45 protein-coding genes and 1 pseudogene (1 of these 46 running past the window's edge) are annotated in these 57,473 nt (G+C 71.8%); 16 read left to right on the forward strand and 30 right to left on the reverse strand.

Translation table 11 applies throughout. The annotated features are described in order from the left end of the window. The 3 genes from ABFX54_RS27935 to ABFX54_RS27945 form a co-directional block, all read right to left on the reverse strand. Nucleotides 1-2,256: hypothetical protein (locus tag ABFX54_RS27935; protein WP_346109523.1), on the reverse strand; the 2,256-nt coding region annotated here is incomplete at its 3' end. After that, nucleotides 2,253-3,842 (reverse strand): peroxidase family protein, encoded by a 1,590-nt coding sequence (locus ABFX54_RS27940; protein WP_346109524.1) that lies wholly within the window; start codon nt 3,840-3,842, stop codon nt 2,253-2,255. The genes ABFX54_RS27940 and ABFX54_RS27935, both read right to left, overlap by 4 nt. Beyond that, nucleotides 3,839-5,155: a cytochrome P450 gene (locus tag ABFX54_RS27945; protein ID WP_346109525.1), complete on the reverse strand. Its 1,317-nt coding sequence runs from the start codon at nt 5,153-5,155 to the stop codon at nt 3,839-3,841. Before ABFX54_RS27945 ends, ABFX54_RS27940 begins: the two co-directional genes overlap by 4 nt. A 224-nt stretch (nt 5,156-5,379) precedes the next feature. Here ABFX54_RS27945 and ABFX54_RS27950 point away from each other — a divergent pair, with 224 nt between their 5' ends. Continuing rightward, nucleotides 5,380-6,375: an acyl-CoA desaturase gene (locus tag ABFX54_RS27950; RefSeq protein WP_428834582.1), complete on the forward strand. Its 996-nt coding sequence runs from the start codon at nt 5,380-5,382 to the stop codon at nt 6,373-6,375. A gap of 61 nt (nt 6,376-6,436) precedes the next feature. After that, complete coding sequence (locus tag ABFX54_RS27955) at nt 6,437-8,674, forward strand: Orn/Lys/Arg family decarboxylase (protein WP_346109527.1); 2,238 nt, start codon at nt 6,437-6,439, stop codon at nt 8,672-8,674. Nucleotides 8,675-8,681: 7 nt separating this feature from the next. Here the strand turns inward: ABFX54_RS27955 and ABFX54_RS27960 are convergent, their stop codons facing one another. Both ABFX54_RS27960 and ABFX54_RS27965 read right to left on the reverse strand, forming a co-directional pair. Beyond that, nucleotides 8,682-9,110 carry a hypothetical protein gene (locus ABFX54_RS27960; protein ID WP_346109528.1) on the reverse strand — a complete coding sequence of 143 codons (429 nt, stop codon included), beginning with the start codon at nt 9,108-9,110 and terminating at the stop codon, nt 8,682-8,684. A gap of 268 nt (nt 9,111-9,378) precedes the next feature. After that, nucleotides 9,379-10,512: a purine-cytosine permease family protein gene (locus ABFX54_RS27965; RefSeq protein WP_346109529.1), complete on the reverse strand. Its 1,134-nt coding sequence runs from the start codon at nt 10,510-10,512 to the stop codon at nt 9,379-9,381. A 152-nt stretch (nt 10,513-10,664) separates the two neighbouring features. Between ABFX54_RS27965 and ABFX54_RS27970 the strand changes: the two genes are divergently transcribed. After that, the gene (locus tag ABFX54_RS27970) at nt 10,665-12,218 is read left to right on the forward strand and encodes a PucR family transcriptional regulator (RefSeq protein WP_346109530.1); all 1,554 of its coding nucleotides are present in this window, start codon (nt 10,665-10,667) and stop codon (nt 12,216-12,218) included. A gap of 77 nt (nt 12,219-12,295) precedes the next feature. On the opposite strand, the gene ABFX54_RS27975 is transcribed toward ABFX54_RS27970, so the two are convergent. The 4 genes from ABFX54_RS27975 to ABFX54_RS27990 form a co-directional block, all read right to left on the reverse strand. Further along, nucleotides 12,296-13,162 (reverse strand): polysaccharide deacetylase family protein, encoded by an 867-nt coding sequence (locus tag ABFX54_RS27975; RefSeq protein ID WP_346109531.1) that lies wholly within the window; start codon nt 13,160-13,162, stop codon nt 12,296-12,298. A 21-nt stretch (nt 13,163-13,183) separates the two neighbouring features. Then, nucleotides 13,184-14,311 (reverse strand): oxidoreductase, encoded by a 1,128-nt coding sequence (locus ABFX54_RS27980; RefSeq protein WP_346109532.1) that lies wholly within the window; start codon nt 14,309-14,311, stop codon nt 13,184-13,186. Between the two features lie 32 nt (nt 14,312-14,343). After that, nucleotides 14,344-14,964, reverse strand: coding sequence for a DUF1989 domain-containing protein (locus ABFX54_RS27985; protein ID WP_346109533.1), 621 nt, complete (start codon nt 14,962-14,964; stop codon nt 14,344-14,346). 90 nt (nt 14,965-15,054) lie between these two features. Then, entirely contained in the window at nt 15,055-15,933 is an 879-nt protein-coding gene (locus ABFX54_RS27990; RefSeq protein WP_346109534.1) for a hypothetical protein, read from the reverse strand. Nucleotides 15,934-16,101: 168 nt separating this feature from the next. On the opposite strand from ABFX54_RS27990, the gene ABFX54_RS27995 reads away from it, so the two are divergent. Further along, nucleotides 16,102-16,797, forward strand: coding sequence for a winged helix-turn-helix transcriptional regulator (locus ABFX54_RS27995; RefSeq protein ID WP_346109535.1), 696 nt, complete (start codon nt 16,102-16,104; stop codon nt 16,795-16,797). Here the strand turns inward: ABFX54_RS27995 and ABFX54_RS28000 are convergent. Genes ABFX54_RS28000 through ABFX54_RS28025 form a run of 6 tightly spaced genes read right to left on the reverse strand, consistent with a single transcriptional unit; the run spans nt 16,736 to nt 26,216 of the window. Continuing rightward, nucleotides 16,736-17,515, reverse strand: coding sequence for a DUF4184 family protein (locus ABFX54_RS28000; RefSeq protein ID WP_346109536.1), 780 nt, complete (start codon nt 17,513-17,515; stop codon nt 16,736-16,738). The genes ABFX54_RS27995 and ABFX54_RS28000 overlap by 62 nt on opposite strands. Nucleotides 17,516-17,524: 9 nt before the next feature. Beyond that, the gene (locus ABFX54_RS28005; protein ID WP_346109537.1) at nt 17,525-21,580 is read right to left on the reverse strand and encodes a glycoside hydrolase family 2 TIM barrel-domain containing protein; all 4,056 of its coding nucleotides are present in this window, start codon (nt 21,578-21,580) and stop codon (nt 17,525-17,527) included. Next, nucleotides 21,577-23,394: a glycoside hydrolase family 2 protein gene (locus tag ABFX54_RS28010; protein WP_346109538.1), complete on the reverse strand. Its 1,818-nt coding sequence runs from the start codon at nt 23,392-23,394 to the stop codon at nt 21,577-21,579. The genes ABFX54_RS28005 and ABFX54_RS28010 overlap by 4 nt, the downstream gene beginning before the upstream one ends. Before the next feature lie 46 nt (nt 23,395-23,440). Beyond that, nucleotides 23,441-24,286 (reverse strand): carbohydrate ABC transporter permease, encoded by an 846-nt coding sequence (locus ABFX54_RS28015; protein ID WP_219912129.1) that lies wholly within the window; start codon nt 24,284-24,286, stop codon nt 23,441-23,443. Next, nucleotides 24,283-25,212, reverse strand: coding sequence for a carbohydrate ABC transporter permease (locus ABFX54_RS28020; protein WP_346109539.1), 930 nt, complete (start codon nt 25,210-25,212; stop codon nt 24,283-24,285). Before ABFX54_RS28020 ends, ABFX54_RS28015 begins: the two co-directional genes overlap by 4 nt. Then, nucleotides 25,209-26,216, reverse strand: a complete 1,008-nt coding sequence (locus ABFX54_RS28025; protein ID WP_346109540.1) for a LacI family DNA-binding transcriptional regulator — start codon at nt 26,214-26,216, stop codon at nt 25,209-25,211. The genes ABFX54_RS28020 and ABFX54_RS28025 overlap by 4 nt, the downstream gene beginning before the upstream one ends. Before the next feature lie 140 nt (nt 26,217-26,356). Between ABFX54_RS28025 and ABFX54_RS28030 the strand changes: the two genes are divergently transcribed. Then, nucleotides 26,357-27,814, forward strand: a complete 1,458-nt coding sequence (locus tag ABFX54_RS28030) for an extracellular solute-binding protein (protein WP_346109541.1) — start codon at nt 26,357-26,359, stop codon at nt 27,812-27,814. Between the two features lie 33 nt (nt 27,815-27,847). Beyond that, on the forward strand, nt 27,848-29,314 hold the full coding sequence (locus ABFX54_RS28035; protein WP_346109583.1) for a sulfatase-like hydrolase/transferase: 1,467 nt from the start codon (nt 27,848-27,850) through the stop codon (nt 29,312-29,314). A gap of 108 nt (nt 29,315-29,422) precedes the next feature. Here ABFX54_RS28035 and ABFX54_RS28040 read toward each other — a convergent pair whose 3' ends face one another. The 3 genes from ABFX54_RS28040 to ABFX54_RS28050 form a co-directional block, all read right to left on the reverse strand. Then, nucleotides 29,423-29,713, reverse strand: a complete 291-nt coding sequence (locus ABFX54_RS28040) for a hypothetical protein (RefSeq protein WP_346109542.1) — start codon at nt 29,711-29,713, stop codon at nt 29,423-29,425. Nucleotides 29,714-29,897: 184 nt separating this feature from the next. Beyond that, nucleotides 29,898-30,368 (reverse strand): cupin domain-containing protein, encoded by a 471-nt coding sequence (locus tag ABFX54_RS28045; RefSeq protein WP_346109543.1) that lies wholly within the window; start codon nt 30,366-30,368, stop codon nt 29,898-29,900. A gap of 263 nt (nt 30,369-30,631) precedes the next feature. Then, complete coding sequence (locus tag ABFX54_RS28050) at nt 30,632-31,549, reverse strand: NADP-dependent oxidoreductase (protein ID WP_346109544.1); 918 nt, start codon at nt 31,547-31,549, stop codon at nt 30,632-30,634. A 159-nt stretch (nt 31,550-31,708) separates the two neighbouring features. Between ABFX54_RS28050 and ABFX54_RS28055 the strand changes: the two genes are divergently transcribed. Next, on the forward strand, nt 31,709-32,335 hold the full coding sequence (locus ABFX54_RS28055) for an RICIN domain-containing protein (RefSeq protein WP_346109545.1): 627 nt from the start codon (nt 31,709-31,711) through the stop codon (nt 32,333-32,335). An 18-nt stretch (nt 32,336-32,353) separates the two neighbouring features. On the opposite strand, the gene ABFX54_RS28060 is transcribed toward ABFX54_RS28055, so the two are convergent. Continuing rightward, complete coding sequence (locus ABFX54_RS28060) at nt 32,354-34,399, reverse strand: beta-galactosidase (protein WP_346109546.1); 2,046 nt, start codon at nt 34,397-34,399, stop codon at nt 32,354-32,356. A gap of 489 nt (nt 34,400-34,888) precedes the next feature. Between ABFX54_RS28060 and ABFX54_RS28065 the strand changes: the two genes are divergently transcribed. The 3 genes from ABFX54_RS28065 (at nt 34,889) to ABFX54_RS28075 (ending at nt 37,917) form a co-directional block, all read left to right on the forward strand. Continuing rightward, nucleotides 34,889-37,183: a tetratricopeptide repeat protein gene (locus tag ABFX54_RS28065; RefSeq protein ID WP_346109547.1), complete on the forward strand. Its 2,295-nt coding sequence runs from the start codon at nt 34,889-34,891 to the stop codon at nt 37,181-37,183. Between the two features lie 124 nt (nt 37,184-37,307). Then, a complete protein-coding gene (locus ABFX54_RS28070; protein WP_346109548.1) occupies nt 37,308-37,454 on the forward strand; it encodes a hypothetical protein in 147 nt (48 codons plus the stop codon). Further along, entirely contained in the window at nt 37,414-37,917 is a 504-nt protein-coding gene (locus tag ABFX54_RS28075) for a hypothetical protein (protein ID WP_346109549.1), read from the forward strand. Before ABFX54_RS28070 ends, ABFX54_RS28075 begins: the two co-directional genes overlap by 41 nt. On the opposite strand, the gene ABFX54_RS28080 is transcribed toward ABFX54_RS28075, so the two are convergent. Continuing rightward, complete coding sequence (locus ABFX54_RS28080) at nt 37,887-38,471, reverse strand: putative glycolipid-binding domain-containing protein (RefSeq protein WP_346109550.1); 585 nt, start codon at nt 38,469-38,471, stop codon at nt 37,887-37,889. The two genes, ABFX54_RS28075 and ABFX54_RS28080, sit on opposite strands and share 31 nt — an antisense overlap. Before the next feature lie 165 nt (nt 38,472-38,636). Between ABFX54_RS28080 and ABFX54_RS28085 the strand changes: the two genes are divergently transcribed. Further along, entirely contained in the window at nt 38,637-39,062 is a 426-nt protein-coding gene (locus ABFX54_RS28085; RefSeq protein WP_346109551.1) for a hypothetical protein, read from the forward strand. Here ABFX54_RS28085 and ABFX54_RS28090 read toward each other — a convergent pair. Continuing rightward, nucleotides 39,011-40,282 (reverse strand): hypothetical protein, encoded by a 1,272-nt coding sequence (locus tag ABFX54_RS28090; RefSeq protein ID WP_346109552.1) that lies wholly within the window; start codon nt 40,280-40,282, stop codon nt 39,011-39,013. The genes ABFX54_RS28085 and ABFX54_RS28090 overlap by 52 nt on opposite strands. A 197-nt stretch (nt 40,283-40,479) precedes the next feature. Here ABFX54_RS28090 and ABFX54_RS28095 point away from each other — a divergent pair, with 197 nt between their 5' ends. Next, nucleotides 40,480-40,680 (forward strand): hypothetical protein, encoded by a 201-nt coding sequence (locus ABFX54_RS28095; protein ID WP_346109553.1) that lies wholly within the window; start codon nt 40,480-40,482, stop codon nt 40,678-40,680. Here ABFX54_RS28095 and ABFX54_RS28100 read toward each other — a convergent pair. Continuing rightward, nucleotides 40,647-41,240: an MBL fold metallo-hydrolase gene (locus ABFX54_RS28100; protein WP_346109554.1), complete on the reverse strand. Its 594-nt coding sequence runs from the start codon at nt 41,238-41,240 to the stop codon at nt 40,647-40,649. The genes ABFX54_RS28095 and ABFX54_RS28100 overlap by 34 nt on opposite strands. A 149-nt stretch (nt 41,241-41,389) precedes the next feature. On the opposite strand from ABFX54_RS28100, the gene ABFX54_RS28105 reads away from it, so the two are divergent. After that, nucleotides 41,390-44,512, forward strand: coding sequence for an AfsR/SARP family transcriptional regulator (locus tag ABFX54_RS28105; RefSeq protein ID WP_346109555.1), 3,123 nt, complete (start codon nt 41,390-41,392; stop codon nt 44,510-44,512). On the opposite strand, the gene ABFX54_RS28110 is transcribed toward ABFX54_RS28105, so the two are convergent. The 8 genes and pseudogenes from ABFX54_RS28110 to ABFX54_RS28140 all read right to left on the reverse strand — a co-directional run bounded on the left by ABFX54_RS28110 (nt 44,490) and on the right by ABFX54_RS28140 (nt 51,447). Further along, a complete protein-coding gene (locus ABFX54_RS28110; RefSeq protein WP_346109556.1) occupies nt 44,490-44,891 on the reverse strand; it encodes a hypothetical protein in 402 nt (133 codons plus the stop codon). The two genes, ABFX54_RS28105 and ABFX54_RS28110, sit on opposite strands and share 23 nt — an antisense overlap. A 117-nt stretch (nt 44,892-45,008) precedes the next feature. Then, the gene (locus ABFX54_RS28115) at nt 45,009-45,890 is read right to left on the reverse strand and encodes a lantibiotic dehydratase C-terminal domain-containing protein (RefSeq protein WP_346109557.1); all 882 of its coding nucleotides are present in this window, start codon (nt 45,888-45,890) and stop codon (nt 45,009-45,011) included. A gap of 137 nt (nt 45,891-46,027) precedes the next feature. After that, nucleotides 46,028-46,963, reverse strand: a pseudogene (locus tag ABFX54_RS57065) (alpha/beta fold hydrolase); the annotation flags it as partial. Then, nucleotides 46,899-47,393 carry a DinB family protein gene (locus ABFX54_RS28120; RefSeq protein ID WP_346109558.1) on the reverse strand — a complete coding sequence of 165 codons (495 nt, stop codon included), beginning with the start codon at nt 47,391-47,393 and terminating at the stop codon, nt 46,899-46,901. The pseudogene ABFX54_RS57065 and the gene ABFX54_RS28120, both read right to left, overlap by 65 nt. After that, complete coding sequence (locus tag ABFX54_RS28125) at nt 47,390-48,619, reverse strand: RNA polymerase sigma factor (RefSeq protein ID WP_346109559.1); 1,230 nt, start codon at nt 48,617-48,619, stop codon at nt 47,390-47,392. Before ABFX54_RS28125 ends, ABFX54_RS28120 begins: the two co-directional genes overlap by 4 nt. Next, nucleotides 48,616-48,951: a YciI family protein gene (locus ABFX54_RS28130; RefSeq protein ID WP_346109560.1), complete on the reverse strand. Its 336-nt coding sequence runs from the start codon at nt 48,949-48,951 to the stop codon at nt 48,616-48,618. Before ABFX54_RS28130 ends, ABFX54_RS28125 begins: the two co-directional genes overlap by 4 nt. A 172-nt stretch (nt 48,952-49,123) precedes the next feature. Then, nucleotides 49,124-51,040 (reverse strand): TOMM precursor leader peptide-binding protein, encoded by a 1,917-nt coding sequence (locus ABFX54_RS28135; protein WP_346109561.1) that lies wholly within the window; start codon nt 51,038-51,040, stop codon nt 49,124-49,126. A 209-nt stretch (nt 51,041-51,249) separates the two neighbouring features. Further along, nucleotides 51,250-51,447, reverse strand: coding sequence for a thiazolylpeptide-type bacteriocin (locus ABFX54_RS28140; protein WP_245956185.1), 198 nt, complete (start codon nt 51,445-51,447; stop codon nt 51,250-51,252). Nucleotides 51,448-51,781: 334 nt separating this feature from the next. Here ABFX54_RS28140 and ABFX54_RS28145 point away from each other — a divergent pair, with 334 nt between their 5' ends. From ABFX54_RS28145 to ABFX54_RS28155, 3 genes are all read left to right on the forward strand, one after another. Continuing rightward, complete coding sequence (locus ABFX54_RS28145) at nt 51,782-54,004, forward strand: TOMM precursor leader peptide-binding protein (RefSeq protein ID WP_346109562.1); 2,223 nt, start codon at nt 51,782-51,784, stop codon at nt 54,002-54,004. Continuing rightward, nucleotides 53,995-55,950, forward strand: coding sequence for a TOMM precursor leader peptide-binding protein (locus ABFX54_RS28150; RefSeq protein ID WP_346109563.1), 1,956 nt, complete (start codon nt 53,995-53,997; stop codon nt 55,948-55,950). Before ABFX54_RS28145 ends, ABFX54_RS28150 begins: the two co-directional genes overlap by 10 nt. 86 nt (nt 55,951-56,036) lie before the next feature. Beyond that, nucleotides 56,037-57,473, forward strand: partial view of a SagB family peptide dehydrogenase gene (locus tag ABFX54_RS28155; protein ID WP_346109564.1) — the 5' portion only. The gene runs 183 nt beyond the window's last position; only the first 1,437 of its 1,620 coding nucleotides appear in the window; it begins with the start codon at nt 56,037-56,039; the stop codon falls past the right edge of the window.

Below are 57,473 nucleotides of genomic sequence, written 5' to 3' on the forward strand. Positions count from 1 at the left end.
CGTCTGGCGGGTGCCGCCCGACAGGCCCAGCCGCGGCCGGGCCCCCCCGCCCCCCAGCTCGCGCAGCCGCCGTGCCAGCGGATGCGCCGAGCGGGCCTCGACGGTCAGCCGCGACGACGGCGCGGGGTGCAGCCGGGCGAGCCCCCGCGCCCGCACGGACGAACGCAACAGAGCACCGGCCTCGCCGACGTAACCGACCAGGCCGGGATCGGGCAAAGGCAGTCCGGCGCCCAGCCTCCCCGCCAGAGTGAAGATCCCGTCGGCGGCGACCAGCACCGACCGAGCACCCGGCCCGCCGCCGCGCCGGAGGCCGAGCCGCACGTCCAGGGCCGTCAGGTACGTCTCACCGCCCCACAGCCGCGGGCCGAGCTCACGCACCATCGGGGTGTCGACCGCCGAGCCGAGCAGGAAATCGCCGGACCGACGCGACTCCGCCCTACGGAGCAGGCCTCCCCAGCCCGGCCGGACGGGCCGGCGCAGGGGGCGGTGGTGGCGGTGGCCTGGGCCGCGGACCACGATGCCGATCTGCACCTCGCGGTGGCCGCCCACGCTGCTGTGCCGGTTCCAGGCGGCGTGCACGCCGACCAGAGCCCGTCCCGCCACCAGCAAGGGAACGAGCCCGGTGCCCTCCAGCAGCCGCGCCGCCACCGCCGGGCGGGCGGCGAAGTACGCGGTGAGCGCGGAGCCGTCCCGGCACCGGATCGGCAGGTCAGCGGGGGCGCCGGAGGTCTCGACCGGGTGCGTGGGCACGGTCAGGAAGGGGAACTCCCCCGGGTCCGGTGGCCGGTCGAACAGCAGGTACGCCTGGGAGCGCACGACCGGCCCGTGGAAGGGCTTCAGCCGCTCGTCGATGTGCTCGCGTTCTTCGGGCAGGTCGTCGGCGAGGTTGGCCAGGTAGTGCTCGATGCCGTGGCAGAGCGGGAACAGGTGGGTGGAGTCGGTGTAGTCGACGACGTACCAGCCGGGGTGCAGGTCGAAGCACGTGCCTGCGCCCTGGCCGTCGAGGGTGGGGATGAGGTCGTGCTGGTTGGTGACGCTGGCCACCCAGGTCCGCGGGTCGGCGGGCCGTTTGAAGTCGACCGGCGAGCCGACGGCGATGGCGTGGGTGACGCGGTGGCGGGCGCAGAAGCCGGGGTCCTGCGCCAGGTTCATGATCGCCGCTCCGCCCGCGCTGTGCCCGACGAGCGCGAGTTCGGTGTCCGGGGGCAGCCCGTAGTCGGCGACGGCTTGGGCCAGGGCGCGGCTGTAGGGGCTGCTGTCCAGGACGGCGCTGCTGAACGCGCCGAGCAGGTCCTGGGGCGAACGTCCGTCGGGGCGTCCCACACGCATGCCCGGCGCCTGGAGGATGTGGCGGATCACTCCGTCGGGGCCTTCGACGCTCTGGATGAGGGCTCGCCCGGTGGTGCCGATCGCGGCGATGTTGCCCAGAACGCCCAGCAGCGACCCGCGCGTGCTCAGCCGGGCCGACTCGGCCGGGGTCAGCTCGGTCCTGCGGGCGGCTCCTTCGCCGAGGTCGAGGAGGGCGACGGCCCTGTTGCTCAGGCCCATGACCGGGTCGGCGGTGGCGAAGCCTCGCCCGGTGGCGATCAGCCAGGCGGTGGCGTCGTTGAGCGGGTTCTCGTCCAGCAGCGCCCGCAGCGCGAGCACCTCGCCGAAGACAGGGGCCAGGAGGCTGAGCGCACGCACCGCACCGCGCTCTTTGAGCAGGGCACGCAGCGCACGTACGGCCTCCAGGTCCCGATCCGATGCGGCGGCCTCGATGAGCCGGGCGGCCAAGGGGTCCTCGGTCAGCTCCGGGTGGTCGACGGCCACGGCAGCCACGCGCAACCGCAACGAGGTTGCCAGCACCCGAACGACCAGACTCTCGGCCCCTACCATCCCCCCGGCTTTGGCGACCAGGGTGATGAGCATGGCGCCGATGGTCGGGCCGGTGCCGGTGAGGGCGTATCCGAGGCCCTGCCTGTTCGTGGCGGCCCGCAGCAGCGCACGGTAGGCGGAGCGGCCCGCAGCGGGGGCGTGGGGCAGGGCGCGGAGCAGCGCGACGTCGGTGAGGGCGGCGGTGGTGCGCGTCGCCGCGCCCTGGATGGCGATCGCGATGTCCACGAGCTCGCGAGCGGCGGCGCGCGACGACCCCGCCGGGTCATCGCCGCCTTTCGAGGCCGCACCGACGCCATCGTCACCGCCGTCCACGGCCGCGTCCGCCGGGCCGTCGCCGTCGTTCGTGGCGGAACGCGCCGCGTCGTCGCCGCTGTTCATGGGCGTGGCTGCTGGGACATGCTGACGAAGCGTGGGGCCGGGTCCTCCGGGGTGTTGCGGCGGACCACGTCGGCGAGGCTGCGGGTGGCGGCGATGACGCGGATGCCGTACGGGGAGAAGGTGGCGGCGTTGAAGACGCGCGGGGCCAGGAGCGGGTTGGTGAGGGCCTGGGAGAAGGCGTCGATGGCGATGATCTTGGTGAGGAGCGGGGGCAGGATGGCGTCGGGGGATCCGGGTTCCTCGGCGAAGAGGCCGACGTACAGGTCGATGTCGTCCACGTCGCGATAAAGCTCCCGCAGGGCACCACTGGCCCGCCGATCAGCGGTGATGTGCTCGAAGCGGCGCACCGCCGGGAAGCGGCAGTGCCGGCGGTAGCTGTTGTACGGGGCCAGCCCGAGCGCCCGGGACTCGGCGATGCTGGCCGTCTCGATCGGGAGCAGGACGGGGTCGGTGTTGAACAGGCCGATGCGGCCGGCCCGCTGGCCGGAGGCGTCCTCGAAGAGGCGGGCCAGGCCGGTCGGCGGGATCAGCGGCCCGGCGAGCAGGGTCTCGGCCATCGGCAGTTCGCGCCCGCCCACCGACAGCCGCGACGGGATCAGGCTGTGCCAGCGGTAGACGAGGTTGAACTCCACCGACGCCCAGTTCTCGCGGTGCCACGGCGCGCGGGCCAGCGCCGCCGACAGCCGGGGGTCGAGGCGGAAGCGGAAGTGGTAGGGGGTGATGTGGTTGATGTACTCCTCGACGACCAGTTTGATCAGCAGCACGATGAGGACGTTGCGGGCCGTCTGGAAGAGCCGTTCGTCGTCCCAGCGCGGATGGCGCCGGGCCAGCAGCCGGGCGACCCGGTTGTGCTCGCGCAGGAACAGCACCGTGAGCATGGTGAAGCCGATCTGGATGTTGCCCCGGTCGCTGCCGGTGGCGAACAGGGTGTCGCGTCGGGCGTCGGTGAGTTCGTCGAACTGGATGACGCTCAGCGGGGCGAACTCCGGTTTGATCTTGCCGTGTTCGCACAGGTAGGGCGGGAACTCGCCGCCGTCGATGAGCTGGCTCTTGAGCAGCCCGCCTTCGAGCGTGCGCAGCGCCGTGGTGGCCGCCGCGTTGAGCCCGTACACCTGGTTCAGGTCGATGTGGTGGTTGGAGCTGTTCTTGCGCGGGTCGCGCGGGACGTTGGTGTCGCTGCGCAGGAACCCGTCGGTGAACCATTGGGCGAAGTACGCGAACAGCACCGTGGAACGCCGGCACGGGATCATGGACTCGCCGCGGGCGAACAGGCCGGCCGCGACCTCGGGGGCGGGCAGGCGATCCTCGTCGGCGCGCACCGGCGGCAGGTGCCTGCCGCTGTAGGTGCGGTCGGTGAGCGAGGCCCACGAGGTGTAGTCGGCCATCGTGCTCAGCGGCTCTGGACGCGGCGGCATCTCGCGGACCGCGTGGTCGATCAGCGTGGCGTTGAGCCGGCGGCGCACCGGCGGGCACTTCTGCACCAGGTCCCAGAACGGCCGGCCGTTGGTCAGGGCGAGGAATCTGAGCCGGTTCGCCAGGCCGTCCGTGGCGATGCCGCGCGCGCTCGCCGGACCTTCCGGCGTCATCGGCCCTCCCTCGTTTCGACGCCGGTCCCGAGGACGAACGCGTCGGGGAAGATGCCCAGGGAACGCTCGACCCGGCCCCGGGGTGGCGGCAGCAGGCGTACGCCGGGGCGCAGCAGCAGGCGGCGTACGGTCTCGGCGATCACGGGGCCGGCCACGTGCACGCCGAGGCAGGCGTGGTGGCCCGAGCCGAAGAACAGCCGGTGGTGGCGGGGGCGGTCGAGGCGGAACTCCTCGGGCCGCGGCACCACGTCCGCGTCGAACATCGCCGAGGCCGGCGCCGCGAGCACGAACGTGCCCGCGGGGATCATCGTGCCGCGCGGGGTGCCGGCGGCCAGGACGTGGTCGCGCTCGCAGATCCGGGGAATCAGCTTGAAGAACGGGCTGAACCGCAGCGCCTCCCACACGTACGGGTCGAACCGGTCGGGGTCGGGGGCGGCGGCCACGGCCCGCGCGAGCACGTCGGGGCGCAGCAGGAGCTGTTCGACCGCTTCCACCATGGCCCCCGGCGCGCTCTCCACGAAGCCCAGCGGCATGCCCGCCATGTTGGTCACGAGGCGTTCGCCGGTCATGCCGGCGCCGGCGGGCAGGGACGAGCGGACCAGGCGGGTGAAGACGTCGTCGGGCAGATCGTGTCCCGACTCCAGGCCGGCCCGGTGCATGGCGAGGCGGTCGCGCAGGTAGGCGATCAGTTCGGCGCCCGCCTGCTCGGACGCGGCCCGCATCGCCGGGTCGCCGAGGAAGTTGGCGAAGCCGTCGGCGACGATGGCGCGCGTCCATCGTGACAGGGTGGCCGGGTCCGGGCCGGGGACGCCGAAGTAACGCGCGCACACGCCGAGGGCGACGGGACGGAACAACGCGCCGACCGCCTCCACGCCCCCGTCCGGATCCCCACCAGACAGGGCCGCGTCGAGGAGGTCGTCGGCGAGGCGGCCGGTCAGCTCGCGTACGCGGGCCGCGTCGCCCGGGTCGAGGATGGCCTGCATCAGGCCCTTCTCCCGCCAGTTCATCGGCGTGGCGTCCCGGCCCAGCATGAACGGCGCGCCGAGGGCGGCGTCGAGGCGTGGGCCGAAGGCGCGGACCGAGAAGACCTCCTCGTGGGCGAGCACCTCGGTGACGTCGGCGAAGCGGGTCACGACCGTGAAGGCGGGGGTGACGAAGACGGGCCGCCGCTGCCGCAGCTCGGCGAACAGGTTGCGCCAGTCGGTCCGCATCCACTCCCTGACCAGCCCGAACGCCGTCATCGGGTCATGGGCCAGAGCCTGCTCGTACGCCTCCAGGTAGCCGCCCGTGGTCGTCTGTTCGACAGCACCCATTGCGCAGACCTCCACCGACACCGGAACGAACAGGCATGATCACACTGTGCATTCACAATCTAGGGAGGGAGCCCTGCTTTCCTTCATGGCTACGGCGCGCATTGTTTTGCCTCCCGAGAGTAACCGATCCGTCACTGCCGGGACATTGCCGCGCTCCGGGGGGCTGCCCCTTCAATAGGGGCCTCATCTCTTGTCGCACCCGTGGGGGGAACGTGACGTCACCCATGCCGGGCCGGGCGGAGGCGGGCGGGGCGGAGACGGTGCCGGTCACCACCGGCCGCCGTGCGGCCTATCTGGTCGTCCTGATCGTGCTGCCCGTGCTGCTGCCGGCGCTCGCGATCCCGGCCGCCTGGGGCTGGGGCGTGGGCCCGCGTGACCTGGTCATCGCGGTCGTGATGTACCTGGTGAGCATCTTCGGGATCGCCATCGGCTACCACCGGCTGTTCACCCACCGCTCGTTCAAGGCCAACCGGCCGCTGCGGCTGGCGCTCATGCTGGCCGGCGGGATGGCGGTGGAGGGCTCGGTGACGCTGTGGGCCGCCGAGCACCGCCGCCACCACAAGTACGCCGACCGCGAGGGCGACCCGCACTCGCCGTGGCGTTACGGCGACAGCGGCCTGGCGCTGCTGCGCGGCATGCTGCACGCGCACATCGGCTGGTTCTACACGGCCCGGCGCCGCTCCAGCCGCGCGCACTGGGTGCCCGACCTGCTGGCCGACCCCGACGTACGGCGTTTCGACGCCGCCTATCCGCTGGTCGTGCTGCTGTCGTTCGCGCTGCCCGCCGCCGTGGGCGGGCTGTGGTCGATGTCGTGGGCGGGCGCGTGGAGCGCGTTCGTGTGGGGAGGTCTGGTCCGGTACGCCGTGGTGCACCACGTCACCTGGTCGGTGAACTCGATCGCCCACACCTTCGGCGAGCGTCCGTTCCGTACCAGGGACCGCTCGTCCAACGTGCGGTGGGTGGCGATGCTGACGCTCGGCGAGGGCTGGCACAACTGGCACCACGTGGAACCCGCCTGCGCCCGCCACGGCGTGCTCAAGGGCCAGCTCGACCCGAGCGCGCGGCTGATCCGCTGGTTCGAGCGAGCGGGGTGGGCCCACGACGTGCGCTGGCCCCGCTCCGGCCGCCTGGCCGGCCGCCTGGCCGCCCGGACCACCGATCCGGCGAGAGGCCGGGTCGCCGACCAGATCGCCGACCGAGGCGCGGGCCCTCCGTCCTAAGACGGCGGCGGCGCGCCGTCCCCCCGCCTCAGGTCCCATCGTCCCCGGCCATGGAGCTCGCATGGAACGAACGGTTCTCGCCGCGATCGCGGAGCGTCCCGACGCCGACACGGCTCTCGCCGAGCAGGTCCGCCGCGTCGGCGCGGCGATGGGCCGGCTCGGCGTGCAGCTGCGCTGGACCCACCGGGTCCAGGACGCGCTGGCGGTGATCGGCTCGGACGCCTCGCTCGCCGGGATGCTGGCCGACTGGGACGCGCCGGGCGCCGAACGGAGCCTGGAGGCGGTCCTGCGGCGCTTCCGCGGCCTGCCGGTCTTCCTCATGACCGCCGAGCAGGAGCTGCCCCTGTGGGTGTACGAGGTCATCCAGGGCTTCGTCTTCCCGCTGGAGGACACGCCCGACTTCATCGCCGGGCGCATCGTGCACGCCACCGAGGAGTACGCCGACCGCATCCTGCCGCCGTTCTTCCGCGCGCTGCGCGACCTCCAGGACCACCACCAGTACTCCTGGCACACCCCCGCGCACGCGGGCGGGGTCGCGTTCCTGAAGTCACCGGTCGGGCGGGCGTTCTTCGACTTCTACGGCGAGCGCCTGCTGCGTACTGATCTGTCCATCTCTGTCCCCGAGCTCGGCTCGCCGCTGGAGCACACCGGCCCGGTCGGGGAGGCGGAGCGCAACGCCGCCCGCGTGTTCGGGGCCGACCGCACCTTCTTCGTGATGAACGGCAACGCCACCGCCAACCGCGTCGTCGGCCATCACGCGGTCGCCCGGGACGAGACCGCCCTGGTCGACCGCAACTGCCACAAGTCGCTGCAGCACGCGATGACGATCAGCGGCGCCCGCCCGCTCTACCTGGTGCCCGAGCGCAACGGCCTGGGCCTGGCCGGTCCCATCCCGCCCGCGGCGCTCGACCCGGCCACGCTGCGCACCCGGCTGGCCCGCCATCCCCTCGCCGGGACCGGCCCGGTCTACGGCGTGATCACCAACTCGACCTACGACGGGCTCTGCTACGACGCCGTACGGGTCGCGGAGCTGCTCGGCGAGAGCGTCCCCCGGGTGCACTTCGACGAGGCGTGGTTCGCCTACGCCCGCTTCCACCCCCTGTACGCCCGCCGCTACGGCATGGCCGTGGACGAGGAGACGCTGCCGGGGCCGGGCCGCCCCACGGTGTTCGCCACCCAGTCCACGCACAAGCTGCTGGCGGCCCTGTCGCAGTCGGCGATGCTGCACGTCAGGCCGGCCGAGCGGGCGCCGGTGGACTACGAGCGGCTCAACGCGACGTACCTGATGCACTGCTCCACCTCGCCGCTCTACCCGATGATCGCCTCCCTGGACGTGGCGGCGGGCATGATGGACGGGCCGTCGGGGCCGTACCTGGTGGGCGAGGCCGTCACCGAGGCGGTGCGCTTCCGCCAGGCCATGGTGCGGCTGGCCGGCCGCATCAAGGAGGACGGGCGGCGGCCCGACTGGTACTTCGGCGTCTGGCAGCCCTCGCACGTCACCGACCCCCGCACCGGCCGGGCGGTTCCGTTCGCCGAGGCCGACCCCGGCTGGCTGGCCACGGATCCGGCCTGCTGGGTGCTGGAGCCCGGCGCCGCCTGGCACGGCTTCGCAGGGCTGAGCGACGGCTACTGCCTGCTCGACCCGGTGAAGGTGACCATCGTCTGCCCGGGGGCCGACGCGGTGGCGGGCACGCTCGGCTGGGGCATCCCCGCCCGGATCGTCGCCGCCTACCTGCGGCGGCGCGGCATCGTGGTGGAGAAGACCGGCGACCACACCCTGCTGGTGCTCTTCTCCATGGGCATCACGAAGGGCAAGTGGGGCACGCTGATCGACGCGCTCACCGACTTCAAGCGCGCCTACGACGACGACCTGCCGCTGGCCGAGGTGCTGCCGGACTTCGGCCCGCCGGGGACCACGCTGCGCCGCTTCTGCACCGACGTGCACGAGCGGCTGCGCGCGCTCGGGCTCGGCGAGCTGGTCAACGCGATCTTCACCGACCTGCCCGAGCCGGTACGCACCCCGGCCGAGAGCTACCAGGCGCTGATCCGCTCGCGTACGGAGCGCGTGCCGCTCGACCGCCTGCCCGGCAGCGTGTGCGCGGCCATCGTCGTCGTCACGCCGCCGGGCATCCCCATGCTGATGCCCGGCGAGGCGGCCGGGCCCGCGGACGGGCCGCTGATCACGTACCTGCGGGCGCTGGAGGAGTTCGACCGCTGCTTCCCCGACCTCGCCACCGACATCCACGGCGCGCACCGCGACGGCGAGGGCCGCTATCACATCGAGGTCGAGGCCGGCTAAAACGGGTTCACCAGGTGAGGTGCGGGTGAATGCGGTTCAGGGCTTCCTCCGGCTCGGGGCAGGCGGTGAGGGCGGCGGCGAGCAGGAGGCGAGCCTTGGGGGCGGTCAGCGAGCCGGCGAACACGGCGCCCGCCTCGGCGAGGGTCGCTCCCCCGCCCGAGCCGTGGACGGGCACGGCCGGCCCTTGGCGGCAGCGCGAGGTGACGAGGACGGGAACGCCCGCCGCGAGACAGGCGCGCAACTCGCGCAGCAGCCCCGGCGTCGGGTTGCCCGTACCCAGAGCCTCCAGCACCGGGCCGCGGGCACCGGCCGCGCGCGACGCGGCGACGTGCACGCCGTCCGCTCCGGCGTACGCGGGCACGACGTCCACCCGGGCGTCCCGGGCGCCGAGATCGGCCAGGTCGAACCCGGCGCGGCGGACGGGCCGGGCGGCCACGTGCGCGCGAGCCGTGCACGTGGCCGATCGGGCCGTGACCTGGGCTGCCGAACGCCTCCGGCGACCGGGTGCGGACCTTGGTGGCGTGCCGGGCCGCGTGCCTCCTCCACCTCGACCGTCATATCCGGATTTGTCGGATCCACGAGGCTGCTGCCAGGGACGGCGACGCTGACCGTTCCGTGCTGGTCGGGCCGGGAGGCGATGGTGCCGCCGGTGGTGATGACGCGCACGCGCGGTCCGCCCGCCTCGGTCCGGGGTCGTGGCGTGCTCATATGGCCGGCACCTCCTCGGGGGCGCGGGCCGCGAGGCGGCGGGCCGCGCGCCGGACGAGCAGGTGGTAGAGCCCGCCGGCCACCAGGCCGCCCGAGAGCCAGGAGAAGTCGGTGTCGTTCAGCAGCCGCGCGATGGGCCCGCGCGTCGCGGGCACGATGCCGAGCTGCCAGCCCCAGGCCGCCACCAGACCGGCGCCGAGGCTGATCATCGCGCTGCGGTTCACCGGCCCGTACGGCGAGGCGTCGTCACGGTAGAGGGACGGCAGGTCGATCCGGCCCTTGCGGAGCACGAGGAAGTCGACCAGCACGATGCTCGCCCACGGGGCGATCCACACGAGGATGGACACCATCCAGTGGTCGAACGCCTGGGCGAAGTCGTCGGCGCGCAGGAACACCGCCAGCACCCCCGGGGCCACCAGCCCGGCGCCCAAGGTGAGCTTCCACCGGGCGACCTTGATGCCGACGGACAGGGCGGCCAGCGAGCAGGAGTAGAGGTTGAGAATGTTCGTGGCGACCGGCCCGTGCGTGATCAGCGGCAGGACGGGCACCGCCATGACGCCGAACAGGCCGGTCACCAGGCTCGACGGATCGGCGGTGCCGCCTCCGCCGGCGAGGCAGGCGCCGAGCGCGGCCAGCCACACGGTCGGCACGTACATGCCGAGCGCGGCAGCCCAGAACACCCGCCTGCCGGGCGTGCCGGGGCGGACGAAGCGGCTGTGGCCGGCGGAGTACGGCAGCCAGCTGATCCCCCAGCCGATGCCGATCGCGGTGAGCAGCTGGGTGACGGCGGTGACCTTGTCGGCGGGGGTCACCGCGGTGGCGGCCGTCCAGTCGGGGTCGGTCTGCGCCACCGCGAGCACGGTCATGACCGCCATGAGCACCATCTGATTGGCACCGGTACGGTGCCCCATCAGGTTGAACAGGCCGAACACCGCGCACCCGACGAGGTTGCCGGCGGCCACCACGACGATGGTCTCCACCAGGCTGAGGCCCAGGGTGATGCCGAGGGCGCCGAGCACCCAGTTGATCGGCGCGATGTTGGCGCCCGTCCAGATCCAGAACTGCTGCCAGGGGGTGGAGTCGCGGGCCGCCGCCGGGATCGGCTCGATGCCGTGGTCGTCGAACGGCACGGCTTCCGGCTCTATGCCGATTTGGGCGGGGGGACTGGATCACATAGGTGCCTCCTCGTCGGGTGATAGGTACCACGTAAACATTCGCCTGACCGGCGTAGAGAGTGGAGAAACCTCTAGCGATCGGGCCGTGAGGTGTCTAGATTCACAGCATGTTCACGCTCAACGCACTGGTGAGCGACGCGGCGCTCGAACTCACCGTGCTCGTGCCGGGACCGGCGGGCGCGCTGGAGGCGCCGGTGGCCTGGGTGCACAACACCGAGCTGCCCGACCCTTCGGCGTACGTCCAGGAGAACGAGCTCGTGCTGACCAACGGGCTGTGGCTCGGTCAGGTGACGGCGGCCGAGTTCGTGGCGAACGTGCGGCGCGCCAGGGCGGCCGGGATCGTGTTCGGCCTGCGGGCCGAGATGCCGCGCGCGCCGCAGGAGCTCGTCGCGGCGTGCGCGGAGGCGGGGCTGCCGCTGCTGGAGATCTCCCAGGCGGTGCCGTTCACCGCGATCTCGCACGCGGCCTCCGCGATCTACACCGACCAGCGCCAGCGCGGCCTCATCGGCATGGTGCGCCGCGGCGACGCGCTGGCCACGGCGATCTCGCGCGGAGCGGGCGCGTCCGGCGTGCTGCGCGTGCTGACGAAGGACCACGACCTGCCCTTGGCGGTGGTCGACCGGATGGGCCGGCTGCTCGCGACGACCGGCGCGCAGCTCGACGAGGAGCAGTTGCGCACTGTGGCCGCGGGGCTGTCTCGGCGCCCGCCGGCCCTGGAGCTCGACCTGGGCACGGGCCTGGCGGCCCTCTACCCGGTGGGCGCGGTGGGCGACATCGACGCGGCGCTCGTCTGCCTGCGCCCGCTGTTCGGCCTGGCCCCCGCCGAGCGCGAGGCGCTGGAGCAGGCCGCCAGGTTCCTCAGCCTGGAGGTGGCCAAGCAGCAGGCGGTCCAGGCCATCGAGATGCGCTTCGCCGGCGAGCTGCTGGAGATGGTGCTGTCCGGCGGGCGCGCGACGGAGGTGGCCGAGCGGCTGCGGGCGTTCGGGGTGAACCCGGCGGGGCCGCTGACGGTCTGCGCCGTCGCACTCGCCGGAGACGAGACGAGCACCCCGCACGGGCTCGCGCAGGTCATCGGCGACTTCCTCGCCTCCGAGGGGGTGCCGGCGGTCGTGGCGGGCGGCACCCAGGACGTCGTCACGGTGCTGGCCTGGAACCGGCCGGAGCCCGAGCTGTCCCCGCTGGCCGGGCGGCTGGTCAAGGCCGTGGACAAGCGGTTTCCCGGACGGCGGGCCGTCGCCGGGCTGGGCGGCCTGGCGCCGCACTCGGCCGAGCTGCGCCGTCCTTTGATGCGGTCGAGGGAGGCGTGCCGGGTGCTGCGGCGCGGCCCCGGCGGGCCGGCCGTGCGCGGCTTCGCCGAGCTCGGCACGCACCGGCTGCTGCTCGGGCTGGTCGACCAGGACACGCTGCGGGCGTTCTCCCACGACCTGCTGGCGTCCCTGCGGCGGCATGACGCGCGGCGCGGCAGCGAGCTCGAACGGACGATACGCGCGTTCCTCGACCACGACGGGCACTGGGCGACGACCGCGGCCGCCCTGCACATCCACGTCAACACGCTGCGCAACCGGCTGGCCAAGGCGGCCGAGCTGACCGGCAGGGACGTCAACCGCACCGAGGACCGGGTGGACCTGTTCCTGGCGCTCGCCATCGACGCCATGGCGTGAGCGGCGGCCGGCCGTCCGACGCCGGACCGGCGACCTCCAGGCCGGCGACCGTCGGCCGGGAACCGCCCGGGCGGCGGTCACGCGGGGTAGACGTCCGGGTCGGCCTGCGGCGGGCGGGGCCGGCGGGTGGGCAGCTCTGGGTCCACCGCCGCCGCCTGCGCCACCTCCCGGCAGCGGGCGAAGCGCACGTCCCCGCATTCCAGCGCGTACTCGATGAACCGGCGCAGCGCCTCGGCCCGGCCGGGCCGCCCCGACAGAAAGGGGTGCACGCACAGGTTGAACAGGCACCGGTAGCGCCGCATCCCGTCCAGCTCGGCCCGCCACAGCTCCAGCACCTTCGCCGGCGACTCGATGACCGAGCCGACGTGCGGCGCCGGCAGGAAGGCGTACTGCTCCCAGTCGTCGAGCGACCAGTGCACGGGCAGCTCGACGATGTCGCCGGGCCCCGCCGCGATCCGGTAGGGACGGTCGTCGCCCATCAGTGAGGAGTCGTAGCGCAGGCCGTGCTCGGCGACCAGGTCAGCCGTCTGCCACGACGCCTCCCACCCGGCCGCCCGGTGCCCGGCGATCTCGATGCCCTGGGCGGCGAAGACCGCCAGCGCGCGCTCGAAGTCGGCGCGTTCCCCGGCCGGGGTCATCGAGGTGGCCGGCCGGTGGCTGTAGGAGTGGTGCGCCACCTCGTGCCCGCGTTCGGCGATGGACGCGGCCAGCCCCGGCCGGTGCTCGGCCACCCAGCCGGGCACGAAGAACGTGGCGGGGACGCCCAGATCGTCCAGGATGCCCAGGATGCGGGGCAGGCCCACATCGGGTCCGTACGCCTGGTGCGACATCGTGCTCGCGTGCCCGGCGTAGCGGCGCCCCTGGGCGAGGACCGGTGTCTCGGCGTCCACGTCGAACGTGAGCGTCGCGACCGCCGCGGCGTCCCGATGCCAGTTGGTGGTCACACCGACCGCCTGCCTTTCCGCTCAGATCGTGGCCGCCTGCCGCCACAGGGCGGCGTTGCCCAGGGTGGCCATGGGCTGCAGCATCATATGGTCGAACTCCGCCAGTGGCCGTCCCTGGTGCAGGCGGCGCGGCAGGTCGGGGTTGGCCAGCGCGCCCCGTCCCACGGACAGCAGGTCGGCGTGGCCGTCGGAGAGCACCTGGGCCGCCCTGGCGAGGTCGTGCATGCCGCCGTTCGCGATGACGGGCAGGCCGGTCACCTGGCGGGCCAGTCCGGTGATGGTGGCGCCGCCGTCCAGGCGGGCGGTCTCGATCCAGTCGCGTCCCTCGCTGGCGATGTGCAGGTAGCTCGCGCCCGCCTCGGCCAGCGCGGCGAAGATGACCTTCGCGTCGTGGCTGCCGCCCGGCCAGCGGTGCGTGAAGTCGTTCACCTTGGTCTGTGAGAGGCGGATGCCGACGCAGAAGCCCGCGCCCACCTCGGCCCGGATCGCGGCCACCACCTCGGCGGCGAGGCGGACCCGGCCGGACACCGGGCCGCCGTAAGAATCGTCGCGCAGGTTGGTGTAGTCGGTGAGGAACTGGTCCACCAGGTAGCCGTTGGCGCCGTGCACCTCGACGCCGTCGAACCCCGCCCGCCGGGCGCGCACCGCCGACCGCACGAAGCCGTCCACCGCCGTCTCGATGTCGGCCGGGGTCATCGCCTTGGGCACCGGCCACTTTCCGCTGCCACCGTACTCGGGCATCTTCTCGCCGCGCGGGAGCACGGCCGACGGGCCCGCCGTGTCGTCGCGGTAGCGGTTGCCCTGGGACAGCGCGCCGGCGTGCATGAGTTGCATGACGAACCGCGATCCGGCGGCGTGCACCCGCTCGGTGATCTCCCGCCAGGCTTCGGTGTGCTCGCCGGAGACGATGCCGGGCTGGTTGAGGTAGCCCTGGCTGTGGACGGTGTCGGTGTAGGTGCCCTCGCTGATCAGCAGGCCGAAACCGCCCTCCGCGTACGCGGCGTAGTAGTCGGCCATCTCGGGCGTCGGCGTGCCGTCGGGAGCCGCCGAGACCCTGGTCATGGGCGAGACGGCGAGGCGGTTGGCCAGCGTGAGCCCGCCGATCCGCTCGGGGCGCAGGGCCGGATGGCCGGTGACGATGTCGTTCATGAAAGTTCGCTCCTTCTCAAGGGTGTCGGGCGTCAGGACTGAAGGTCGATGGCCAGCGACGTCGGCCCGCCGCCGTTGATCTCCACGAGGTCCTGCGGGCAGGCGGACACCACGACCACGCAGTCCGTGACCGCCTGGAAGGTGATCGCGTCTCCCGGGCGGCTGGCCGACGGCAGCCAGCGCAGCCGCCCGTCGTCCTGCACGGGGATGCGCATGAACACGTTCACGGGCTGCGGCGTGAACGGAACGGACAGCCCCGTTTCGGCCAGGGCCCGCTTGAGGTTGTCCGCGCACGAGGCGTGCGCGGCCGCGCCCAGAGCCGCGTAGCGGGCCGGGTCGCAGGCCGGGATCAGCATGTCGTGCCAGCCGGGAGACGTGTCGGCGACGAGGGTGAGGACGGGGCGGCGGCGGTCGGTGACGAACTGCTGCCCCACCTCGGGAAAGAGCCGGTTCGTGGCGCCGCGGGTGTGCGCGGCGCTCAGGTGCTCGGGCGCTGCTCGGGCCCCCTCTGGTGCGGGGACGAAGGCGAAGACGTCGCCGACCTGGCCGCCCTCCAGATCGACGACGCTGAGGCGCTGCCCGGCCGCGACCCGCACGGCGCGGCCTTCACGGGCGGGTACGACCGTGCGTCCTTCGGTGGTCACGGATCTCATGACCCCAGAGAACCATCCCCCATCTCTGCCTGGCCATGGACGTTCATCCAGCGTATGGAGCCATTGATAGAGCTATCTCCAGCACCTGGCTCAGGCTTTGGCGCATTGCGGGACCGCGACCACGTGCCAGGAGAACGGCGCGCCGGCCTCGGTCTCCGCCGCCCCGGCCGTGCCGCGGTCGAGGGCGGCGGGCAGGTCGAGGCGGCCGATCACGACCTTGTTCCGGCCGTGCTCGCCGACGCCGGAGGCGATCAGCCCGCCCGCGCTGATCGCCACCGTGCCGGTGGGGCAGACGGCGTCCACGGACTTGGGCGCGGACGAATCGCCGGCGCTCCAGTTCGCGGGCGTGACGAGGCCGGGAAGGGGGTCGGCGCACATCGCGACGACCGTGACGGACCAGTTCCCGCTCAGGCCGGCGGCGTCCTCGGACGCGTGCAGCTGGCCGCTGACGCCGCCGAACGGCTGCAGCGCGTCCAGGAGGATCCGGCCTTCGAAGCCGTTGAGCCGGCCGCCGATGCCGAGGATCTTCTTACCGTTCGGGCAGGTCACGGTCCATTCCTTGGCGTCCGAGTCCCCGGGGCTCTGCGTCGAGACCCGCTGCAGGCCGGGCGGCGGGTCCGCGCACACCGCGACGGCCGTGACGGACCAGTCGCCGTCGTAGCCCGAGGCGTCCTCGTAGGCGACGGCTCTGACCTTGGTCGACATCGCGTCGGGGAGGAGTTCGGTGAGCATGACCTGGCCGTTGCCGCCGGTGACGTACCCGCCCATGCCGATCACGTTCTTGCCGACCGGGCAGGTGGCGGACGCGGCCTTCGGATCGCCGGTGGAGTTGGACGGACTGGTGGTCACGACGCGCTGCAGTCCCGGGATCGCCGCTGAGGCCGGGGACGCGGGCAGGAGCATCGCCGCCGCCAGCGTGAGCAGCACGACCAGCCAGGCGGACCGGGCCGGCGCGAGCGCTGATTTCATGATTTATCCTCCTTCTTCGGTGGTCGCCGTTCAGCCTGGTACGGGGCCGGGGGGCCGGACAGGCCGAGGTCAGGACCGGCGACGACCGGAATCCGAACCGGCGGCGCGGGTCCTCCAGGTACGGAATTCGCACTTCCGCTCGCGGCCCGGCGCGGCCATGGTGGCCGCATGCGGGGATACGGCCAGTACTGCCCCATCGCGCTGGGCGCCGAGGTGTTCGCCGAGCGGTGGACGCCGATCATCTTGCGGAACGTGTTCGTCGGATGTCACCGGTTCGGCGAGATCCTGGAAGGGGCGCCGGGGCTGTCGCGCAGCGTGCTGGCGCAGCGGCTGCGGCGGCTGGAGCGCGACGGCGTGGTCGAACGCGAGCGGCGGGGCCGGGCGGTGGAGTACCACCTGACCGACTGCGGGATGGAGCTGATCGAGGTCTGCATGGCGCTCGGGGTGTGGGGCGCCCGGTGGCGAGAGGTGCCGCCGGAGTATCTCGACCCGTACCTCGCCTTGTGGATGTTGTCGCGGCTGATCGATCCGGCGACGCTGCCGCGGCGGCGGATCGTGGTCCGGTTCGACCTCACCGACGGGTCCCGGCCCGATCGTTACTGGCTGCTGCTGGCCAGGAGCGGGAACGAGGTGTGCGCCCAGCCTCCCGGGTTCGACGACGACGGCATCGTCACCGTGGACACCGGCTGGCTGGTGCGCTGGTACTCGGGGACCGTCAGCCTGGCGGCGGCGCAGCGGGCCGGGGGCATGACGGTGGTCGCGCCGCCGTGGCTGGTCAGGGAGCTGGCCGGGTGGGGGCGGCTCAGCCCGTTCGCCGACGTCCTGCCGGCTCGCCGCGCCACCGCGGCGGGCGCCGGTGGTTGAACGTCGTCCAGGCGTGCCAGGCGAGCACGTAGCAGGCCAGGGCCACCGCCGCTCCGTCGGCGCCGCCCAGGATCGTGCTGCGGACGAGGTCGTAGTCGCTCACCGCCGCCCGGTCGGAGGTCAGCCCCATGACGGCACCGGCGACCGTGGCCAGACCGGCCGCCGCCAGCACCGCACCACGCACCCGCGCCGCAACGCGCGGGGGCGCTGCCGGGCGGACCCGCGTCTGCCGGTACCAGCGCACCAGCCAGCCGGTCAGGATCAGCAGGCCGCCCGCGGAGCTGACGTACATCAGCACGTTGAACACCCGGTGCGCGCCGACCACCGGCTGCCGCAGCAGCTCCCAGTGCATCACCGCCGGGCCGCCGACCTGGGTGAAGGCGTCCCAGACCAGGTGCGTGGCCATCCCGGCGACCAGTCCGGCCACCACCGCCACGGGCGCCGGGCGGGCGACGTCCGGCAGGCGGGCCCGCAGCCCGGCCGGCGCCAGCTCGGTCAGCGGGGCCCGCAGCACCCGGTGGAACAGCACCAGCAGCAGCACGCCCGCGGGCAGGCCCAGCAGCAGCGCTCCCCACCAGGCGTGCGTGCTCGCCGAGGAGAACGGCAGCGGCAGGTAGTACGGCGCGTCGGGCACCATGGCCCCGACGGCCAGCGCCGAGGGCGGTAACCAGCGTCGTACCGGCAGGATCGCGACGACATGGCTCAGGGTGAAGGGCACCCGCCATTATCAGCCGGGGTCGTGGCGGCCCTCCAATCGGGTGATCGCCTGGGTTCCGGCGTTGCCGCGCAGACCGACGGCGTAGTGCCAGCCGTCCAGCGCGCCCGGTTCGGTGAAGTCGATCCGGCTCTGGGTCGTGCTCGACATGATCCGCGCCCAGCCCAGTCCGCGATCGACCCAGATGCCGATCGCGTTGCCGTCCAGGACGAAAGCCCACCGATCACCGGGTTCGAGTGGCGCGGAGGAGCAGCAGGCGTTGGTGAGCCTGCCGTCGATCCTGATGTCGATGCCGTGCTGGCCCTTGATCCCGGTCCAGGCCAGGACGTAGTTGCGCTCGTCCTTGATCAGCCCGTTGAACAGGGCGTCCTGCCCCTTCCCCGTGCCGGCCCACTGGCCGTGATCGACGATCACCGCCGCGCGGGGGCTCGACGGCCCGGACTCATGGGCGACGATGCCGTAGTAGGCGCCCGCCCCCTCCGCCCGCAGGCTCCCGCCGCCGAAGGTGAGACGAGGCAGCGCCTCGGCCGCCGACGGCTGGAACACCTGGTACGCGGCGCTGGAGTCGGTGTCGAAGGTGTCGTCCACACCGGCCTCGGCGTAGGCGTCGGGGGCGAAGGTCACCGTGGACGTGCTGATCGCCTGGATGGCGTGGCCGCTCCAGCTCGCGGTGGCGGTGAAGTCCGCGGTCTGGCCGGTGCGCACGCCCGACCCGGCCCGTACGGCGAACGCGACGTGCCGGGCCTCACCGGGCTGCAGTGACCCGATCACGTCCGGCTCGGCCGCGGTCGCGGTCCAGCCCCCGGGCGCCGCCAGTCCCACCTTGACCTTTCTCGCCGTTCCGGCGGTGTCGTTGACGACCGAGACGATCACCGTCCCGGTGCCGGTCTCAGGAGAGATCGCGGCCGGCGCCTGGTACACCGACAGCCGGGAGTCGACGGCGCGGAACCGTGGCCGCTCGTCGGGCACGGTGATCCGCCCGCCGGCCAGCGTGGGCGGTGTGCCGTGCCGGCCCGAGCGGACGCCGAAAATCGACAGCCCGCCCCCGTCGGAGGCGAAACGCAAGGTGACGGTACCGGCGTCGCCGAGCAGCCGCGCCGGGATCGGGATGGCCACGCGGTACCCGTAGCGGTTGCCGAAGTCGCCCGTGAGCGAACCGCGTGACCGACCGGCCAGCGCCGTCGGGCCGTGGGGATCGTCGGGCAGCTCGATCGCCGGCAGCGGGCTGCCGTCGACGGACACGGTGAGGCGGGTGGGGCTGCGGCGGGCGGTGGTCACGTTGTTGGGGTCGTACCAGCCGCGGGACTGGGCGGAGGCGACCTCCGCGATCAGGGTCGCCCCCGATCGGGCGGCGGCCTTGGGCACCTCGACCTCGTACTCGAAGTAACCGCGGCCGTGGCCGGTGACCTGGTCCGAGCCGCCGGTGGTCTGGGCCTCTGCCCCGCCGGTCCACTCCTGGGCGCTCACGGCGCCGGGAGAGAAGCCGCCGCCGGGGGCCGCGGTGTCGAAGGTGAGGGTGTTCTCGGCGACCGTTCGCCCACCGGCGTCGAGCCAGATCCACACGTACCCCGTCAGCAGTTCGCCAGGCACGGTGACCGCCACGGTACCGGCGTCGGTGACGGTGTAGCGGGCGGGGGCGACCGGCCGGGAACCGCCGCCGGCGGCGGCGATCCAGCGGCCCTGAGCGTCGTATCCGCCGATCTTCCACCGGAGCGTGGCCCGGGACAGGTCGGTGTCGCTGAAGTGGCTCAGCTTGACCGGGACCTCGATCACACCGCCGCGGTCGACGGTCCGTGCCGACCTGCCCATCAGGGAGATCGCGTCGTCGCCCTGGAACATCTCGATGCCCCGGCGCCGGCCGCGATGGTCCATGAACTCCGGCTCGTTCGGTTGCCGGTCGAAGGTGACCGGGCTCTGCACCTCCTGCTCGGTCTCGGCCAGTTGGACGCCGACGTAGCCGTTGAGCCTCGGATAGGCGCGGAAGAGGCTCGCCGTGTGCGGGAACTGACCGGACTTGACGGCGAACTCGGAGTTGAGCCACGGCTGCCCGCTCTGCGCGCCGTCGTTGAAGTTCCAGGTGGAGCCGGGCCGGACCTGGGCGTCGAACCCGTCGAGCAGCTTCTTCCACTCGTCGTAGGTGGACAGGTAGTAGTGGAAGTCGTTCAGGTCGGTGTCGAGGTGGCCGTTCTGGCAGCAGGCGGAGTTGTCGACGATCAGCCGTGACGGGTCGAGGTCGCGCGCGAGCTGGACCATCCTGCGCACGTACGGGAACGCCCGCGGCGGGATCGGCTGCTGCCACGGCTCCTCGTTGATGCCCCACGACTCGTTGAACATCGTCCAGATCACGATCGACGGGTGGTTGTGGTCACGCGCGAACGTGTTGCGCAGCAGCCCCTCGAACAGCCGCTCCGCCTCCGGGCCCAGGGAGTGCCAGCCCGCGTTGGGAAGGTCGTACCAGATCATCAGCCCGAGCCTGTCCGCCCAGTGGTAGTAGGCGGGCTCGTTGACCTTGAGGTGGTTCCTGATCACGTTGAAGCCGAGCCTCTTGGCGTTCTGCAGGTCGAGCAGGATGGAGCCGCGGCCCGGGTCGGCCTCGGTCCCGGTACGCAGGTCGGGGCCGGCGGTGACTCCGGTGTAGGTGTAGAGGCCCCAGGGGTTGTAGCCCTGGTCGAGGACGCCTCGCAGGTAGATCGGCCGGTTGTTGAGGTGGACGTACTGATATTCGCCGGTGTGTCCGGGCGCCCACGCGCGTTCGATCTCGCGCAGCCCGAACGTGGTGCGGACACCCTCGCCGGCACCCAGCCGGATGTCGGCGGTGTAGAGGGCCGGATCGTCCGGCTCCCACAGTCGCGGGCGCTCGATCGGGATCGTGGCCGTGCCCTCGCCGTCGCCGAGCGACACCTCGGCGGTGCCGACGACCTTGCCTCGCGGGTCCTTCACCGTGACGCCGGCGGTGCCCGCCCCGACGCCGGCGACGTCGATCCTCGCGCTCGCCGTGGACGGGGTGCGCGCGTCCCCTTCGAACGTCAGCTCGGGTGTCACCCGTGTCCGCGTGAGCCGCGCGCCGGCGTAGGGCTCGATCCACACCGACTGCCAGATGCCGCCGACGTCGGTGAACCAGCCGGTGTCCGCCCCGTCGGGCTCCCCCGTCTGCTTGCCCATCGGGTAGGGGGAGTCCGCCGTCGTCGGCGGCGCCACCACCCGGATCGTCACCGTATGCGGCGAGCCCGGCGCGAGGGAGCCCAGCCCGGCGCTGATCTCGGTGTAGCCGTCGCCGGAGTACGGCAGCACGGGCTCGCCGTCCAGCCAGACCGCCGCACCCCAGTCCGCCGCGCCGATGCGCAGCCGCACCTCCGAGCCGGAGAAATCCTTCGGGACGGTGAAGGAGCGCCGGTACCAGACCGTGCCGCGGTAGCGGGAGAAGGCGCTGCGGAAGATCTCCTTGGTCGCCAGTTCCTCCTCGCCCCACGCGGCGAGCGACTGGTAGCCGAACGGCACCCGGACGGCCTTCCCGAAGGCGTGGCTGGGGTCGAACCACCGCTCCCGCTCCCCCACGTCGCCGGGATCGAAGTCGAACGACCAGGTGCCGTTCAGCGACAGCCAGTCGCCGCCGGTGAAAGGCCGCCGGTCGGCGTCGGGGCGCGGGTACTCCGAGCGAGCCGGATCGGTGTCACGGGCCAGCTCGAGTGTGACCGTGCGGCCGACGGGAGCGGACGCGAAAGCGTATCCCTCCTTGGCGGCGATCACCAGGGCGGCGCTCTCGGGCACACCGGTCAGGACGAAGGCACCGTCCCGGCCGGTCGTGGCGAAGCCGGTGGTCCGCGAGGCGTGCACGCTCGCCCCTTCGACCGGCGCGCCACTGCGGGCGTCCACCACCCGGCCGCTGATCTCGGTCGTCGCCTCCTGGACGGCGGGCGCCGCCTCGGGAGCGGCGTTCGCCGGTGCTGAGACGGCACTCGCCGATCGCGGAGCGGCGGCGACGGCGGGCGCGGTCGCCGCCAGCAGCGCCCCGGCGCTGATCATCGCGACGGCGAGCGCCAGGCGCCGCCGTAAGGGCGCGCCGGTCACCGCTCGTCCTGCTCGATCGCGGCCGGGCGGAGCTGGGCCGCGCGGATGCGGGAGACGTCCAGCTTGCTCGTGCGGTCGAAGCGGTAGATGCCGTTCTGCTCCTGGAAGACGTCGGTCAGCTGCGTGTAGCAGTAGCCGAACATCCTCGGGTCGTCCAGCAGGACGGCGACCAGCCCGGCGAAGCGTTCCTGGAGCTCCTCCTCGCTCGTGGGGCGTTCGCCGTATCCCCAGGAGCTCTCGTCGGGGCGCACGTCCGGGTTCCACCAGATGCCGCCGAACTCGCTGCAGAAGTACGGCTGCCCCGCGTACGGCACCGACCAGGCGGTCCCGTCGGGGTCGGCGTTGACGTACGGTGTCCCGTCCGCCAGGCCGTTCATCAGCTCGCCGAACCGCTCGGGATCCTGCTCGTAGCAGTGGGAGTCGTAGACGTCGGCGCCGGGCACCCGGTGCGCGTAGCCGGAGGCGTCGACCACGGGCCGGGTCTGGTCGGCCGCCTTCGTGGCCAGGTACATGCCCCAGGTGACGTCGTCGAGCACGGTGATCCGGTCGTGCAGCCGCTGCCAGGTCTCGTTGAGCGGGCACCAGCCGACGATGGATGGGTGGGAGTAGTCGCGCTCGACCGCCTCCACCCACTGGGTGACGAACGACGCGGTCGGCTGCTGGTTGTCGCCGGCGGGCCCCTCCATGTTGGCGCCCCAGTCCCCGAACTCGCCCCAGACCAGGAAGCCCGCCCGGTCGGCGTGGTACAGGTAGCGCTCCTCGAACACCTTCTGGTGCAGCCTGGCGCCGTTGAACCCGGCGGCCACGGCGAGGTCGATGTCGTGGCGCAGGGCCTCGTCCGTGGGCGCGGTCATCAGGCCGTCGGGGTAGAAGCCCTGGTCGAGCACGAGCCGCTGGAAGCGGACCTCGCCGTTGAGCAGGACCGCCTGCCCGTCGATGCTCACCGAGCGGAGGCCAGCGTAGCTTTCCGCGGTGTCGGCCACGGCGCCGTCGCCGTCGAGCAGGTCGACGCGCAGGTCGTACAGGTGCGGGTCCTCGGGGGACCACAGGCGGACCCGGCCGGCCGGCAGCGGCAGCCACAGCTCGGGGGCGAGGTCGACGTCGGCGCGCGCCCGCGCCTGCAAGACCTCACCGTTCTGGTCCGACACCGTCACCCGCACCTGGTAGCCGGCCCGGCCGGCAGCGGCGCCGGCCGTCACCGGCACGGTGATCCGGAACGCGGACGCCGCGACGCTGGGCGTGATCCGCGGCCTTCCGAGGCGCACGGCGGGCACCGGCTCCATCCACACGGTCTGCCAGATGCCGGTGGTGCGGCCGTAGTGGGCGCCGCGGCCCTCGTAGCTGGTGGCCTGCTTGCCTCGCGCCTGGGGGCCGCCGCGGGGGTCGCGGGCGCGTACGACCACGGTGTACGTGTGCGCCGGGTCGGCCGCCGCGGCCAGGTCGCACGAGAACGGGGTGAACCCGCCCCGGTGCCGGCCGGCCTCGACGCCGTCCACCCACACCGTGGCGTCGTGGTCCACCGCCTGGAAGTGCAGCAGCACCCGCTGCCCCGCCCAGCCCTCAGGCACCCGGACGGTGCGGCGGTACCACACGGCGGCGTGGAAGTCCGGGTCGCCGACGCCGGACAGCTCGGACTCGGGGCAGAACGGCACGACGATCTCGCCGGTCAGGTCCCGGTCGAGCAGCCCCCGTTCGAGCCCGGAGTCACCGGGGTCCCGCTCGAACTGCCAGCTCCCGTTGAGGCACTGCCATTCGGCGCGGACGAACTGGGGGCGCGGGTACTCGGGGCGGGGGACGGCGGGGTGCACGGGCATGGTGCTCACTTTCTGGATGGGGACGGGAGAAGGAGACGGGGGCGGATCAGGACTTGACGGCGCCGGCGATGCCTTCGATGAAGTACCGCTGCAGCACGATGAACAAGGCGACGACGGGCAGCAGCGAGATCGTCGCCGCCGCGGCCATGCCCGACCAGTCGGTGGCGTTCTCGCCGATGAACGCGAGCATGCCGACGCTGACGGTGCGCAGGTCGGGCCGCGAGAACGTGAAGACCAGCGGCAGGAAGAACGCGTTCCAGGTGGACAGGAAGGTCAGCACGGTGACCGTGGCCGTCACCGGCTTGGCCAGTGGCAGCATGACGCGGAAGAAGACGGTGGCGAACCCGGCGCCGTCGATGAGCGCCGCCTCGGTCAGCTCCTTGGGGATGCCGCGGAAGTAGCCGAAGTAGAGCAGGATCGCCGCCACGTTCGCCGCGCCCGACATCGCCACGATCATGCCGGTCAGCGAGTTGAGCAGGCCGAGCTTCTGGGACAGGTCGACCAGCGGGATGATGGTGTAACCGGCGGGGACGAACAGCGTGGCCACCAGGACGCCCATGATGATCCGGCGCCCGCGGAAGTCGTGGCGGGCCAGGACATACCCGGTCATGGCACACCGCACCACCACGACGACGACCGTGCACACCGTGACGATCACGGTGTTGAGCAGGTACTTCCCGAACTCCGCCTCGACCCAGGCGCGCTCGTAGTTGCTCCACGCGGGGTCACCGGGCAGCAGATCGAGCCCCTTCGTGAACACCTCGGCCGACGTCTTCAGCGACGCGGAGACCATCCACAGGAAGGGGTAGATCCAGATCAGGCAGCCGATGGCGAGCACGGCGGCGGCGATCCACCAGGGCAGCCGGCGCAGCGCCCGGCGCCGGCGGCTCACGCCACCCCCCTGGTCCGGCGGGTGGCGCGCATCGCGAGCAGCTGCAGCATCCCGACGAGGCAGACGAACAGGCCGAACAGCACGGCCGCCGCGGACGCGTAGCCGAGCCGGGGGACCGTCGCGGCGAAGGCCCACCGGTAGATGTACACCTCGATCACCTCGGTCGAGTAGAACGGGCCGCCGTTGGTCATGGTCAGGACGAGGTCGAAGACCTGCAGCGACGCCTCGATCGAGAGCAGGGTGATGATGACCAGGAAGGGCTTGAGCAGGGGCATGGTGATGTACCTGAGGGTGCCCAGCGCGCCGGCGCCGTCGAGGCGGGCCGCCTCGTACACCTCTTCGGGAACGGTCTGCAGCGCGGCCAGCCAGTAGACCAGCGTGATGCCGAACCACTTCCAGACGTACACGCCGATCGTCGTGCCCAGGGCCGTCGTGGACTGCCCGAGGAAGTCGACCCCGTCCGGCGCCAGGCCGGCCCCGCGCAGCGCGAGGTTCACCGGGCCGCTGGCCGGGTCGAACACGAACTGCATGACCACGCCGACGATCGCCGTCGTGGTGACCACCGGCAGGAACAGGGCGGTCCTGAACAGCTTGCGCAGCGGCATGCGCGGTGAGTTGAGCACGATCGCGATCAGCAGGGTGGCCAGCACCTGGACCGGCACCGCGAACAGCATGAACGCCAGCGTCAGCCGGAACGAGCTCCAGAACATCGGGTCGGCCAGGACTTCGCGGTAGTTGGCCAGGCCGATGAACGACGGGCTGGCGTCGAACCCGTTCCAGTCGGTGAGCGAGTAGACATAGCTGCCCACGATCGGGTAGATCGTGAACGCGCCGTACAGCAGCACGGTCGGGGTCAGGAAGGCCCAGATGTACAGGGTGGTGCGGTCGCGGCGGGGACGGGCCGCGGCGGGGATCGCGGCCGTCATCCGTTCATGCCCACAGTGCTCTCGTCCACCATCAGCCGCCAGGGCGCCTCCAGCTGGACGGGCGGGCTCTGGCCGCCTTCGACGCGCTCCAGCAGACGGCTCACGGCCAGCTCGGCGATCTTCACCTTGTCGGGCACGATGGTGGTCAGCGGCGGGGTGGCGAACCGGCCCTCCTCGATGCCGTCGAACCCGGCGACGGCCACGTCCTCCGGGACGCGCAGCCCCCTGGCCAGCACCGCCCGCATCGCGCCGAGCGCGAGCAGGTCGTTGTAGCAGAACACCGCGTCCGGCGGCTGCGCCAGGTCGAGCAGCCGCTCCATGGCCTGCCGGCCGTCCTGGCGCTGGTAGCGCAGCACCGGCACGGTGAGCTCGGGCAGCACCGGCAGCCCCGCCTCCTCCAGCGCCTGGCGGTAGCCGGCCGACCGGTGCGCCGCGGTGTTGCCCGTCGGCCGGTCCACCAGCCCGATGGCGGCGATCCTGGTCCGGCCCAGCGCGGCCAGGTGCGCGGTCGCGCTCCTGGCGGCGTCGGTGTCGTCGATCGCGACGTGGTCCACGCCGTCCACCCGCACCTCGCCCAGCGTCACCGCGGGGCACTTGCCCGCCCAGTCGCGCAGCTCGTCCGCGCTCAGGCCGAGCGGGCTGAAGATGAACCCGTCGAAGAGGGCCGAGCGGTCGCGTCGCATGACGATCTGCCGCTCGCGTTCCGCCACCCCCTCCGTGCGGTCGATCAGCACCGTGTAGCCGCGTTCCTCCGCCACGTCCACCACGTGGGCGGCCAGTTCGGTGAAGTACGGCACGTCCAGCGGCAGCACGAGGGCCAGCAGGTTGGACCGCCCGCGGTTGAGGCTGCGCGCCGCGACGTTGGGCCGGTAGCCCAGCTCGTCCAGGGCCCGCTGCACCTGGGCGCGGGTCTCCTCGGACACGTACGCGAAATTGTTGACGACGTTGGACACGGTGCGTACGGACACTCCCGCCAGCCGTGCCACGTCTCGTTGGGTCACCACACTCGCTCGCCCTCCTGGCGACATTTCTGTTGAAGAACAGTCTTGCCGCGTGGCATGCCGCGTGGCAAGAATGAATTTGCCACGCGGCAACATTCTTCACAACACCCTTCGGCGGGCCGTGTGGTGGAAGGCAGGACCGAATGACCGCGATGACTCGGCGAGGGTTCCTCGCCGCGGCGGGTGCTTTGACAGCCGCGGCCGCGACCAGCGCGTGCGGCGGCGGAGGCGGCGGCGGTGGCGCCGCCGGCAAGGGGCTGACCTGGTGGGATCACCAGAACCAGCTCCAGACGACGAAGAAGGAGATCTTCGCCGAGTTCGCCAAGGGCCCTGGCGGCGTTCCCGTGCAGTACACGTACTACAACCCCGCGAAGATGGGCCAGGCGCTGCAACTGGCCAAGCAGAGCGGCCAGCTGCCGGACCTGCGCACCAACGCCGGCCTCACCCTGCCCGCCGCGGCGCTCGTCGCCGCCGGATGGTCGCAGCCGCTGGAGCTCACCGCGGAGGCCGAAGCCAGGGTCAGGGACTCGCTCATCGAAGGACTGCACACGTTCGACGGCAAGATCCACGCCTTCCCCATCTTCAGCCACCAGACCTACTCCGCGGTGACGTGGTTCAACAAGGAGCTGGTCACGCGAGCCGGGCTGGACCCGGAGGCGCCGCCGCGGACGTACGACGCCTTCCGGGCCGCGGCCAGGAAGGCGCAGAGCGCGGGTGGCGGCCAGTCGTACGGCTGGGTGTGGAACATCGGCATGCCGAACCGGCTGGGCGAGCAGGTCAACGACCTGGCGCAGGCGGCCGGATTCGCCGGCGCCGGCGGAGTCAGGTACGGCGACGGCGAGTACGCCTTCCATGCCGACGAGTACGTCGACGTGATCGAGTTCCTGGTCTCGCTGCGCCAGGACAAGGTGCTCGTGCCGGGCGCGAACTCCTGGCTGGACGACGTGGCACGGGCCCGGTGGACCGCCGGGATCGCCGCCTACTACTTCGACGGCCCGTGGTGCCCCGGCGTGGCGCTGAAGGCGGCGCCCGAGTTCGCCGAGAAGCTCGGCGTGGGGCCCATCCTGACCCCCGAGCCGGGCGGCGGCGTGGCCACCTACCACGCACCGCAGGCGGGAGACTACTGGTTGTCGGCGACCAGCAGGAACGCCGCCGTGGCGAGCAAGCTGCTGAGCGACCACTTCACCACCGAGGAATACTCCCTCCAGGTCGCCGGGACCATGTCACAACCGCCGCGGGACATCTCCGTCGTCGACCGGTCGGAGGCGCACCCCGCGTACAAGAAGCTGATCGCCTGGTTCAAGGAGAGCGTCTTCCTCGCCCCTGAGCCGATCGCCGGCAACGCGGACATCCAGCAGGTGCAGATCGCGTCGAAGCCGGTCACCCCCAACCTCGGAGACATCGTCCAGGGCGCGCTCACCGGCGACGTCACGGACGTCCGCGCGGCGCTGACCAAGCTGTCCAGCGACAGCGCGGCGCAGCGGGACACGGCGATCGCCGCGGCCAAGGCCAAGGGCGCGCAGGTCAGCCTGGACGACTTCGCCTTCCCCAACTGGAAACCGCGCTCGGACTACACCGAGCCGATGTACGCGCAACGCTAGCGAAGGCCCCGACCCGTGAACCGACCGAACATCGTGCTCATCATGACCGACCAGCAGCGTGCCGACTGGACGGCCGCGAGCGGCTTCCCGCTGGACACCATGCCCTTCCTCGACGGGCTGATGGAGACCGGCGTGCGATTCCGGCGGGCCTACACCACGTCTCCGCTGTGCGTGCCCGCCCGGATCAGCCTGCTCACCGGACGCTACCCGTCCGCGCACCGGGTCCGGCAGAACAGCGCCGCCCGGCACGTGCTGCGCGGGCCCGACCTGGTGGACGTGCTCCGAGACGCCGGGTACGCGCTGCATCTGGCGGGCAAGACGCACTTCCACCGCGAGGCCGCCGACTTCGACACGTTCGCCGCCCCGTACTGGCACGACCGCGGCCCGGACAGCTCGGCCACACCCGATCAGGAACGCTTCGAGCGGTGGCTCACGAAGCTCGACCACTCGGTCGCGCACGAGCCGACGCCGTTCCCGGTGGAGTGCCAGTTTCCGTACCGGATCGTCGACGGAGCGATCGGCGCCATCGACCGCACTCCCGCCGACCGGCCGTTCTTCACCTGGCTGTCCTTTCCCGAGCCGCACAACCCGTACCAGGTGCCGGAGCCGTACTTCAGCATGTTCGACCCGGAGGAGATGCCCGAGCGGCTGGCAGGACCCGAAGGCGCCGCGCGCAAAGGCGGCATGTACACCTGGCTGCGCGAGCTGACGGAGGAGAAGCGGCCCGGCTACGACGCCGAGTGGCGGCGCTACCGCGCCAACTACTGCGGCATGCTCAGGCTCATCGACGACCAGCTCCGCCGGTTCTTCGCCCACCTGCGTGCCACCGGGCGGGACGCGGACACGCTGGTGTTCTTCGTCGCCGACCACGGCGACTACACCGGCGACTACGGGCTCCAGCGCAAGGGCGCGGGCATGGCCGAGTGCCTGACGCGCATCCCGTTCGCGGCCACCGGGCCGGGCGTGCGGGCGGCGGTCGACGCGGAGGCCTTCGTCTCGCTCGCCGACCTGCTTCCGACGATCTGCGACGCCCTCGGCGCCGGCATCCCGGCCGGCGTCCAGGGCCGCAGCCTGTGGCCCCTGCTCACCGGGAAGCCGTATCCGGCCGGCGAGTTCGCCAGTGCGTACGCCGAGCTCGGCTTCGGCGGGCTGTCCTACCACCCCGGTGAGCGACCGCCGCTGCACTTCCCGTACGAGGGCCGCACCTTCGACGAGCTCAACACCGTCACCCAGTCGGGGACGACGGTGATGCTCCGGCGGGGGCGGTGGAAGCTGCTGCTGAACGAACGCGGCGCCGGCGAGCTCTACGACCTGGACGCCGACCCCGCCGAGCTGGACGACCGGTACGACGATCCGGCGCTCGCAGACGTGCGTGCCGCCCTCACCACCGAACTGGCCCTGTGGATGATCCGCGTCCGTGACGATCTGCCGGAGGCGGCGTACACGCTCAAACAGGCCCCGCACAACTGGCGATCGGCCGGCTCCGAGCTCAATGCCTGAGCTTGCGAGCCGCCGAGCCGGGCGCGGGCCTGGCTCGGTGTTCGCGGCGCCGCGGCCGTGACACCGTCGTCACCGGCCGCGACCCCACCGCCGGAATGCCGGGCCCAGTTACGGGCCCGCGTCCTCCGTGCGGGCGACGGGCTCGCCCAGGGTCGCCTCCGCGGCGCGCTGGGCGATCTCGTCGGGTCTGGCGCGGATCAGGGCGTTGATGGAGCGGAGGTTGATGGGCCGGCCGGCGTCGCTCTCCGAGCCCATGATGCGTGCGACCGACGGGGCGTTGCCGACGAAGGTGATCTCCAGCCGCCAGGTACGGCGGAGCAGGACGACTCCGGGGTCGGCGCTGCACTGTACGGTCCAGCCGTACCGGCGCGCGCGGCGGGCGATGGCGTCAGGGTCCATCAGGGGTTCTTCCTCCTGTCAGTAGAGGATCGTGGTGGCACTGACGGATGCGGTGGACGGAACCGGGGCAGCTGCTCTCTCCAATGGGACGTGCCGAGGTCCGGCCCGGGATCCATCTCCGGCGCCGCGCGGACCATGACGCCGGCTCGGCGATCGGTTCCCGGCCCCGTACCAGGCGGCCGGTTCAGTCGTCGACCTTGAGCTTCTCTCCTGTGTTGGAGATGTAGACGGCCACCAGTTTCGCCGGTTCCGACTGACTGGCGTTCTCCGTGAGCACGTGGTGCGCGCCCGGCGCCTCGACCCAGAAGTCCCCTTGGCGGTACGTGCCCACGGGCTCGCCGCCGAGCTGGCTGCGCATCGTGCCCTCGACGACGTAGGCGTAGACGAAGGCGTTGCCGTGGCGGTGCGGGACCGAGCGCCCGCCGGGCGGGAAGGCCACGGTCTTCGATGTGAACGTCTTGCCCTTGACGCCGGGAAGCGACTGTTCCAGCAGCGTTTTTACCGTTTCCTCAGGCGGCCGCGTACCCGTGGCGGTGGGTGCCCCCGTGGTGAGGGGCGTCTCTGCCCCGGGGGGCGTCTCCGTCACCGGGGCGGCGAGCGCGACCGGCGCACGACCGGCGACGGCCCGCTCCCCGGCCGCCCGCTCGTCGGTCACGCGTTCCCCCGATGGTCCGCAGGCGGCCGTGGCAGCCACCATTCCGGCGGCCAGAAGGGCACAGACTGGCTGTACTCGCATCATGACGGCTCCTCCCGTTCTGCTTCAGCCCCGTGACCGGCGGGCAGGACCGCGGCCATGGGCGCCTGGCCGCCGTCCGCGAGGACGCGGGCGGAGGCGAGGCGCCTGGTTCAGCTGTCCGGGTGGTCAGGAGGTTAACCAGGAGCCGGTTCAACTTTTGGCGATGAGCCGTCGTGCTTTCGCTATGCCTCTTCCCTGACCTGGATGATCGTCTTGCCGGGGCCCGGCCGGGTGAACGCGGCGGGCGCCTCGGCCAGCGGCACCACGTCGCCGACGAGCAGCCGCAGCCGCCCGTCGCGGACCCGCATGGCCAGGTCGGCGAGCCGGACGCGGTCGTGCTCGACGACGAAGAAGATCGCCCGCCCGTCGCCGGGCCGGACCGTGGGCGGCGCGGCGACGGTGACCAGCGTGCCGCCGGGGCGCACCAGCGCGGCCGAGCGGTTCATGATGTCGCCGCCGATCACGTCGAGCACCAGGTCGACCTGGCCCACGTCCTCCAGGGAGCCGGCCTGCAGATCCAGGAAGGCGTCCGCGCCGAGCCCGAGCACCGTGTCCTTGACGGCGGCCCGCCCGGTGCCGATGACCCGCGCACCCGCCTCCCGGGCGAGTTGCACGGCGACCGAGCCGACGGCTCCGGCCGCGCCGTGGATGAGCACGGTCTGGCCGCTCACCAGGCGCCCGTGGTCGAACAGGCCCTCCCACGCGGTCAGTCCCGAGATGGGCAGCGCGGCGGCCACCGTGTGGTCGATCCCTGACGGCAGCGGCGCGAGGTCGCGCGCCTCCGCGGCCACGTACTCGGCCAGGGTGCCGTTGCGGGCCGGGTCGGTGTAGCCGAACACCCGCTGGCCGACGGTCAGCAGCGTGGTCCCGTATCCCACCTCGGCGACCACGCCCGACACCTCGTGCCCGATCACGCTGGGCGTGCGGTCCCGGCCGGCGCGGTCGGTCCACGTCCCCGGCCAGTCGAGCTCCCCGGGGGTGAACGCGGCGGCGTGCACCCGTACGATCACGTCGTTCTCGGCGGCGTGCGGGTAGGGCTCCTCCGTCAGGGAGAGCCCGGCCGCGCCCGCGGCGCGGTCTCGGATGGTGACGGCGCGCATGACAGGTCCTCGCCGGTGCTGAAGATCTCGGACAGCACGAACGTACCCGCGCGGGCGCTCGTTCGGCTCGATCACCCGTGGCGCGGCGCGTCGCCCACACCCGCGGTTGAGTACCGGCTACTCAGGCGGGGAGTGCCCACGCGACAACACGCTGTGTCCATGAAGTCACCTACTCTGCACGCGGCCGCCCGCAGGGCGGCAGCCGTCATCGCACCCCTGCTCGCAGCAGGCACGGTCTCCGGCGCTGTCACCGGCACCGCCACCGTCGCTCCGGCGTCGGCCCCCGCATCGGCCACCGCATCGGCCACCGCATCGGCCACTCGGTCGTACGGGACCGCTGTCTGGGCCGCGTCGAACGTCCAGCTGGTGAACCGTCAGACCGGCAAGTGCCTGACCATCGCCGGCGGCGTCAGCACCGGCAACAACGTCCACGCCGTCCAGTACACCTGCGACAGCCACCCCTCCCGCCGGTGGGACATCTGGGGCTATTCCAGCGCGTACTTGCAGGTCAAGAACCGTCAGACCGGCAAGTGCCTGACCATCGCCGGCGGCGTCAGCACCGAGAACAACGTCGTCGCCCTGCAGTACACCTGCGACGCGCATCCCTCGCGGTACTGGGCGCTCGGTCACGGCACCGCCCAGTACATCGAGTTTCGCAACGCGCGGACCGCCAAGTGCCTGACCATCGCCGGGGGCGTGAGCACCGCGAACAACCTGGAAGCCGTCCAGTACACCTGCGACGGCCATCCCTCCCGCTACTGGGAGATCCGCGACTACCACGGCTGACCCCGCCATCGACCGCGGTCACCCGTTCTGGGGGGACGGGCGGCGCAGGACGCAGACCTGGCGAGGTCCCAGGGTGAGGCCCTTGGCCAGCGAGGGTGCCTGGATCGGCTCCCCCGCCACCCCGTCCACGGTGACGTCGTCGTCCGTCCGGTTGATCAGGAACCAGTAGTCGGCGTCGGGGCCGGTGCGGATGGCCAGTTCCACCGAGCCCGCCAGGGCGGCCGGGAGTTCGCCGGTCACGCCGGCGGACTCCAGGAGGCGGCCGAGCACGGGGGCGAGGCCGTCGGGGCCGAGGCGGGTGGAGACGTAGGCGGCCGAGCCGGCGCCGGTGCGGCGTCTGGTGACGGCGGCGCGCCCCGCCTGGAGGCCGGTCGTGTACCGGGCGACGATCTCCACGTCCTCGTCGGTGACGTCGACGCGGTCGGTCCACAGCGTGCCGGTCACGCCGAGGTCCAGCTCCACCCGCTCACCGTCCAGAAGGGGCGCGAACTCCTCTATGCGGATGCCGAGCAGGTCACGCAGGGCGCCGGGGTAGCCGCCGAGCCAGACCTGGTCGTGCTCGTTCACGATGCCGGAGAAGTACGTGGTGACCAGGTGACCGCCGGCGGTGGCGTAACCCGTCAGGCGGTCGGCGAGATCCTGCGGGACCACGTGCAGGATCGGAGCCACGAGCAGCGCGTACGGGTCGAACGAGGCGCCGGCCGGGATGACGTCCACGCGGATGCCGGCCGCGGTGAGCGCCGAGTACCAGTCGAGCGCCTCCTGGCGGTAGCGCAGCAGCGAGGTGGGGTGGGAGTCGAGTTCGGCGGCCCACCAGGAGTCCCAGTCGAAGGCGATGGCCGCCTGGGCGGTGCGGCGACGGGTGCCGGCGACGGGCGCGAGCGCCCGGAGGGTCGTCCCGAGGTCGGTGACGTCCCTGAACACCTCGCTGTCGGTGCCGGCGTGCGGAAGCATCGCCGAGTGGTACTTCTCGGCGCCGCCTGCCGACTGCCGCCACTGGAAGAAGCAGACGGCGTCGGCGCCGTGGGCGACGTGCGTGAGCGAGTCACGGGCCAGGCCACCGGGCGGTTTGGCCAGGTTGACCGGCTGCCAGTTGACGGCGCTGGTCGAGTGCTCCATCAGGAACCAGGGCCGGCCGCCCGCCAGGTTGCCGGTCAGGTTCGCCGAGAACGACAGCTCGTCGCGGGCCTGCGCGCCGGTCAGCAGGTAGTGGTCGTTGGAGACGAAGTCGATCTCGCCGGCCCAGTCGGCGTAGTTCATGTTCCTGGTCTCGCCCATGACCATGAAGTTGGAGGTCACCGGGATGCCGGGGGTCAGCTCGGCCAGCAGGTCGCGTTCGGCGCGCAGGTGCTCCTTGAGCGCGTCGGAGGAGAAGCGCCGGAAGTCGAGCTGCTGGGCGGGGTTGGGGAAGGAGGCTGCCAGGCGGGGCGGCAGGATCTCATTCCAGTCGCCGTACTGCTGCGACCAGAACGAGGTCGCCCAGGCCCGGTTCAACTCGTCGACGGTGCCGTAACGAGCGCGCAGCCAGGCGCGGAAGGCCGCGGCGGCGTCGTCGGAGTAGTCGTGGGCGTTGTGGCAGCCCAGCTCGTTGGAGATGTGCCAGGCGGCCAGGGCCGGGTGGTCGCCGTACCGTTCCGCCATGGCCCGGACCAGGCGCAGCGCGTGCTCGCGGAAGATCGGCGAGGTGGGGCGCCAGTGCTGGCGCCCGCCCGGCCACAGGGTGCGGCCCTCGTGGTCGACGGGCAGGATCTCCGGGTACGCGGCCGTCAGCCACGGGGGCGGCGACGCGGTGGCGGTGGCCAGATCGACCGCGATACCGCCCTCGTGCAGCAGGTCCATGACCTCGTCCAGCCACTCGAACGTCCACCGGCCGGCGGCGGGCTGCAGCCGCGCCCAGGAGAAGATCGCCAGCGACACGATGGTCACCCCCGCCCGGCGCATCGCCTCGACGTCCTGGCGCCAGACGTGCGGTGGCCATTGCTCGGGGTTGTAGTCCGCGCCGTAGCTCAGTCCGTGGGGGGAGGCGGCGGGCCGGCGGAGCCAGCGGAACGGGCGATCTGCCATGAGTGTCGATCTCCAGGGGCCGAGATTCGCGATGTTTACGTAAACATAGTGACGCACCCCACCCCTTGACCGCCCGCCGGGGCTCCCTCACCGCTTCCCGTCCGCGTGCGCCCGTGCCGACCCAGCGGAGACGATCGACGCGGCGAGCGCCGTCCAGCGCCAACTGGTGCCCCGTCGCGGCGTGAAGATCGCTGACCGGTCCATCTGCGTCGGCGCCAGGGCCACGCGCGCAAACCCACGCCCCTCCTGACGGCGGGCAAGCGCTGGGTGTCCTTCGAGAGCGACCTGCGCCCGCAGCAGCTCGGGCTGAGGTCCCGCCACGTCGGCCTCGTCGATGCGGTGGTGCCCTCTCGCGGAAACCTTCATCACTCCGAGCCGCGAGACTACTCAGCATCGACCCGGGCACGCTCTAACACATCCCCGACCTACGGGAACTGCGTGCGACTGCCGAGACCGTCGACCCGGTCGACAGCGACATGAGGTGATCCGATGGCAGGTGGATTACGGGATCAGCGGCGAGGGCGCCTCATCATCGTGGCTTTGGGCCCGATGGCCGGCGTAGTGGCGGGAGGGCTCACCAATCTGCTCACCATGACATGGAACTGGTGGTTGTTCGGGGGGCTGGTCCTGATGACCAGCATGGTGAGCGCCGGCACGCTGATCGCCCTGCCGAACGGTGATCCAGGGTATCCGGCGGCGCTCGGGACGGAAGACCCGCAGGCCACTTCGGCACTGCAGGTCCCGTCCGGCACCCGGGTCTTCGTCGGCCGCAGCAAGGAGTTGCGCCGTTTGACGTCCCCCGCGCCTGGACCTCTTGTGATGATCATCACCGGTATGCCCGGGACCGGGAAAACCGAACTGGCCATCCGTGCCGCTCGCGCACTGACCGCACGCTACCCCGACGGAGTGGTCTGGCTGGGGTTGCGGACCTACGCCGCGACCGAATCCCGGGTGACCACCGCCTCGGCGCTACGCACCCTGCTCAACGCCCTCAATGTACCGCCCGATCCGCACACCACCAGCGTGACCGCGCTCAGCCGCACCTGGCGCGCCGCCACCGCAGGCAGGAAGATGCTGATCGTCCTGGACGACGCCGACACTGCCGAACAGATCCGTCCGCTCTTGCCCGCAGCTGAGGAATCGGCGATATTGATCACCACCCGCCATGTGTTGATCGGTCTCGACCCCGATCGCGGCGTCACCTTGCAACCCTTCACTCGAAGCCAGGCCGCCCAACTGGCCGGTGCCGTCTTGCGACGGGCCGGTCTGCACGACCCCGAAGCCGTCGCCGCGATCGCCGCGACGTTCCGGCTTCCGCTCGCCATCCGTCAGATGAGCGACTTGAAGGCGGCCAACCCGGCTCTCAGCATCCCCGCCGCCCCGGGCGAGACGATCAGTGACGAGACCGCCGCCGCATTCGCCCGTTCCTTCGCCGCCCTGGCCAAACCCGCGCGACTGGTGCTTCGTCGCGTCGCTCGCTACCCCGGCTCGCTGATCAGCTCCCCCATCGCCGCCGTCCTCGCCGATCAGCCACTCGACCAGGCCACCGAACAGCTCGCCACCCTCTACCAGCGCGGTCTGCTCATCGCGGACAACCGCAGCGGCGTCGGCTATCGCATGCACGACGCCGTACGTGCCGCTGCTCTGATCGAATCCGGCAAGCACGACAGCACCCGACAACTGGCCGGCGCCTTTCAACGGCTTTTCCGGTACGTGAACGGCATCGTCGACGGCTCGGTTCTCTTGCTCGACTCGAGCGAAACCGTTACCTATCTGGATTCGGACAAAGAGGATCCCCACCTGCCCCTTCCCCGGCACGAATCAGACGTGGCCGTGCTGCGATGGCTCGACCAACAGCACGCGGACCTTCTCGCCGTCGCTCGCCACAGCCTGTCCGAACGCTCGCCCTATGCGTGGCGGCTGGCTTACAACCTGGAGTCCTATCAGCGGATGCGCGGCTTCTACTCTGAGATCGTCGAACTGAACGGAGAGGCGCTGAAGCTGGCCGAACAGACCGATGACGCACTTGGTCAGGCTGCTATGCACCAAGGCCTTGGTCTGGTCGACATGCGCACCGGCCGCTACCTCACCGCGCTCATGCACTTTCAGACCTCTCTGAAGCTGTACGCCCAGCTCGGCAACCGAGTCGGCCAAGTGATCATCCGCCACGAGCTCTGCAACGTCCACAAGTGGCTGGGCAACCTGGCCGAAGCCCGGGTGCACGCCACTTTCTGTCTTACCCTCGCCCTCTCGGGCGACAACCTTGTGGAGCAGGCATTCGCCTTTTCCAATCTCGGCATTCTCGACCGGCTGGAAGGCAACTTCACCACGGCCCGCGAACACCTGTCCCGGTCAAAGAGCCTGTTCGAGCAGGTCGGCCAACGTCGCGGCATCGGCATCTGCCACCGGCAACTCGGGATGCTGGACGAGCACCTGGGCCATCACCACGATGCGCAAGCCCATCTAGACCAAGCCCTTGCTCTGTTCGAGGACCTGGGAGATCTCATGAACCGGGCCGACACCCACCACAACCTGGCCGTCGCCCATCGCGGACTCGGAAACATGGCCGCCGCGATTCATCACGCCACCGCCGCGCTCTTCCTCGCCGGCCAGATCAGTCATGTGCAAGGACAAGCCGACGCCCACAGCGAACTCGCTCGCCTGGCCCGGATCGCCGGCGACCACACGACGGCACGAGCCCACCTTCGCCACGCTCACGACCTCCACCAGCGTCTCCGTCTTGCCCACGCGACCGAACAGCCCGATTCCCCGCCACCCGCATGACCCAAGCGTGCCGATGTCCCACTCGCGCAGTCACGCCAGGGGACGCCGCCCTGGTTGGTCGTCTTCTGAGGGTCGCGTCCGGAGCGTGTTCCCTGCGTGATCACCTCAGGGCAGGATCACCATCATGAGGAGGACGATCACGGCCTTGGTGGTCTGCGGCGCCCTGCTGGAGGGCTCCACTGAACGAGGTGAACGCCGGCGTGAAGGGGTGTTCGAGCTCGATGCCAAGGGTGGCGTCCTGGCCCTGGGCGTCACCACCACAAGGGGGTGAGCACGGGCGCGAACGGGCGATCGGCTTCAATCACGACATCGGCGGCACCGGGTATCGGTCCGGCGGTCTCATCGGGAGGCAGCTGAACAAGGGCAAGACCTGGTGGAAGGATTCGCACCGGTCGCACCTCTGGCACACCGAGATGCTCGGGTACGACGAGCAGCTGATCAATCCCGCCGAGCTCGCCTGCACCCGCACGCTGACCCGGGCGGGCCTGGTCAGCAGGGTGCGGAGCACGTTCACGTTCGCCGGCGGCGTGGACGAACTGGCGGGCGGGACCGTCCACGTCGACACCCCGCTACAGCCGGTGGGGCGGCAAGGTGACGATCAAGGCGCCGGACCCTCGAACGACGACCACCGAGCTGTGCGTCGAGGGCAGTTGCAGGCTGCGGCTTCCGGGCTGACACGACTCGCCGAAAGGCACGCGGCGGTTCAGGCGGCTCTGACGGCCAGGCCGGGGTAGTCGAGGACGAGGCCGGACTCGTCGTACGTCAGGCGGCAGGCGACGTCGAAGACCGGCGCGGCGTAGTCGTATCGCTGCCGCCCGTCGTCGTCGGGCAGGCGGGCATAGTGCTGCTCCAGCCGTTCGACGGCCAGGTCGGCGGCCCGGACGAAGGCCGCGGGAGCCGGCGCGGCGGCGCCCACGCCGAGGTGGAGCCGGTGCACGGGGAACGCGTTGGTGAGGGCCGAGGACTCCAGGTCGACGTCGAGGCACCCGTCCAGCCAGGGCGCCGGCGCCCCGTCCAGCCGCCAGTGCCCGGCGCCGTCGCTCTCCAGGACGATGTGGCGCTCGCTCCGGGCGGAACGGCTCGTCAGCCGGGCCGAGCGCGTGACCCAGCCCGGGCCGAGGTCGATCACGTAGTCGACGATCCAGGCCTCGCCCTCCTCGACCGCGGTCGTGCAGCCCTCGACGCGGTGCCCGCCGGGCGTGGCGTGGAAGCGGACGACCTCGAAGCCGGTGCGCACGCCGAGGTGCCGCCAGGCCGCGGTGCCCGGCGGTGGGGCGAAGGATGTCATGGCCGGATCATGTCACCCGCCACCGACAGAAGCGGGCGCCGCCCTTCCAGCGGGACCACCCCGCAGGCCACCCTTCTGGCCTGCGGTGAAATGGCGCGGAAGCCCGGATGAAGACGTCGTCGTGTTCGATCGGAGACTTCAGCGAACGGCAGAAGGGAAACCGGCATGCGCACCTGGCGGAAACTCTCGCGACTCGGGGCCGTCGGCACGGCGGCCGCGTGCCTCACCGTCTCCGGGACCTCGGCGGCCCTCGCCGGCCGGACCGCCTCCGCGATGACCTGTGGCGGGGACGTGTTCCTCGACGGGCTGCGGGCCCTGGAGATCACCGAGAACGGGCACGACGAGGTGTACATCAACACCAGCACCGGCGTGCGGGTCTGGCCGGTGACCGCGGACTACGTGTCGATCGCCGTGAACGAGCGCGCCGAGGTCGACAAGTGCGTCGCCCCGAACGCCGTCCTCTACCTCTGGGAGGAGGACACCCTCGACGTGGACGACTACCTGGGCGCCGTCGCCATCGACGGCGACAGGACCAAGGACTACTTCTTCGCCGGCGGGCCCGGGTTGTACCGGATCGGCGCCGTCGCCTGATCCGGCCCCGTCACGCCGCGGCCCGCGATGGAGGGCGTCTCGGTGTGCAGGCCGGGCCCGAAGAACAGGAACACCATGAGGTCCGTGCCGCCGGTGTTGACGACCTCGTGCTCCCGGGTCGCCGCGTCGAAGGTCACCACCAGTTCGTCCAGCCCCGGCTCGCCACCGCGCACCTCGTGCCCCGCGTACGTGCCCGTCCCCGTCCAGGCGAACACGCTGTAGACGCCGGGTTCGCGCAGCCGGTGCACCCCGCCGGGCGGGACGACGAGGCGTTTGCCCGCGTACTTGCCGGTGTTGTAGAAGACCCAGGTCTCCTCGCCGTCGCCGTCCGCGCCGGTCACCGGCAGCGGGCGCAGGTGGCGGTTCTCGTAGAACCAGGGGTCGCCGTTGACCTCCCAGTCCACGAAGCCGAGCGGGAACCGCTCGCCGTGCTCGGCGCGGTCGCGCGGGCGCACGTCCTTGAACAGCAGGTCCTTGGAGACGATCCGGCCGGCGTTCAGCGCCTGGAACATCGCCGAGACGTCGGAGTCCTCCTGCAGTTCGAGGGTGAGGGCGGTGCCGGGCGCGTGCAGCACGCCGGACGGCACGTGGAAGCCCTCCCCGGGGACCTGGAGCTCCGCGCGGGCGTGCCGGAGGATCAGGTCGCTGTCCCAGTCGACGAGGTAGGGCAGCAGCACGTCGTACGCGGCCCGCTCCGTGATCCACGGGTGCACGCCGAAGAACGTCTCCGGATGCGCGCCCAGGTCGGCGCCCGGCAGGAAGTGGTACGACTCGTCCTTGGCGTTCCGGCCGACCAGGGACGCGAACTCCTGGGGCGGATGGATGTGGTACGGCAGCCGGTAGGCGTAGTCGAAGATCTTCGCCAGCCGGCCGAGCCCGGCGGGATGCGTGGCGGCGTACGCCGCGCCGAGGATCGCGACGGGGTCGGCGGCCACGGCGTCGCGCAGCAGGAGCCGTTCGCCGTGCTCCCCCACGACGTGGCTGAGCCCCTCGTCCGGCGGGCCGACGCGGTTGTCGGCCTTCGTCGTCGAGGCGAGCCACCGCTCGCAAATCCCGCCGCGCTCCCCCACGTCGTAGGCGTGCTCGGGCAGGCCGAGCCGCCGGCCCGGCGGAAGGAAGTCGCGGGCGACCCAGGCGGGCTCACACCTCAGCACGCCGTTCCCGGCTTGGAGCAGCCGGGCGAGCACGTGCCTGGCTCCGCTGTGACGCTCCGCCGTCATGATCACCCCTTGATCCCGGTGAGGGCGCCGCCCCGCACGAGCCCGCCCTGGAAGATGATCATAGGCAGGCTGCGTCCTCCGCCAGATGGCGCACCAGGAGTAGATCGGGGACGGGGTCGGCGGCCAACGTCCTGACCGGCGAGGGACCTCTGGGCCGGGCCTACGACTTCACCAGGCCGCTGTGGAGTCACCCGGAGGTGGCCGAGGCGCTCGGCGTGCCGTACCGCGAGGTGCCGGACGCCACCCCCGGCCCCATGAGCTGGATCAACGCGCAGGTGAGAGCGGGCGCCCTGGAGAAGCAGACACCCGACCTGGAACAGGTGCTCGACCGGCCCGCCGAGACCATGCTCTCCCGCCTGCGGCGTCAACCGTTCTCCAGCGGGGCCAGCCACCGATAGCGGTGCCGGGTCTCCTGGCCCAGCCAGCCGTTCACGCTGGCCAGGCCGCGTTCGTTGATCTGCCCGTCGTGGATGCCGAAGGCTCGCTCGGGGGCGACCGCGCGCACGAAGTCGATCACCTCGGCGGTTTTCAGCCATGAGGCCTGCAGGGGGACCAGCAGCGTCTCCACGGGCTCGGCGGGGACGTGCAGGGAGTCCCCGGGGTGGTAGAGCGTGCCGTCCACGAGATAGCCGAGGTTCGCGCAGTCAGGCCGGCCGCCGTAGATCGGCGCATGCCGTCCGCCGGCCGCCCGCACCCGGAAACCGGCCGACGTGAACGTTTCACCGACCCGCACGGCGGTGTACGGCAGCGCCAGCTCGGCGCCGAGCGGAGCATACACCTCGACGCCGGCGCCCAGGAGCCGCAGCACGTCGGCGTGGTCGGTGTGCTCGTGGGTGACCAGCACGGCGTCCGCACCGGTCAGCGCGCTCGGCTCACTCCAGGTCCCGGGGTCGATGACCAGGACCCGGCCCTCGTGCTCCAGCCGTACGCAGGCATGGGTGTATTTCGTGATTTTCATGATGATGACCGTCGTCGAGCGACGGACGCGGTGTGAGCTGACTGGCGGGGTAGACCCGGAGTGAAAGAAGTTTGCAATCGTTTCTTCACCGTGAAGATCACCCAAACGGACCGCCCGCGTCTTACAGTGCCTCCAGCCGAGGGAGCGCGATGGAATTCGGAATACTGGGTCCCCTGACCGTATGGCGCGAGAGCGAGCCGCTCGATCTCGGCACGCCCAAGGCGCGGGTGCTGCTGGCGGTGCTGCTGTGCCGGGCCGGGACGATCGTGTCCGAGGATCAGCTGGCCGGGGCGCTGTGGGGGGACGACCCGCCGCGGAGCGCCACCAAGAACGTGCAGACGTACGTGCACCGGCTGCGGCGGCGGCTGGGTGATCCGGCGCGCATCGTGCGGCAGGGCTCCGGCTATCTGGTGCCGCCGGTCCGGGACGAGCTGGACGCGGCGCGGTTCGAGGCGCTGGCCGGTTCCGGGCGGGCGGCGGAGGACGCCGGTGAGCCGGAGCAGGCGACCCACCGCCTGCGCGAGGCGCTGGAGCTGTGGCGCGGGCCCGCGTTCGCCGGTCTGACCGACGTCCCGATGCTGGCCTCGGAGGCGGCGCGGCTGGACGAGGTCCGCCTGTCGGCGCTGCAGTCGCGGATCGCCGTGGACCTGCGGCTGGGACGCCACGCCGAGCTGCTGGGCGAGCTGACCGCGCTCATCGACGCGTACCCGCTGCGGGAGCGGCTGCGTGCGCAGCTGATGCTGGCGCTGTATCGGTGCGGCCGGCGGGCGGACGCGCTCGCCGAGTACGCGCGCGCCCGCAGGACGCTGATCGCGGAGACCGGCCTGGATCCCGTCGAGGAGCTGCACGACCTGCACCAGCGGATCCTCACCCAGGACCCCTCGCTCGACCTCGTGCCCCGCGCCGCGGTGACGGTCACGGGCTCCCCCGCCGGGCGCCGGACGGCGAAGCCGGATCACCGCTACCTCGCCGCGCGCCCGACGGACGACCTGCCGGCGGTGCCCGTCCCCGCCGAGTTGCCCCCGGACATCGCGGACTTCACGGGCAGGGACCGCGAGGTGGCCGAGCTGACCGCGGCCCTCACCAGGCCACGGCCGGGCACCGTCGTCATGGCCAGCATCGCGGGGCTGGGAGGTCTGGGCAAGACCACGCTGGCGGTGCACGTGGCGCACCGGATCATGGGCCGGTTCCCGCACGGCCAGCTCTACGCCGACCTACGCGGCGCCTCCGCCGATCCCGCCCGTCCCGAGGACGTGCTGAGCCGGTTCCTGTTCGCCCTGGGCGTCAGCACCACCTCCATCCCCGACTCCCTGGAAGACCGAGTGGCGCTCTACCGGAGCAGCCTGGCCGGGCGCAGGATCCTCGTCCTGCTCGACAACGTCGCCGGTGAGGAGCAGGTGCGGCCGCTCCTGCCCGGAGCCCCCGGCACGGCCGTGCTGCTCACCGGGCGGGTCCGGCTGGTCGGTCTCGAAGGGGCGAGCCTGCTGGAGCTCGACGTCCTGCCGTCGGCGCAGGCCATGGCCCTGCTGGGCCGGATCGTCGGTGACGAACGCGTCCAGGACGACCCGGACGCGGCCCTGGAGATCACCCGGCTGTGCGGCCGGGTCCCGCTGGCGGTGCGCATCTCGGCGGCCAGGCTGCTCGGCAGGAGGCAGTGGAGCCTGGCCCGGCTCGCCGGTGTCCTGGGCGAGGAACGGCACCGGCTGGACGAGCTCGTCGCGGGCGACCTCGACATCCGGGCGGGTTTCGAGATGAGCTACCAGACGCTTCCGCCGGGCGCGCAGCGCGCCTTCCGGCTGGCGGGCCTGCTCGACGCGCCCGACTTCGCCTCCTGGACGGTGGCGGCCCTCCTCGACGTGCCGGTACGGCAGGCGGAACGCGAGATCGAGGCCCTGGTCGACGCCCACCTGCTCACCCTCACCGGCCCGGACGAGACCGGCGGGCTCCGCTACCGCTTCCACGACCTGATCCGGTTGTACGCGCGCGAGCGGGCGCAACGCGAGGACAGCGAAGCCGAGCGCCTGGCCGCGCTCCGGCGGGCCCTGGGCGCGTGGCTGGCGCTGGCGGAGACCGCCGCGGAGCACGTTCCCGGCCCCTGTTACGCGCTCATGCACGGCCCCGCGCCGCGCTGGCGGCTGCCCGCCGAGGTCGCCGGGCCGCTGCTGGCCGATCCGATGGCCTGGTTCGGCGCCGAGCACGCCGCGCTGATGACGGCGGTCGCACAGGCGTGCGAGGCGGGCCTGACCGACTTCGCCTGGGACCTCGCCGGCTCCACCGAGACGTACCTGAACGTACGCGGCCTGTACGACGGCTGGCAGCGCATGCACGAGCAGGCACTGGCACTCTGCCGGCGCACCGGAGACCAGCGCGGCGAGGCCGTGCTCATGCGCGGCCTGCTGGAGGTCACCACCTGGAGCTCGCCGGCGGGCCCCGGTCCGGCGATGCGGCGGATGCGGGCCGACGCCACGCTGCTGCTCGACCTGTTCACCCAGCTGAACGACCCGGTCGGCATGGCCGACGCCCTGGCGACCCTGGCGTGGAGCATGACGGCCGACGGGAACGGCGGCGCGGAGGCGCTCGCGCTGGCCGGGCGCGCCCTGCGGATGGCCGCCGACGCCGGCTATCTGGGCGGCCAGGCGCGGGCGTACCACGTGATGGCGATCATCCACGGCGAGGACGACCCGCAGGCGGCGCACGTGGTCCTGGAGCAGGCGGCGAAGGTCGCCGAGGCGCTGGGCAACCCGCACTACGCCACGACGGTCACGCAGTTCCTCGGCGCGGCGAAGGCGTTCTGCGGCGACGTCGAGGGCGGCAGGGAGCTGCTGGAGCGCTCCCTGGCCATGGCGCGCCGGCTGAACTACCGCTATCTGGAGACGTTCTCGCTGCTCTACCTCGCCAAGCTGCTCGCCGCGATCGGAGACCCGCAGGCCAGGGCGACCGCGGAGCTCACGCTGGCCAACAGCGAGACCGGCAACTTCGGCCACTACCTCGCCGACTCGCTCTGCGTGCTCGGGCAGCTCGACCTGGCCGAAGGGAACGTGTGCGGCGCCATCGCCACCCTCGAACGCTCGGTCCAGGTGTGGCGGACCCGCGGCTCCATCCCCTATCTGGCGCGCACGCTGCGCTCCCTCGGCGACGCCCACGCCGCCGGCGGAGACCGCCGCAGGGCCGGGGCCGTGTGGGAGGAGGCGCGCGAGCTGTTCCGCTCGATCGGGCACGACGAGGGCATGGCGACGCTGGACGACCGGCTCAGGGCGGCGAACCGGCGGTGACGTCCAGGACCGGCTCGGCGACGTGGTGATCGGCGCTCTGCGCGGCGAACGGGTCGGGGAGCGCCTCCTCGAAGGTCACCAGCGCGGTGCCGGGCCGGCGCAGGGCCGCGGCGAACCCGCGCACCGGCAGCCGGCTGCCGGAGTCGAGATACATGGGTTTGTGCCACTTCTCCTGGGTCTGGGTCCACGACGCCGGGGACGTGGCCGCCCGTTCGTCCGCGCGTTCCTGATCGGGACGGGTACGGAAGAAGCACCGGCGCGGGATCCCCTCGGCGCGCCGCCATTCCGCGAGCCGCAGCAGGAACCGGCTCTCCTCCTCACCCGCCCTGGGCAGGGGGACGCCGCCGACGGGGAACCTGGTCTGCGCCCGTGCGGCCACGAGGGAGCCGATGACCGCGCTCCGCCAGCTAGGTCATGACCGGACGTACAGCGTCCAGCAGCAGGCGGTCGGTGGCGTCGCCGTGGTGGTGGAGATGCACGCTGTGCCGGCCGGTCGTCATGCGAGGGCCTCCTCCCTGGCGAGTTCGGCGAACGTCCTGGCGGCCCAGTCGCGAAGGTGGAACTCCTCGTCCAGGCTCACGCCGAGCCGGTTGCAGGTCAGGTGGGCGCACATGTCCAGAACGAGCCCGGCTTCGGCCTCCTCGATCCGGCCGGCCAGCGCGGAGGCGGAGGCCGCGAGGGCGCCGGCGAACCCGGATGGCTCCCCGGGCGGGTTCGCGGCCAGCGCACGCGTCCGTTCGGCGATGGCGCGCAGGGCGGGACGGCGACGCTCGTACTCGGCCTGCCCGCCGGGCGGCCACGGGGGCGTCTCCTGCTCCGGCAGGCCGGTGCCGCGCGAGGCGATCCACCGGTTCAGGGCGAGCACGGCGAACGCGGCCGTGGTGCGCCGGTCACCGGTGGGGCCTGTCGCCAGCAGCCGGCGGACCGCCGTGCTGCACCGGACGAAGTGGTCCTCGACGGCGTGCAGGGCCGCGCCCGTGCCGTATTTATCGGTTTCCGGACGGTACGGGATGAAGGCGAATGAGTTCGGGGGCCGGCGGTGGCGCTCGTACGATCGCAGCCGCTCCAGCGCCGCCATCGACGGCGCGTAGCGGTCGTAGTCCTCCTGGGTCACCCGGACGGGTGCGGGCAGGCGGTTGAGCGAGTCCGCGATGGCGCCAGACAGGATCCGCCGTACGTCGTCCGCGCGTCCCGGCCCGGCCAGGACCCGGACCCGCAGGTGCGGCCCACCCTCCCAGTAGCGCAGGAAGAACAGGCCCCGGCCGGCCGCGGCGTGGTCGAGCCGGCTCTGTACGGTGGCCAGCAGGTCGGTGATGACGAGGTCGAGGTCACCGTCGTAGAAGACGTGGGCGCTGATCCACGACCGCGCGCCGGCCATCCGCAACACCCGCTTCCTGGCTCGGCCCGGCCACCGCCACCGGCGAACGGGCCGGTCGTCACGGATGACTGGATTGCCGAGAGCGTAACCAGCGCTGGAATATCTTCGGCACACGCTCCGTATACGCGCCTCGCGTGGGCGAGCGGGTGGACCGGATCCTGGTCGCCGTGCACGATCGACGTCGGCGCGGTGATCGACGACAGCGGGGCGAGCAGGCCAGGCTCTTCCATCCACGCGGCCCGGTGGTGGTTGGCCGCGGCCGCCGGGTCGACGGCTCGCGACAGGGCCAGTTCCAGCATCGTCCGGGCGGCCGCCTCGTCGAACGGCCGTACCGGCCCGTTGAAGATCCGGAACAGCGCCACGTCGCACTCCACGGACGGCGGCAGGCCGGCGGCCAGGTGTGCGAGGAACTCCGGCGCCGGCGGCGGCAGATCGTCCGGGTCGGCCGGCTCCCCCGCCTGTGCCCGTGCCCACGCCGCACTCGGGTCGTGCCCCATCGGCGAGCTGGACATCACCGTCAGCGACCGGACCCGGTCCGGCGCGTGCACCCCCAGCCACTGCGCGATCATGCCGCCCAAGGAGGCCCCGGCCACATGAGCGGAGCTCAGCTCATAGCCGTCCAGCACGGCCAGGCAGTCGCCGGCCATGTCTCCGATCGTGTACGGATGAGCGTCGAAGTCGACGACACTGGACCGGCCGGTGTCCCGATGATCGAACCGGATCACCTGGACCCCGCGCTCGACCAGCCGGCCGACGAGCGCGTCGGGGCAACTGACACCCTGAGCGGCCGACCCCATGATCATCAACACGGCGGGACGTCCGGGATCTCCGACCCGTTCCGTCCAGATCCGCAACGGCCCGGAGGTCACGAATCGCTCATGCGTCTCCAACATGGAGGCACGGTAGCGGCTCTCTACCGCTAAATGCTGATATCTATCGACAGCCCGGCCACCTGCCGATCTCCGCGCCCCGCCACCGGCGGCCCGGCCTCGCAGCGGCCTCGACGCTTCACGCCAGGACCAGCCACCTCCGGCCGTCGAGCAGCTCGCGGGCCGCGTCGAGGTGGCCGGCATGACAGGCGGTCTCGGTGATGACGTGCAGCATGACCTCCCGCATCGTGTGCATCCGCCACTCGCCGAACCGGCTGGGCCACCAGGCGGGCGCCGCGTCCAGCGGGGTGGAGGCGATGACGGCGTCGGCGGCCCCGATCTGGCGCCGGTAGTCGGCCAGGATCGACGCGGCGGACTCCTCCGGGCCGACCTGCCAGGAGTCACCGGCCCGGTCCAGGTCGTCGATCACCGCCCGCTCGCCGGCGACCACGGCGCGGAACCAGTGCCGCTCGACGTCCAGGGCGAGATGCCGTACCAGACCCAGGCAGTTCCAGCCGGACGGCAGCACGGGACGCCGCAGGTCCGCCTCGCTCAGACCCTCCAGAATGCCCAGGACGTGTCGCCGCTGGTTGCCGTGGAAGGCGAGCAACGTCTCGGCCTCAGCACTGATCATGATCCCCACTCCTGTCGTGCGGTCTCGGCGGCGCGGTCGAGCAGGGCGCGGCGTTCGGATTCGGTGTGGGCGGCGGTCGCCGCCTGGCGGAACAGGGCGGCGGCACGATCCCGGTCACCCTGGCGGGCGGTCAGGTCTGCCTCGGCGGCGAGGGCGAGCGGGTGGCCGTCCAGCGCGCCGCCCTCCCGCGCCCGGCCCAGCAGCGCCAGCCCCGCCCCCGGCCCGTACGCGTAACCGTGGGCGACGGCCCGGTTCAGCTCGACCACGGGAGCGGACTGAATCCCGGCCAGCGCGTCGTAGCAGCGGGCGATCTCGGCCCAGTCCGTGCCGGGCACCGACGGGGCCACGGCGTGGCAGGCGGCGATGCGGGCCTGCAGCGCGTACGGGCTGTCCCGCTCCGCCTCGGCCAGCGCCTCCAGCCCCTCGGCGATGGCCACCGTGTCCCAGCGGGACCGGTCCTGCCGGTCGAGAGGCAGCAGGTTGCCCTCGGTGTCCTGCCGGGCCGCACGCCGCGAATGCTGCAGCAGGAACAACGCCAGCAGCGCCGACACCTCGCCCTGCCCAGGCATCAGCCGGCGCAGCAGCCTGGCCAGCCGGATCGCCTCCTCGGCGAACGCGGGCCGCCCGTCGGCGTTGTACCCCTGTGTGAACAGCAGATACAGCACCGCCAGCACGCCCGGCAGCCGCTCGGCCAGCGCCGGCCCGGCCGGCACCCGGTACGGGATCCCCGCGTCCGCGATCTTCCGCTTGGCCCTGGTCAGGCGGCGGGTCATCGTCGGCTCGGTGACCAGGAACGCCCGCGCGATGTCCGCGGCGGGCACCCCGCAGATCGTCCGCAACGTCAGCGCCACGCGCGACTCCAGCGCCAGCGCCGGATGACAGCACGTGAAGACGAGCCGCAGCCGATCGTCCACGACCTCCCCCTCCCCTGCGATCTCCCCTACGACCTCGTCGGTTCCGGTCAGCGCGAGCGCCGCCGCCTCCGCGAGCTTGCGGCGCTCGACGGAGGCGCGGCGCAGCGTGTCGATCGCCCGGTTGCGGGCCACCGTCATCAGCCAGGCGCCCGGATTGCCCGGCTCGCCCTCCTGCGGCCACCGCTGCACGGCCGCCGCCAGCGCCTCCTGCGCGCAGTCCTCCGCCAGCGTCCAGTCACCGGTGACGCGGATCAGCGTGGCGACCATCCGCGGGTAGGCGTCGGCCGCCAGCGCCTCCAGGGACGTGCTCACTGCCCGTCGCCGACGAGCGGGCGCAGCTCCAGCCGCCCCCGCCGGGCCATCGGATGCGTACGGGCGACCTCGATCGCCTCGTCCAGGTCGGCGCATTCGAGCAGGTCGAAGCCCACGATCACTTCTTTGGTCTCGGCGAACGGGCCGTCGGTGAGGATCAGCTCACCCTCCCGTACCCGAACCGTCGTCGCGGAGGACTCCGGCGCGAGCTGCGACCCGCGCAGCCGCCGGCCGCGGCTGTCGTTCTCGGCCACCCAGGCGTCGATGTCGGGCAGGTTCCGCTGGTCGGTGTCGGGCTCGGGGTCGCTGCAGACGAACATCAGGTACTGCATGTCGCGCTCCTCAGGTTTGTGGCGATTCACCCTAGTGACGAACGGCGACCACCCGACCGGACACCCGCGGCAGCAAAACTTCCAGAAAGATCTGTGCCGATCATGAACCGTCGCAGGCGGCTCCGACGCCGAGACGACACCGGCGGCCCGGATCCTCGCGCCCTGCTGCTCACTAAGCGAAGGGGTGCGGCACCTGATGCAGGTCAGAGGCGTCCAGATCGGTGGTCCGCCATCCGGCGCGCCGGAACGCGTTACGGGCCCGGGGCATGCGCAGAGCGCGCTGCAACGACCAGCCGAAATCGATGGGCAGGAGCCCCGGTGCGATCACCCGAACCGTGCGCAGGCCCAGCAGCTCCTGTTCCGGCGCCGTCTGGTCGACGACCAGGACGTCCAGACCGGCCTCGATCAACCGATCGCGGCAGTACGACAGGTCCGTCAGCAGGTCCGCGCTCTTGGGCCGAGTGCGTTGCCACTCCTGGTACAGCTCGCCCATGGGGGTCGGCCGGCTGTTCGACAGCAGGAAATCGGCATGATGTCTCATGGCCGGTGCCGCGAACAGCGCCGGATGGTCGATCAGCGTGCGGACCTTGCCGAAGTCCTCGGTCATCGCCCGGACCTCGTCAGGGCGTCTGGTGAACTGCTCAGGCATGGTCGGAGCGAATGAGGCGGCCTCTGACAGCGCGGACGCGACGGCCTCCTCCGGATCCAGGGACGCGCCGGACGCGAAGGTCAGCGTGCCGGGGCCGCCGTCCCGGCGGACCGCCACCGCGAGCACGGCGGGCACCGGCAGGTCGATTCTCATGTCGAACAGGCGAACGTCGTAGCCGCAGAGCCGCAGCCGGTCGATCAGGAAGCGGGATTCGTCGCGGCACGTGGCCGGATCGATTTCGGGCAGCGCTGCTTTGCCGTACCACGTGAGCAGGAAGGAATCGCGCTCGATCAGTTCCAGCATTCCGTGCAGAATCGCCTCTTCGATGCTCGCGCCGCTCGCACAGCCGCTGGAGCATTCCATCACGAAGTTGTCGGTGCGATCCGCCCCGCCGTAGAAGACGGTGCGCCGCGGCACCAGAATCGCCCGCCGGTCACGCAGCGAGTAACCCCAGACCCAGGGAATCGGCCGATCAGGATCGAATCTCGAATACGCCCCCGATTCGTAGACCTCGTCCGCGTAGACGCCGCATTCCCGGGGGTCGAGGGCCTGCGCGGACAATGCGTGGAAGCTGCCCACCGTGATTTCGGTCCAACGCCGTTGTTCGAGTCCGGCATAACGTTCGAGCGCTTCGAACAGCCCGCTGGTCTCACTGGTCGCGAACGTATTGGTCTGGCCGCTCCATTGAATCTCCTGCGGAGCGACGCCGTCGTGAAAGTGGAACATGCCGAAACTCGGCGACGTGGTCGGAGAAAGGTCGTCGCGGTGCGCGTAGCGGCCGACCACGCCGCAGATCGGATTCGTCAGTGCCGAGACCGGCAGGTCGTGGTCGCCCAGGTGGAACTGCCGGTAGCGGTCCGGCGCCGATTTCGCGATCGGACGCAGGTCGAGGACGGCGCCGGCCGCGGTGTCCGGTTCACCCGGCAGGCATACGGGACATGCGGCGTCCATCAGCAGGTCGTACCGGGACACCCGCAGGGTCCGCAGATTCAGTTCGTAGACCGGGGCGATTCCGGCGCGATGCCGCCGGCCGTCCGTCGCGCTGGTCCGCAGCAGGTTCCACAATCGCCAGATCGCTTCGAGGGCGAAGTGCGTCAAGTACGGCGACGACGCCGGCGACCGCACCTGCCGCCCGCGTTCGATCGCATCACGTTCCGGTGCGGGGCGCAGGCGTTGCCACCGCAGAGCCAGACATCGCCCGCACGGGGCCGGGCCGCCCTGTCCGGTGACCACCGGTCCGAGGACGGCCGAGCCCGCGGTGAAAGAGATCGGCACGAGCCCATGGCTCTTCTCCGTTTCGGGCAGGTGCGGCGCGTCGCGCAGCCCGAGCACCGCCACGTCGGGCAGGTCTTCCTGGTCCAGCCGCGCATCCAGGTAGCGCAGGAGCCGCTCCGGCGCCGACGCGCCGGTCTCCGTGTCCTGCTCCGCCGCTGCTGCCACCTGCTCCAGCCTTTCGCGCGAGATGAACGAACACTTTCGCGTACGCCGCCACCGGCGCCCCGATCGAGCGGAGTTGGGTGCTCCCCGCGCGCCCCGGCCGCCCCGCGGAGCCCGCGAGCAGCCGACGGCGTCAGCGGGAGATCAACGGCCGAGCCGAGATCGGTGACGTCACGCTGCTCCCGCGGCGCGTGCAGCTCTGCCGCGGATCCCTAGCACTCTCCGCTCTGGGTTCCGCTGCTGCAGCTCGTGCTCGTGGTGCTGGTGGAACCGCAGCAGCTCGTGGCGGCCGCGACGGGGGACAGATGGATGTCGACTTCGGTGTAGTCGGAGACCTCGAAAGTCTCCGACCCCAGCTGCTCCAACTCCTGGAACAGATCCGACAACGGCTTCTCGACGATGGTCCGCACAGCGCGTTTCCTTTCATTCGCACGATCGGGCCGAACAGGCGCAGTATCGCAACGACCCCCTTTCACACCACCGCCACCTGCGGCAACAGCCGAAAGAGAAGCGAAAGAAGCCGCGGACATACTCCTGGGACGGGACGCGCAGCGCCTGTCAGAGAGGTCGCGTGGCGGTCGGCCACCCACGGCCTCTTGCCTGTTCATCACCACAACGCACATGGCGTCGGACGCCAAGGAAGTGATCTCGACGATGACTGCTACCGAGCTTGAGCCAGAGGCGGGACAGGAAAGGCCGGCCACGGCAGATGATCTCGCGGTCCGGCCCCGGTTGGGTCATGACGTGCTGTTCTACGATGTCGGCGACAAAGTCGTGGTGCGCAACACCGAAAAGGTGTACGTCGTCAAAGGACAATGGGCCTACCGTTTCCTGTGCTCGCTCGCACCGTACTTGACCGGCGAACACACGCTCGCCGAGCTGTGCGCGGGCCTCGCGCCCGAACGGCAGGCGATGGTCGTCTCCCTGGTCCGGTCGTTGATCGGCAACGGTTTCGCGCGCGACGTACCTCCGGCGGGCGACATCGATCTGGGCCCCGCCGTCGAGCAGGCGTTCGCCTCCCAGCTGAACTATGTGGAGCACTTCGTCGACGAGGCCAAGGCCCGGTTTCTGCGCTTCCGTACGGCCAGGGTGATGATGCTGGGCACCGGCCGGGTGAACCGGGCGGCGGCCGAGAGTCTGCTGCGCAACGGGCTCGCCTCACTGAGCCTGGTCGAGTCTTCGCCGCAGAGCGCGGCCGAGGGCGCCCCCGCGGCCATGGCGGGACTGGCGGAATGCGTCGCGGAGCTGACCGAGGCCGGCTGCCCTGCGCAGGTCCACCTGCCGGGCATCACCCTGGACGAGGCCCTCACGCCACACGCCCTGAGCGGATACGACTTCGTGCTCGCGTCCGGCGACGATCTCGGCCCGGCCACGCTGCGGCGGCTGATCGACCTCGGCGTGAACGGCGGTCCCGTGGTGCTGCCCGCCACCTCGATCGGTTCGAGCGTCGTCATCGGTCCGGTCACCCGCCCGGCGACCGCGGGCTGCTGGACGTGCTCCATGCTCCGCTATGGAGCCAACGCCGAGCCAGGCGAGGCGGCCGCCCTGTGGCGCGGCATCGCGTGCGGAGCCGCGGGCCTGGCCGCGCCGAGGCTCAATCCGCAGCTCGCGGCGATGGTCGGCAACCTGCTCGCCTTCGACCTGTTCCGGCTGGTCACCGGCTGCTTCGACGCGGAGACCGACCATGGCGTCCTGATCCAGGACGTCTCCACGCTGGAGGCCAGGCGCGAGCGGCTGTGGCCGCACCCGCTCTGCCCCTCCTGCGCGGAGCACCAGGATTTCGGCGCCGGGCCCGTCACGCCGACCGTCGTCCACGAGACGGCGCCGCGGCCGTTCCGCCCCGCGAACGACGCCGATCACGACGCCGATCACGATGGTGCCGATCACGACGTCAAGGTGCGGCTCAGGGCGCTGCTGAAGGAGGCCGACGAACTGGTCGGCTCCCGCACGGGTGTGCTGTCGTCGTTCGACGACGCGGCTCTGGACCAGTCACCGCTCAAGGTCGGCAGGGTCCGCCTCGGCGCCCAGGCCGGATCCGACGTACGGACTCGGCTGATCACGGCGTTCGACCTGCACTACGTGCCCGTCGCGCGCCGGAGCGCGGTGCGCGCCGCGCTGCTCGCCTACGTCGGCCAGGTGGCGAGTGTCCGGAACGCGGTGACCGGTTCGACGGAGCTGCCGCACACGCTCGCCCCCGCCGATCTGTCCACCTCCACGGGGCTCGCGATCGAGGGACACGAGACGTTCCCGTGGCTTCCCGCGACGTCTCTGGTGAGCGGAGAGCAGCGGCTGGTGCCCGCCGCGGCGGTTCACCCGTGGTCGGGGCTCAACGCCGACTCGTGGTTCGAACGGACCGGGGCGGGTGGCGGAGCCGGGGCGAGCATCGGCGAGGCCGTCCGGGCGGGCCTGTTGTCGGCGATCGCGTTCGAGGCGCTGCGTGCGGCGGTTTCCGGACGGGGCGAACCTCGTCCGGTCCTGTGCGAGGATCCTGAAACGGGTTCCGAGCTGGAGTTCTTACTGCGGACCTTCGGCAACCTGAGCGTCCGGCCAGAGGTGCTTGAGCTCTCCCCCTGGCGCAACGCCGGCATCGTGCTCGCTCGGATCCCGGACTCCGCCGACCGGCCGCTGTGGACCGTGCGGGCCGCGTCGTCCCGGCGGGACGCGCTCGTCGAAGCTCTGCGAGATCTCGCCGGGCTGGTCCAGCTCCGTCACTTGGCGAAGATCGAGGACGTCGACCTCGGCGAGCCACTGCTGCCAGGTTTCGACGCCCGGGCCGTGCCCGCGTCCGGGGAACCGGTGCCGGCCACGACGGACGGCTCCCCCAGCACCCCCAGCGACGTCGCGGCCCTCGTCGCCGAGCTCGCCGGCGAGGGCCGCGACGTTCTCGTCGCCGACACCACGACTCCGGAGCTCAGGTCTCAGGCGGCCGTGGCGACCTGCCGGGTCCTCCTGACGCGATGCAAGTGATGCAGGAACGGGTCCCACAGGCGCTCGCGGACGATCGACGACTGGTCGCCGGCTACCTGCACGATCGACTGGCCCGGACAGCCGGGCGGCCCGTGACGGTGCGCGTGGCGCACCTCGACGCGCAGGACGCGATGCGGCCGCTCGACGCACCGGACACAGAAACAGGCACAGGCACCGGCACGGCAGGCTTGCTGCCTGTCCATGTGCACGGCGACACCGTGCTGCTCGGCCCGTTCGACAGCGCACGCCCCTGTTTCCACTGCCTGGCCAGGCGGTGGCAACGGCTGCGGACCGGCGTGGAGCGTGAGGCCCTGGAAGGCGGGCCATCGCTCGCCGCGCACCACGCGTCCCCGTTCCTCTCCCGGTTCGGCCTGGAGGCGATCTGGCGGACCGTCCAGCAGATCGTCCGGGTGCCGCCGGAGCGGAGACACGCCGACCGGCACGGACATCCGTTCGTGCACGAGCTCCGGCTGAAAGACCTGACGGTGCGGCGTCATCCGATCGTCGCGGACTCGCAGTGCCCTCGATGCGCTGTTCCGGGTGAGGACAGCGCCGACTCCGCTCGCATGACCCTGCGCAGCCGCCCGAAACGGTCGGTCGACGACTTCCGGATCAGCTCGGCCCACGACCTGGAACCCGGCGCGTACGCGAACCCCGTCTGCGGGATGGCCGGCACCCGCGCGGAGCCGAGCATGACGAGCACGACGACGGCGAACGTGAAAGGCCGGATCGACATCCCAGGCGGCGGATACGTCCATGAGACGTTCTGGGCCGGCCACTCCGACAGTTACGCCCGCAGCACGCTCCTGGGCATACTCGAAGCCCACGAGCGGATCGCCGGCACCCAGCCCCGGCGCTTCTCCGATCCGGTGGTCGGCACCTACCGGAATCTGCGGGGCTCGGCGCTGGATCCCGCCGAATGCGGCCTCTACACCGAAGAGTTCTACGCCAGGTCCCGGCATTACACGTCCTACCATCCTGATCTGCCGATTCCCTGGGTATGGGGTTACTCGCTGCGCGACGAGCGCCCCCTGCTGGTCCCCGCGGCGATCACCTACTACCACCTGACCGACCAGACCGGCAGATTCGTCCAGGAATGCTCGAACGGGTGCGCGTCCGGCGGCTGCCTGGAAGAGGCGATCCTCCACGCCCTCCTCGAGCTGGTCGAGCGCGACGCGTTCCTGATCGCCTGGTACGCCCGGCCGGTCCTGCGCGAGATCGACCCGTACAGCAGCACGAGGATCCGCAGCCGGCTGATGATGGATCGTCTCTCGATGTACGGCTACGACCTGCGCCTGTTCGACGCCAGAATCGAGTTTCCGATCCCGGTCGTGATCGCCGTCGCCCAGCGCGGAGACGGCGGCATGGGCACGCTGCTCTTCGGGGCCGGCGCCGGTCTCGATCCCGAGGAGGCGATCGCCTCAGGCCTGTACGAGGTCGCGTCCGCGATTCCGGATTTCCCCGGCTACACGAAGCTGCGCGCCGAAGAGCTCACCGCGAAGGCGGCCGACTTCGGCCAGGTGCTTTCGCTGTCCGATCACGCCCCGCTCTACGGGTTGCCCGAGATGGCCCGGCACGCCGCCCATCTGCTCGGCGACGACGGCAGGCCGGCCGATCTTCCCCCGGTGGAGGAGGTGTTCAGGAACTGGCGGCACGAGCGGCCGCGCACCCTGGATCTGCTGGACGACCTCAGGTTCTGCGTCCGGTCCGTGGTCAAGGCCGGTTTCGACGTGATCGTGGTGGACCAGACCTCGCCGGAGCAGGCGGAGATCGGCCTGCACACCGCGAGCGTGGTGATCCCCGGCCTGCTGCCGATCGACTTCGGGTGGGACCGCCAGCGCGCCCTGCACATGACGCGGACCCGGACCGTCCTGCGCCGGGCCGGGCTCCGCGACCGCGATCTCGAAGCCTCGGAGCTCAACCGGGCTCCGCACCCCTTCCAATGAACCGGCCGATGAACCGGCCGATGAACCGGCCGATGAACCGGCCAACGCACCTGCTCGCCGCTACCGGCGCGCCTGAGGAGTCGTCCATGGACACGGAGCAAGCGTTCGAAACGGCGAGCGACTACATCGCCGCGATCATGCGCCGCAACCGATCGCCGGCGGAGAACTGGAGCCTGAAACCCGATTGGGCCGACCAGCCGCGCATGCACAACGTCTACCCCGGCATCACGCCCGTCCCGCTGCCGGCCACGCAGGTCGAGCTCGCCTCGCTCGAAGCGAGCCTGACCGGGCAGCCGCCCGGGGACGGCGGCGCGTTCACCATGCCGATGCTCTACGAGATGCTGCGCGACTCCTACGCCTGCGGCGGGCGCAGGCTGGCGGTCACGGTCAACGACGACACGGTGGCCCTGCCGCATTATCCGCGCGCGGTCTGGTCTCGCGGCACGGCGTCCGGGGGTGGCCTGTACCCGCTCGAGATCTACTGGGTCTGCGGGCCTGGCGGGCCGATGTTGCCGGGCGTCTACAACTATTCGCCGGCCCAGCACGGTGTGCAGCGACTGCTGATCGGTGACGTGACGGGCCAGGTGCGGCAGGCGATCGCGCCGGCGGAGGCCGCGGGCGACCAGTTCCTGCTGGTGACGGTCAAGTTCTGGAAGAACGCCTTCAAGTACCAGAACTTCGGCTACCACGTGGTCACCATGGACGTGGGCACGGCGCTGGGGACGTGGCAGTTGTGGTCGAGAGCGGCGGGATTTCCGCTGCGCCCGCTGCTCAATTTCGACGAGGAGGCACTCAACCGGCTGCTGGGCGTACGGACGCACGAGGAGAGCGTGTTCGCCGTGGTGCCGCTGCCCGGCGGCGGGGGCCCGTCCCCGGAAGGCCGGCCCGGGCTTCGCGTCACCGCCGTCCCCACGGAAAGGTCGCGTACGGTCGTCCGGCATCCCGCGATCGAGCGCGTCCACGCCTCGACCGTCACCACTCCGCCGACCGGCGATGCACCAGCTGACCGGCTGAAAGCGGCAAAGCCGAACCACAGCGGCGGCAGCGGCGACGCGATCAAGCTGGCCGATCCGCTCCCGCTCGACGCCACCGTACGGGAAGCCCTGCGCGCTCGCCGCAGCAGCTTCGGCAGGTTCAGCGCACACCACCGCCTCGGACAGGCCGAACTGGCCGCGGTGCTGCGCGCGGGAACCCTGGGAGCCCGGCTCGTGTCGGATGTCAAACAGCCGGACGGCACGCCGGAGCTCACCAGGCTGGCCGTTTTCGCGAGCCACGTCGACGGCGTCCCCCCGGACGCCTACGACTACGACGTCGCCGCCAACACGCTGCTGCCCCTCGGCGCCGGTGTGAGCGCGTCGTTCCTGCAACGCAACTACTTCCTGAACAACTACAACATGGAGCAGGTCGCCGCCGTCGTCACGGTGCTGGCACGGCCGCACGCGGTGATCGCGGCCACCGGCCAGCGTGGTTACCGGTTCCTCAACGCGGAGGTCGGCGCCGCCGCCCAGGCCATGTATCTGGCC

It is taken from the genome of Nonomuraea maheshkhaliensis (assembly GCF_039529435.1).
GTDB classification, from domain to species: Bacteria; Actinomycetota; Actinomycetes; order Streptosporangiales; family Streptosporangiaceae; genus Nonomuraea; species Nonomuraea maheshkhaliensis.

What these genes read in the sequence shown, in the direction of transcription:
- ABFX54_RS28150 (WP_346109563.1), top strand. Translation starts at nt 53,995, where the DNA reads ATGCAAGTGATGCAGGAACGGGTCCCACAGGCGCTCGCGGACGATCGA.
- ABFX54_RS27995 (WP_346109535.1), top strand. Translation starts at nt 16,102, where the DNA reads ATGCGGGGATACGGCCAGTACTGCCCCATCGCGCTGGGCGCCGAGGTG.
- ABFX54_RS28020 (WP_346109539.1), bottom strand. Translation starts at nt 25,212, where the DNA reads ATGACGGCCGCGATCCCCGCCGCGGCCCGTCCCCGCCGCGACCGCACC.
- ABFX54_RS28040 (WP_346109542.1), bottom strand. Translation starts at nt 29,713, where the DNA reads ATGGACCCTGACGCCATCGCCCGCCGCGCGCGCCGGTACGGCTGGACC.
- ABFX54_RS28030 (WP_346109541.1), top strand. Translation starts at nt 26,357, where the DNA reads ATGACCGCGATGACTCGGCGAGGGTTCCTCGCCGCGGCGGGTGCTTTG.
- ABFX54_RS28120 (WP_346109558.1), bottom strand. Translation starts at nt 47,393, where the DNA reads ATGATCAGTGCTGAGGCCGAGACGTTGCTCGCCTTCCACGGCAACCAG.
- ABFX54_RS28130 (WP_346109560.1), bottom strand. Translation starts at nt 48,951, where the DNA reads ATGCAGTACCTGATGTTCGTCTGCAGCGACCCCGAGCCCGACACCGAC.
- ABFX54_RS28060 (WP_346109546.1), bottom strand. Translation starts at nt 34,399, where the DNA reads ATGGCAGATCGCCCGTTCCGCTGGCTCCGCCGGCCCGCCGCCTCCCCC.
- ABFX54_RS28105 (WP_346109555.1), top strand. Translation starts at nt 41,390, where the DNA reads ATGGAATTCGGAATACTGGGTCCCCTGACCGTATGGCGCGAGAGCGAG.
- ABFX54_RS28080 (WP_346109550.1), bottom strand. Translation starts at nt 38,471, where the DNA reads ATGACATCCTTCGCCCCACCGCCGGGCACCGCGGCCTGGCGGCACCTC.
- ABFX54_RS27985 (WP_346109533.1), bottom strand. Translation starts at nt 14,964, where the DNA reads ATGAGATCCGTGACCACCGAAGGACGCACGGTCGTACCCGCCCGTGAA.
- ABFX54_RS27955 (WP_346109527.1), top strand. Translation starts at nt 6,437, where the DNA reads ATGGAACGAACGGTTCTCGCCGCGATCGCGGAGCGTCCCGACGCCGAC.
- ABFX54_RS28090 (WP_346109552.1), bottom strand. Translation starts at nt 40,282, where the DNA reads ATGACGGCGGAGCGTCACAGCGGAGCCAGGCACGTGCTCGCCCGGCTG.
- ABFX54_RS27970 (WP_346109530.1), top strand. Translation starts at nt 10,665, where the DNA reads ATGTTCACGCTCAACGCACTGGTGAGCGACGCGGCGCTCGAACTCACC.
- ABFX54_RS28085 (WP_346109551.1), top strand. Translation starts at nt 38,637, where the DNA reads ATGCGCACCTGGCGGAAACTCTCGCGACTCGGGGCCGTCGGCACGGCG.
- ABFX54_RS27940 (WP_346109524.1), bottom strand. Translation starts at nt 3,842, where the DNA reads ATGACGCCGGAAGGTCCGGCGAGCGCGCGCGGCATCGCCACGGACGGC.
- ABFX54_RS27980 (WP_346109532.1), bottom strand. Translation starts at nt 14,311, where the DNA reads ATGAACGACATCGTCACCGGCCATCCGGCCCTGCGCCCCGAGCGGATC.
- ABFX54_RS28070 (WP_346109548.1), top strand. Translation starts at nt 37,308, where the DNA reads ATGAGGAGGACGATCACGGCCTTGGTGGTCTGCGGCGCCCTGCTGGAG.
- ABFX54_RS27990 (WP_346109534.1), bottom strand. Translation starts at nt 15,933, where the DNA reads ATGAAATCAGCGCTCGCGCCGGCCCGGTCCGCCTGGCTGGTCGTGCTG.
- ABFX54_RS28050 (WP_346109544.1), bottom strand. Translation starts at nt 31,549, where the DNA reads ATGCGCGCCGTCACCATCCGAGACCGCGCCGCGGGCGCGGCCGGGCTC.
- ABFX54_RS28100 (WP_346109554.1), bottom strand. Translation starts at nt 41,240, where the DNA reads ATGAAAATCACGAAATACACCCATGCCTGCGTACGGCTGGAGCACGAG.
- ABFX54_RS27950 (WP_428834582.1), top strand. Translation starts at nt 5,380, where the DNA reads ATGCCGGGCCGGGCGGAGGCGGGCGGGGCGGAGACGGTGCCGGTCACC.
- ABFX54_RS28065 (WP_346109547.1), top strand. Translation starts at nt 34,889, where the DNA reads ATGGCAGGTGGATTACGGGATCAGCGGCGAGGGCGCCTCATCATCGTG.
- ABFX54_RS28115 (WP_346109557.1), bottom strand. Translation starts at nt 45,890, where the DNA reads ATGGCCGGCGCGCGGTCGTGGATCAGCGCCCACGTCTTCTACGACGGT.
- ABFX54_RS27945 (WP_346109525.1), bottom strand. Translation starts at nt 5,155, where the DNA reads ATGGGTGCTGTCGAACAGACGACCACGGGCGGCTACCTGGAGGCGTAC.
- ABFX54_RS28055 (WP_346109545.1), top strand. Translation starts at nt 31,709, where the DNA reads ATGAAGTCACCTACTCTGCACGCGGCCGCCCGCAGGGCGGCAGCCGTC.
- ABFX54_RS28010 (WP_346109538.1), bottom strand. Translation starts at nt 23,394, where the DNA reads ATGCCCGTGCACCCCGCCGTCCCCCGCCCCGAGTACCCGCGCCCCCAG.